This window comes from Pseudoalteromonas sp. 2CM36K, from assembly GCF_023161865.1.
Taxonomy (GTDB): domain Bacteria; phylum Pseudomonadota; class Gammaproteobacteria; order Enterobacterales; family Alteromonadaceae; genus Pseudoalteromonas; species Pseudoalteromonas tetraodonis.
Genome location: NZ_JALNTK010000026.1, coordinates 1 through 54661, shown reverse-complemented (window position 1 = coordinate 54661; position 54661 = coordinate 1). Strand labels below are relative to the sequence as shown.

At 40.8% G+C, this 54661-nt stretch carries 49 protein-coding genes and 3 pseudogenes; 32 read left to right on the top strand and 20 right to left on the bottom strand.

Features of this window, described 5'->3' with window-relative positions; translation table 11 throughout:
- Nucleotides 1-76 precede the first annotated feature (76 nt).
- Nucleotides 77-793, top strand: a pseudogene (locus tag MTN97_RS15430) (GGDEF domain-containing protein); the annotation flags it as partial.
- Nucleotides 794-868: 75 nt separating this feature from the next.
- Nucleotides 869-3475: a DUF2339 domain-containing protein gene (locus tag MTN97_RS15425; protein WP_248474808.1), complete on the top strand. Its 2607-nt coding sequence runs from the start codon at nt 869-871 to the stop codon at nt 3473-3475.
- A gap of 49 nt (nt 3476-3524) precedes the next feature.
- On the opposite strand, the gene MTN97_RS15420 is transcribed toward MTN97_RS15425, so the two are convergent.
- Complete coding sequence (locus MTN97_RS15420; protein ID WP_248474807.1) at nt 3525-6965, bottom strand: PAS-domain containing protein; 3441 nt, start codon at nt 6963-6965, stop codon at nt 3525-3527.
- A 461-nt stretch (nt 6966-7426) separates the two neighbouring features.
- Between MTN97_RS15420 and MTN97_RS15415 the strand changes: the two genes are divergently transcribed.
- The 11 genes from MTN97_RS15415 (at nt 7427) to MTN97_RS15365 (ending at nt 20698) form a co-directional block, all read left to right on the top strand.
- Complete coding sequence (locus MTN97_RS15415) at nt 7427-7690, top strand: DUF4212 domain-containing protein (protein ID WP_008464847.1); 264 nt, start codon at nt 7427-7429, stop codon at nt 7688-7690.
- Nucleotides 7691-7700: 10 nt separating this feature from the next.
- Nucleotides 7701-9425 carry a sodium:solute symporter family protein gene (locus tag MTN97_RS15410; protein ID WP_036981444.1) on the top strand — a complete coding sequence of 575 codons (1725 nt, stop codon included), beginning with the start codon at nt 7701-7703 and terminating at the stop codon, nt 9423-9425.
- Between the two features lie 140 nt (nt 9426-9565).
- A complete protein-coding gene (locus MTN97_RS15405) occupies nt 9566-11404 on the top strand; it encodes a DUF294 nucleotidyltransferase-like domain-containing protein (RefSeq protein WP_248474806.1) in 1839 nt (612 codons plus the stop codon).
- Between the two features lie 5 nt (nt 11405-11409).
- Entirely contained in the window at nt 11410-12033 is a 624-nt protein-coding gene (locus MTN97_RS15400; protein WP_069440146.1) for a 3'-5' exonuclease, read from the top strand.
- Between the two features lie 130 nt (nt 12034-12163).
- Nucleotides 12164-12910, top strand: coding sequence for an SIMPL domain-containing protein (locus MTN97_RS15395; RefSeq protein ID WP_248474805.1), 747 nt, complete (start codon nt 12164-12166; stop codon nt 12908-12910).
- 183 nt (nt 12911-13093) lie between these two features.
- On the top strand, nt 13094-14107 hold the full coding sequence (gene epd / locus MTN97_RS15390) for an erythrose-4-phosphate dehydrogenase (RefSeq protein ID WP_036981451.1): 1014 nt from the start codon (nt 13094-13096) through the stop codon (nt 14105-14107).
- A 343-nt stretch (nt 14108-14450) separates the two neighbouring features.
- Entirely contained in the window at nt 14451-15626 is a 1176-nt protein-coding gene (locus MTN97_RS15385; RefSeq protein WP_248474804.1) for a phosphoglycerate kinase, read from the top strand.
- 211 nt (nt 15627-15837) lie between these two features.
- Nucleotides 15838-16902, top strand: a complete 1065-nt coding sequence (gene fba / locus MTN97_RS15380; protein ID WP_008111197.1) for a class II fructose-bisphosphate aldolase — start codon at nt 15838-15840, stop codon at nt 16900-16902.
- A 618-nt stretch (nt 16903-17520) separates the two neighbouring features.
- Nucleotides 17521-18210 (top strand): phosphate regulon transcriptional regulator PhoB, encoded by a 690-nt coding sequence (gene phoB, locus MTN97_RS15375; protein ID WP_013465747.1) that lies wholly within the window; start codon nt 17521-17523, stop codon nt 18208-18210.
- Nucleotides 18211-18303: 93 nt separating this feature from the next.
- Nucleotides 18304-19650, top strand: coding sequence for a phosphate regulon sensor histidine kinase PhoR (phoR, locus tag MTN97_RS15370; RefSeq protein WP_248474803.1), 1347 nt, complete (start codon nt 18304-18306; stop codon nt 19648-19650).
- Nucleotides 19651-19729: 79 nt separating this feature from the next.
- Complete coding sequence (locus MTN97_RS15365) at nt 19730-20698, top strand: PstS family phosphate ABC transporter substrate-binding protein (RefSeq protein WP_013465745.1); 969 nt, start codon at nt 19730-19732, stop codon at nt 20696-20698.
- A gap of 68 nt (nt 20699-20766) precedes the next feature.
- On the opposite strand, the gene MTN97_RS15360 is transcribed toward MTN97_RS15365, so the two are convergent.
- The 8 genes from MTN97_RS15360 to sfsA all read right to left on the bottom strand — a co-directional run bounded on the left by MTN97_RS15360 (nt 20767) and on the right by sfsA (nt 27158).
- The gene (locus MTN97_RS15360) at nt 20767-21006 is read right to left on the bottom strand and encodes a hypothetical protein (RefSeq protein WP_036981457.1); all 240 of its coding nucleotides are present in this window, start codon (nt 21004-21006) and stop codon (nt 20767-20769) included.
- A gap of 30 nt (nt 21007-21036) precedes the next feature.
- Entirely contained in the window at nt 21037-21885 is an 849-nt protein-coding gene (gene panC, locus MTN97_RS15355; protein WP_138626321.1) for a pantoate--beta-alanine ligase, read from the bottom strand.
- Complete coding sequence (gene panB / locus MTN97_RS15350; RefSeq protein ID WP_036981459.1) at nt 21885-22679, bottom strand: 3-methyl-2-oxobutanoate hydroxymethyltransferase; 795 nt, start codon at nt 22677-22679, stop codon at nt 21885-21887. The genes panC and panB overlap by 1 nt, the downstream gene beginning before the upstream one ends.
- Nucleotides 22680-22709: 30 nt before the next feature.
- The gene (gene folK, locus MTN97_RS15345) at nt 22710-23195 is read right to left on the bottom strand and encodes a 2-amino-4-hydroxy-6-hydroxymethyldihydropteridine diphosphokinase (protein ID WP_076920726.1); all 486 of its coding nucleotides are present in this window, start codon (nt 23193-23195) and stop codon (nt 22710-22712) included.
- 3 nt (nt 23196-23198) lie between these two features.
- Nucleotides 23199-24497, bottom strand: a complete 1299-nt coding sequence (pcnB, locus tag MTN97_RS15340) for a polynucleotide adenylyltransferase PcnB (protein ID WP_175610030.1) — start codon at nt 24495-24497, stop codon at nt 23199-23201.
- A 305-nt stretch (nt 24498-24802) separates the two neighbouring features.
- Nucleotides 24803-25699: a tRNA glutamyl-Q(34) synthetase GluQRS gene (gene gluQRS / locus MTN97_RS15335; protein WP_248474802.1), complete on the bottom strand. Its 897-nt coding sequence runs from the start codon at nt 25697-25699 to the stop codon at nt 24803-24805.
- Nucleotides 25700-25712: 13 nt separating this feature from the next.
- Nucleotides 25713-26156 carry an RNA polymerase-binding protein DksA gene (dksA, locus tag MTN97_RS15330; RefSeq protein ID WP_248474801.1) on the bottom strand — a complete coding sequence of 148 codons (444 nt, stop codon included), beginning with the start codon at nt 26154-26156 and terminating at the stop codon, nt 25713-25715.
- A 282-nt stretch (nt 26157-26438) separates the two neighbouring features.
- Nucleotides 26439-27158 carry a DNA/RNA nuclease SfsA gene (gene sfsA / locus MTN97_RS15325; protein ID WP_036981466.1) on the bottom strand — a complete coding sequence of 240 codons (720 nt, stop codon included), beginning with the start codon at nt 27156-27158 and terminating at the stop codon, nt 26439-26441.
- 144 nt (nt 27159-27302) lie between these two features.
- Between sfsA and pepB the strand changes: the two genes are divergently transcribed.
- Together pepB and MTN97_RS15315 are read left to right on the top strand one after the other, a co-directional pair.
- Nucleotides 27303-28601 carry an aminopeptidase PepB gene (gene pepB / locus MTN97_RS15320; protein ID WP_069440153.1) on the top strand — a complete coding sequence of 433 codons (1299 nt, stop codon included), beginning with the start codon at nt 27303-27305 and terminating at the stop codon, nt 28599-28601.
- Between the two features lie 175 nt (nt 28602-28776).
- Nucleotides 28777-29343: a phosphoribosyltransferase gene (locus MTN97_RS15315; RefSeq protein ID WP_008111161.1), complete on the top strand. Its 567-nt coding sequence runs from the start codon at nt 28777-28779 to the stop codon at nt 29341-29343.
- A 49-nt stretch (nt 29344-29392) separates the two neighbouring features.
- On the opposite strand, the gene MTN97_RS15310 is transcribed toward MTN97_RS15315, so the two are convergent.
- The gene (locus MTN97_RS15310; RefSeq protein ID WP_013465733.1) at nt 29393-30049 is read right to left on the bottom strand and encodes a Crp/Fnr family transcriptional regulator; all 657 of its coding nucleotides are present in this window, start codon (nt 30047-30049) and stop codon (nt 29393-29395) included.
- Nucleotides 30050-30327: 278 nt separating this feature from the next.
- Here MTN97_RS15310 and MTN97_RS15305 point away from each other — a divergent pair.
- Nucleotides 30328-30572, top strand: a pseudogene (locus tag MTN97_RS15305) (YgjV family protein).
- A gap of 17 nt (nt 30573-30589) precedes the next feature.
- On the opposite strand, the gene MTN97_RS15300 reads toward MTN97_RS15305, so the two are convergent.
- The 5 genes from MTN97_RS15300 to MTN97_RS15280 form a co-directional block, all read right to left on the bottom strand.
- A complete protein-coding gene (locus tag MTN97_RS15300) occupies nt 30590-32278 on the bottom strand; it encodes an amidohydrolase (RefSeq protein WP_248474800.1) in 1689 nt (562 codons plus the stop codon).
- A gap of 204 nt (nt 32279-32482) precedes the next feature.
- Nucleotides 32483-32719 (bottom strand): EF-hand domain-containing protein, encoded by a 237-nt coding sequence (locus MTN97_RS15295; RefSeq protein ID WP_248474799.1) that lies wholly within the window; start codon nt 32717-32719, stop codon nt 32483-32485.
- A gap of 8 nt (nt 32720-32727) precedes the next feature.
- Nucleotides 32728-32964: an EF-hand domain-containing protein gene (locus MTN97_RS15290; protein WP_010387655.1), complete on the bottom strand. Its 237-nt coding sequence runs from the start codon at nt 32962-32964 to the stop codon at nt 32728-32730.
- A gap of 156 nt (nt 32965-33120) precedes the next feature.
- Entirely contained in the window at nt 33121-33348 is a 228-nt protein-coding gene (locus MTN97_RS15285; RefSeq protein WP_024602367.1) for a hypothetical protein, read from the bottom strand.
- 12 nt (nt 33349-33360) lie between these two features.
- Nucleotides 33361-33594 carry a cag pathogenicity island protein Cag25 gene (locus MTN97_RS15280; protein WP_036981479.1) on the bottom strand — a complete coding sequence of 78 codons (234 nt, stop codon included), beginning with the start codon at nt 33592-33594 and terminating at the stop codon, nt 33361-33363.
- Nucleotides 33595-33890: 296 nt separating this feature from the next.
- Here MTN97_RS15280 and MTN97_RS15275 point away from each other — a divergent pair, with 296 nt between their 5' ends.
- Genes MTN97_RS15275 through MTN97_RS15250 form a run of 6 tightly spaced genes read left to right on the top strand, consistent with a single transcriptional unit; the run spans nt 33891 to nt 38202 of the window.
- Nucleotides 33891-35345 (top strand): HAMP domain-containing sensor histidine kinase, encoded by a 1455-nt coding sequence (locus MTN97_RS15275; RefSeq protein ID WP_036981480.1) that lies wholly within the window; start codon nt 33891-33893, stop codon nt 35343-35345.
- A gap of 1 nt (nt 35346) precedes the next feature.
- Nucleotides 35347-35880 (top strand): hypothetical protein, encoded by a 534-nt coding sequence (locus tag MTN97_RS15270; RefSeq protein WP_214552688.1) that lies wholly within the window; start codon nt 35347-35349, stop codon nt 35878-35880.
- A 2-nt stretch (nt 35881-35882) separates the two neighbouring features.
- A complete protein-coding gene (locus MTN97_RS15265; RefSeq protein ID WP_248474798.1) occupies nt 35883-37232 on the top strand; it encodes a sigma 54-interacting transcriptional regulator in 1350 nt (449 codons plus the stop codon).
- A 24-nt stretch (nt 37233-37256) separates the two neighbouring features.
- Nucleotides 37257-37757 carry a DUF1543 domain-containing protein gene (locus MTN97_RS15260; protein WP_248474797.1) on the top strand — a complete coding sequence of 167 codons (501 nt, stop codon included), beginning with the start codon at nt 37257-37259 and terminating at the stop codon, nt 37755-37757.
- A 26-nt stretch (nt 37758-37783) separates the two neighbouring features.
- Nucleotides 37784-37969 carry a hypothetical protein gene (locus MTN97_RS15255; protein ID WP_248474796.1) on the top strand — a complete coding sequence of 62 codons (186 nt, stop codon included), beginning with the start codon at nt 37784-37786 and terminating at the stop codon, nt 37967-37969.
- Nucleotides 37970-37989: 20 nt separating this feature from the next.
- Nucleotides 37990-38202, top strand: coding sequence for a murein transglycosylase domain-containing protein (locus MTN97_RS15250; protein ID WP_248474795.1), 213 nt, complete (start codon nt 37990-37992; stop codon nt 38200-38202).
- Between the two features lie 115 nt (nt 38203-38317).
- On the opposite strand, the gene MTN97_RS15245 is transcribed toward MTN97_RS15250, so the two are convergent.
- Nucleotides 38318-38536, bottom strand: coding sequence for a hypothetical protein (locus MTN97_RS15245; protein WP_138626333.1), 219 nt, complete (start codon nt 38534-38536; stop codon nt 38318-38320).
- A gap of 143 nt (nt 38537-38679) precedes the next feature.
- On the opposite strand from MTN97_RS15245, the gene MTN97_RS15240 reads away from it, so the two are divergent.
- Nucleotides 38680-39921: a multifunctional CCA addition/repair protein gene (locus MTN97_RS15240; RefSeq protein ID WP_248474794.1), complete on the top strand. Its 1242-nt coding sequence runs from the start codon at nt 38680-38682 to the stop codon at nt 39919-39921.
- 18 nt (nt 39922-39939) lie between these two features.
- On the opposite strand, the gene MTN97_RS15235 is transcribed toward MTN97_RS15240, so the two are convergent.
- From MTN97_RS15235 to pdsR, 3 genes are all read right to left on the bottom strand, one after another.
- Nucleotides 39940-40095 (bottom strand): hypothetical protein, encoded by a 156-nt coding sequence (locus tag MTN97_RS15235; protein WP_171036851.1) that lies wholly within the window; start codon nt 40093-40095, stop codon nt 39940-39942.
- A gap of 132 nt (nt 40096-40227) precedes the next feature.
- Nucleotides 40228-42363: a proteobacterial dedicated sortase system histidine kinase gene (gene pdsS / locus MTN97_RS15230; RefSeq protein WP_248474793.1), complete on the bottom strand. Its 2136-nt coding sequence runs from the start codon at nt 42361-42363 to the stop codon at nt 40228-40230.
- Entirely contained in the window at nt 42357-43052 is a 696-nt protein-coding gene (pdsR, locus tag MTN97_RS15225; RefSeq protein WP_036981496.1) for a proteobacterial dedicated sortase system response regulator, read from the bottom strand. Before pdsR ends, pdsS begins: the two co-directional genes overlap by 7 nt.
- Before the next feature lie 228 nt (nt 43053-43280).
- On the opposite strand from pdsR, the gene pdsO reads away from it, so the two are divergent.
- Genes pdsO through MTN97_RS15210 form a run of 3 tightly spaced genes read left to right on the top strand, consistent with a single transcriptional unit; the run spans nt 43281 to nt 46634 of the window.
- Nucleotides 43281-44006: a sortase-associated OmpA-like protein PdsO gene (gene pdsO, locus MTN97_RS15220; RefSeq protein WP_036981499.1), complete on the top strand. Its 726-nt coding sequence runs from the start codon at nt 43281-43283 to the stop codon at nt 44004-44006.
- 25 nt (nt 44007-44031) lie between these two features.
- Complete coding sequence (locus MTN97_RS15215) at nt 44032-46032, top strand: marine proteobacterial sortase target protein (RefSeq protein ID WP_248474792.1); 2001 nt, start codon at nt 44032-44034, stop codon at nt 46030-46032.
- A complete protein-coding gene (locus MTN97_RS15210) occupies nt 46029-46634 on the top strand; it encodes a class GN sortase (protein ID WP_248474791.1) in 606 nt (201 codons plus the stop codon). The genes MTN97_RS15215 and MTN97_RS15210 overlap by 4 nt, the downstream gene beginning before the upstream one ends.
- On the opposite strand, the gene MTN97_RS15205 is transcribed toward MTN97_RS15210, so the two are convergent.
- On the bottom strand, nt 46529-47488 hold the full coding sequence (locus MTN97_RS15205) for a DMT family transporter (RefSeq protein ID WP_033102849.1): 960 nt from the start codon (nt 47486-47488) through the stop codon (nt 46529-46531). The two genes, MTN97_RS15210 and MTN97_RS15205, sit on opposite strands and share 106 nt — an antisense overlap.
- A gap of 131 nt (nt 47489-47619) precedes the next feature.
- Here MTN97_RS15205 and proB point away from each other — a divergent pair, with 131 nt between their 5' ends.
- The 6 genes and pseudogenes from proB (at nt 47620) to MTN97_RS18155 (ending at nt 54135) form a co-directional block, all read left to right on the top strand.
- Nucleotides 47620-48723 (top strand): glutamate 5-kinase, encoded by a 1104-nt coding sequence (gene proB / locus MTN97_RS15200; RefSeq protein ID WP_248474790.1) that lies wholly within the window; start codon nt 47620-47622, stop codon nt 48721-48723.
- Nucleotides 48724-48829: 106 nt separating this feature from the next.
- Complete coding sequence (locus MTN97_RS15195) at nt 48830-49189, top strand: glutaredoxin family protein (protein ID WP_008111110.1); 360 nt, start codon at nt 48830-48832, stop codon at nt 49187-49189.
- Nucleotides 49190-49239: 50 nt separating this feature from the next.
- Nucleotides 49240-50724 (top strand): glutamate--tRNA ligase, encoded by a 1485-nt coding sequence (gene gltX, locus MTN97_RS15190; RefSeq protein WP_008111109.1) that lies wholly within the window; start codon nt 49240-49242, stop codon nt 50722-50724.
- Between the two features lie 193 nt (nt 50725-50917).
- Nucleotides 50918-51622: a DUF3581 domain-containing protein gene (locus MTN97_RS15185; protein WP_248474789.1), complete on the top strand. Its 705-nt coding sequence runs from the start codon at nt 50918-50920 to the stop codon at nt 51620-51622.
- A 92-nt stretch (nt 51623-51714) separates the two neighbouring features.
- Complete coding sequence (locus MTN97_RS15180; protein WP_248474788.1) at nt 51715-52962, top strand: DEAD/DEAH box helicase; 1248 nt, start codon at nt 51715-51717, stop codon at nt 52960-52962.
- A gap of 610 nt (nt 52963-53572) precedes the next feature.
- Nucleotides 53573-54135: pseudogene (locus MTN97_RS18155) on the top strand (sugar O-acetyltransferase).
- Nucleotides 54136-54661: the final 526 nt, after the last annotated feature.

Sequence of the window (54661 nt, the reverse complement as noted above, 5' to 3'; positions counted from 1 at the left end):
GCTGCGTAAGTCTCGATACTACCGAGCAACGGCTAACGAAATAAGAAGCATCGCCTGATAAGGCGGTGAGTAGTCACTGGTGATTTTTGCTATTTTTTTTGTAGTGCAATGTTCACGGTTAGCTAAAAAAGCGTATTTATATGTCAGTATCGGTTTAATGCTATGGATTGTAGGCTCTACTGCCGATGTGCTCGATGAAGTGATACGTCAGCCTTTTTGGATAAGTAATTACGTAGAAGACTTATGTCGCACATTAGGTATGCTAATTACCGCTTATGGTTTATTTAAAACCATGCACTTTATGCAGCGAATGCACACCCGCTTGGCGCAAGAATTTATTATGGATGATTTAACCAAAGTGTATAACCGTCGCTGCTTTTATCAGCATGTGAAGGGGGTTGTTAATAATCCTTACACTGTTTTAATTATAGATCTCGACCATTTTAAACGTATTAATGATGATTATGGCCACGATGTGGGCGATAAGGTGCTTAAACAGTTTGCTGATAAAGTGAATCGTCTTTTTAAAGATGAAAATATTTTTGCTCGCATAGGGGGGGAGGAATTCGCCGCTTACCTGCCTAGTTATGAGCTTGATGAAGTACTTAACTTCTCGCAGACTATCCTAGAGACTGCTCGCACTATTACAGTACAAAATCAGCGTTCTTTAACGGTCAGTATCGGTATTGCACATCGTACAAGCGACCAGACCTTTGATAATGTAATGAAACGTGCTGATCAAGCATTATACCGCGCTAAAAAAGCAGGCCGTGATCGCCTTGAGTTTGCTTAAACATCGTAATTTTATGAAATAGACTGCGCTTGTGCTATTTTTGGGAACTCTTGTTGCGAGATAAAAAGGAATTGTATGGATGAGTTAATCGGATTAGCAATTATTATATCTATTGTTATTGTTGTAGGTGCCATATGTGGGTTAGTAGCCTTAGTGCAATTGAACTCCCTTAAACAAGAGGTTGCCGCATTAAAACTAAAACTATTTCAGTTTGAGTTAAACGCAAATGCAGCAATAAATGAAAAATCTCCCGCTGATCCTCAAATAGATAATGTAAAACCTCTACACAGCTCAGATATTCCAGCCGCTGTTTATAAGCCAACCAGCATTAAAGCTACATCAGCTCGTAAAACTATAACTAAAAAGCCATCGAGTATTGCACTGCTTTTTAAACAATTACGTGCAGGCTTTGAGCAAAATTGGATGACCTGGATTGGTGCTATTGCTTTGGCTTTAGGTGGCGTATTTTTAGCAAAATACAGTTTAGAGGCTGGGCTACTTTCACCTGCAATGAGGCTCAGTGCCGGTGGATTATTTGGCATTGGCTTAATCGCCGCAGCGTATTATTTACATTATAAACGTATCGTTTTTGAAGGCTTTAATAATTACATTCCTGCAGCCCTGGCTAGTGGCGGCTTTATGACTTGCTTTGCCTTAATGTTTTTGGCCTATAACAGCTTTAGCATGCTAAGTGCTGAGTGGGCATTTATTGGCTTAGCAGTGATTGCTTTGTGCGCCAGTGCAATGGCGATTAAGTTAGGTCCTTTACTTGCTGTAATTGGCATTATAGGCGCATACAGTGTCCCTGTTTGGGTGAATACGGGCAGCGGGCAGTTATTTTCTTTGCTTATTTATGTTGCCCTTGTGAGTGTTGCTGCGACAGTAGTGGCACATAAAGTAAAGCGCGTTTGGCTGTGGTATTTATTATGGGCAGGGCATATTGGTTGGTACTTGGTTGGACTCACTTTATTTAACTACGACACAGTGTGGTTAATAGGTGCTTTTGCGTTATTAAGTATTTTAGGGTTAATCGCTATTGCACGCTTAGGATTAACCTTCAACACCCTTGAAGCACGCCCGCACAGCTTTAAACGATTAGTGAATTTATTTCCAGATCACGGGTTATTACTGGCCTTTATGGCGCCTTTAATGATTGCCATGTTGTTGAGTGTGTTTAATTTACAGTGGCAAGTAGTGGCATTGTTAAGCATCGCTTTACTTCTATTTTTAGTGCTAAAAAATAGTCGTTGGGATGCATGGCAAGGAGTCTCTTTAATGATTGCGCTGTTATTAGTGATCAGTGCTAAACAAACTTATACCTTTGATGATGCGTTATTTATTTTTAAAAACGAATACGGGCTAGGCTTATTACTTGCTCTGGGGTTAAGTGGCTATGGACTCTATTTTGGTAATAAATACCCAAAACGATTAGCTTTTCATTTGCTTGCTTCATTAAGCGTGTTTGCATTAGTTGGCACTTTGTATGCGATGATCCCAAATACGGCTTTAGCAACCGCTTATCCACTTTGGGCGGTATTGTTATGTTTAATGAGTGCGGTGTTAATTAAATTTACGCAAAATAATACAACCTTATGGCAGCGTTTTAGTTATTGGGTGGGAGCAAACGCCAATATCACTTTAGCAATTACTATGTTACTCAGCGATAGCGGCCTTACTATTGCACTGGCTATTCAAGTATTACTGCTGAGCTTATTAATAAAAAAATACAGTGTGGCTATGCCACACTGGCCAATAAAAGCCCTTGTGGCGGCATTACTTTTACGCCTTACCTTATCGCCGTGGACGCCTAGTTATGATGATCTAACTATCTTTGGTTTGCATTGGAGCTTAGTTGTTTACCCGCTGTGTATTGGGTTATTTTTTGCAGCGGCTAAATGTTTTAATACTTCAAAACTAAAAATATGGTTAGAGGGGGCAGCACTGCATTGTTTAGCGTTATTTGTGACAACCGAAACCAGTTATCAACTGGTAGGGCACTACCCACAGCTTGTTTCTTTAAGTTTTTATGAGCAAGTTTTGCTCAGCTGTAACTTGCTTGCTTTAGGCTGCGTTTATTTATATCGCGCGCAAAGTGCAGGGCAGCTGGGTAAGTTATACCGCACTGCAGGTTTGATTTTATCAGCGTTAGCTGGCTTATTATTAATCAATACAACGTTGGATGATAATCCGTTATTAATGCGTCTTTATGTTGGTGAAACGCCAATATTTAACTGGCTGCTTTTAATCTGGTTCGTCCCGAGCCTGCTGGCGTTATGGTTATCGAGTTTAGTTAAATCGTTAAATGCTAAATTGAGTCAAATTACACTCGGTGTGTCTGGTTTATTAGCCCTGTTAGCTATCAACACCTTGATCCGCCAATATTGGCAAGGCGGCTTTATTTACCTTGATAAGGCAACCAGTGACGCCGAGCTATATAGCTATTCGGTTATTTGGTTATTACTTGGCGCATTGGTGGTGATCGCCGGACATTTAAAACAGCTGCGATTATTACAAAATGTTGGTTTGGGGGTTCTTGGTGCAGTAATTGTTAAAGTATTTTTAATTGATATGGCTAATTTAACTGGGCTTTTAAAGGCATTATCGTTTATTGGTTTAGGGCTTTCGTTAGTCGGGCTTAGTTGGTTGTTCCAAAAACTAAGAAAGCGTAATTATAGCAATTAAGCATAGCTTTAAGCCCAGTACTTTACTGGGCTTAAGCGTTTATTGGTGGTTAAGTACTATGATTAAGCAGGGCCTTAAGTTTACCTGGTTTTACTGGTTTACTTAGGTAATGAATATTTTCAGCTTTGGTTGTTTGTTTTAGCTCTGTGTCACGCACCGCGGTAATTAAAATTGCCGGAATGTCGCTTTGCCAAGTCTCTCGCAGTGTTTTAATTAAAGTAATGCCATCCCAATCATTACCTAATTGATAATCCATTAAAATAACATCGGGCGCTGCATGCGCTTTAGCATACGCTAACACAGCATCAACTTTGTCGAATAAGGTGTAATTTGCCCGCCATTTTTTCAATAAGCTGGCCATCGCGGATAAGTTTTCAGGATCGTCGTCAACGGCAATAATATTAATCGCAGCGCGGTTGTCTACGATATTTTGATTTGTTTGTTTTTGTTGCACTAATTGCGCATCACCATAAGGCACTTCTATACTAAATCGACTGCCTTTATTAGGTAAAGAAACCACATCAATCGGCAGGCTCAGTAAATCAGCCATACGTTTAACTACCCCTAGACCAAGGCCTACGCCTTTATTGTCGCCCGCTTCAATTCGGTAAAAGTCGTTAAATATTTTTGCCTGTTCAATATCGCTAATGCCTGGGCCTGTATCCCATACTTCTATGCGTAAACTGTGTTTACGATTTCTGCAGGCAATTAGCACTTGGCCATTTTCGGTGTATTTAATCGCATTAGACAGCAAGTTTTGTAGTATTCGGCGCAAGTAGGTAATGTCACTATGCACTATTTGCTTATTTGAGCGCACTGTAAATGACAGTCCTTTATCGCTTGATAAAATGGCATATTCACTTTTGAGAGGGTCTAAAATATCGTCAATACAAAAGTGACGTGGGCTTGGGGTCATTGCGCCTTGTTCTAATTTTGCAATTTCGAGTAAGGCCGACATTAAATGCACAGTTGAATCTAAACTGTCGCCAAGCTTATTAAAATTATTTTTATTCGTGGTGTCTAGTTGTGTTTCATCAATCGCGGCAAGGTATAAACGTGCAGCATTTAATGGCTGTAAAATATCGTGACTGGCCAATGCTAAAAAGCGAGTTTTACTATCATTAGCCTGTTCTGCCTCGCGCTTGGCTAAAGTAAGTGCTTGCTCTGTTTGTACGCGGCTATCTATTTGTGCTTGTAGATTACTATTAATCGTTTGTACTTCTTGGGTGCGCGCTTCAATACGGTTTTCTAAGTCCATATTAATTTCTTCTAGCGCATTTTGAGTACTAATGTGAGTAGTAATATCAGAAAAACTGGTTACAAATCCGCCATCAGGAAGTGGGTTACCAATCATTTCATACACTTGGCCGTTTCGACGGTGGCGAATAAAGTGATGTGAACTACCATTTTTTAAATGCTGAACTCGCTTATCAACATGACGGTCAATTTCACCTGGGCCACATTCACCGCGCTCTGCGTTATACCGGATTATTTCCTCAATAGGTTGGCCAACTTGTAAAAAGCCCTCGGGGTAGTTAAACATTTCACTGTAGCGCTTATTCCAAGCCACGAGGTTTAGGTCTTTATCAACAACGGATAGGCCATGGCTTAAGTTCTCTAACGAGGTAAACAATAAGTTTTGATTAAACTGCAGTGCTTGTGTGGTTTCATCAAAAAAGTTTACCACCTCTTCAAACGCCATGCGTTTGCCCGACGATACGGTATGAATAAGCGCTTGCGCCGACGAGGCACCTAATACCCCAGTAAGTGCACGTTCGCAGTAAGCAATAAAGTCAGCGCGAGGGTGAGCATTGTTGTCGTTTAAGTCGTGATGAAGCGCATAGTGTGATAATACTTGCTGGCTACGTTGAATGCCTAAAAAGGTCTGTAGCAGTATTTTGAAGTCGTATACCGTGGCTTTTACATTTTTATTTAATCGGCGCGATAAAATAGCCTGATCTTTTGGATTAACAAAAGCAGCCGCTTGAATTTTATCGATTAAGCGCTCTTCAGCCCCTAGCGAAAAACTAATGTAACAGCCAATATTGGCGAACAACGCGATAAGTGTACCGCGTGTAATTAGGGTTTGTTGTAACTCACTGTCTAGTGGGTTGGGGGCATCTAAAATAGGCAACATTAAAAACAATACCCAACAAATAACCCCAGCGAGTAGCCCGGCATAGACACCATAGGCATGGCCTTTTCGCCAATATAAGCCACCTACAATGGCAGGCAATAGTTGCGATACCAATGAAAAAGCAACCAATCCCATACTAGCCAGTGCACTGCCATTACCAAACCATTGCTGATAGAAGTAAGCTAAAATAAGCACCCCAGCAATGGTAAATCGACGCACCAGTAAAATACGAGACTTATAGCTGCTGGTAATTAAGTTACGTTTAAATTTACGACGTAACATTAACGGCAGTACCACATCATTTGAGATCATGGTACTTAACGTTAATGTGGCTACAACAATCATGGCTGTAGCTGCTGAAAGCCCTCCAATAAACACAAACGTAGTTAAAAAAGCATTATCGTGCAACATAGGCAGTGCCAGTACAAAGCTGTCTGGTGATAAGCTGCGGCCTATTTCGGGGTGAATCGCAGCGGTGGCAATAGGTAAAATCATTGCTGCTGTTAATAGCAAATACAGCGGAAAGGCCCAACGCGCAGTGAATAAATGGCGCTTATCTTGGTTATCGACCACGGTTACATGAAATTGGCGTGGCAAACAAATAATAGCCGCTGCTGCCATAAGTGACTGGCCGATAAAATTAAAACTAAAGAAGTCAAAGTGTGTCCAATACATCCAAATAGACTCGGCGACTTGGCTAGAGCTCTCTGTAGGTAAATTAAATAAGCTGTATATCGCAAGCCCAGCAACGGCGGCTAAGGCAAACAGTTTAACTAAAGATTCAAACGCTACAGCGAGCATTAAACCTGAACGATATTCGGTTACATCAACTTTGCGCGTACCAAAAAATATAGCAAATAACGCCATCATTAACGTGGCCGATAGCGCCAAAATATCTCCTGATATCTGATTGCTGTTTTGTAGGAGTAAAAAGCTAGAGCTGAGTGCTTTTAATTGCAATGCAATGTACGGAATGGTGGCCAATAAGGCGATTATTGTCACCATAATGGCGGTGGTTTGACGCTTACCATAGCGGGCTGAAATAAAGTCGGCAATAGTGGTGATATTTTGTTTTTTACTCACCAGTACCAGTTTACGTAAAAAGCCTTGACCGAAAAAAAACAATAAAGCGGGGCCTAACAATATAGGTAAAAAACTCCAGCTACTGGTCGCTGCTGTGCCTACTGAGCCGTAGTAAGTCCATGAAGTGCAATAAATACCTAGTGCAAATGAATACACAAACGGGTGATGACTAATACGCTTGGCAAGTGGCGTGGTTTTATCCCCCCAATTAGCCAGCCAAAACAGCACGCCTATGTAGCCAAAGGCAACAATGAGTAGTACAGCCGTCATGTTTATTTAACCTTGTAGAATATTTTTATAATTTGCCATAACTATACCCAAACTATTTCAAGATGCGAGCGTCAGTTGGCATTTGAGGCCGTTTGGTTATTTACAATACCTGGCTGTGGATTAAGTTAGGGGTATATATTTTATTTATATTATCTATAAATAAAATAACCATTTGATTTTTAAGGTTTTATTTTAAATTGGTTGTTTGGTTAGACTAATGTCTTATTCCCACGCTTTACTCAAAAATTGGCGTAAACATCTCGCAAAAAAATTAATTAACTTACTGAAATTAAAGTAGTTCACTTGTTGTTTACTAATTAAACGCCTACAGTTTACAAAAACGTTAACACATTGTTACGACCATTGTCGCAATTCAATATTTGAGTAGCGTTGCTAAATTGATTAACGAATATAAAAAACCACCCATCGTAATCTTGCGATGTTTAAAGGGGAAAATAAAAATGGCTTTTAAAAATGAAGAACAAGCAAAAGCTTATTGGGCAGAAAACATTTCATTACTGTTTAAGTTATTAGCGGTATGGTTTGTGGTCTCTTTTGGCTTTGGCATATTACTTGTAGATGTACTAAATGAAGTACGTTTTTTTGGGTTTAAACTTGGCTTCTGGTTCGCCCAGCAAGGCGCGATTTATACCTTTGTAGCTTTGATTTTTGTGTACGTTTTCAAAATGAATACGTTAGATAAAAAATATGGCGTAGACGAATAGGAGCTCAGCAATGGATGTTCAAATACTCACTTTTATAATCGTCGGTTTAAGCTTTGCGCTTTATATCGGCATTGCAATCTGGGCTCGTGCAGGGTCAACAAATGAATTCTATGTTGCCGGTGGTGGTGTACCTCCACTAGCCAATGGTATGGCAACTGCTGCGGATTGGATGAGTGCTGCGTCATTTATTTCAATGGCAGGTATTATTTCGTTTGCTGGCTATGACGGTAGTGTTTACTTAATGGGGTGGACGGGTGGTTATGTACTACTGGCCATGTGTTTAGCGCCTTACTTACGTAAATTCGGCAAGTTTACTGTACCAGACTTTATCGGGGATCGTTACTACTCACGTACTGCGCGTTTAGTGGCTATTTTATGTGCCATCTTTATTTGTTTTACTTACATTGCGGGTCAAATGCGTGGTGTGGGTGTGGTGTTCTCTCGTTTCTTAGAAGTTGAAATTGAAACCGGCGTTTACATCGGCATGATTATTGTTTTCTTTTATGCTGTACTTGGTGGCATGAAAGGCATTACTTACACGCAAGTTGCGCAGTACTGTGTACTGGTATTTGCTTATTTGGTACCGGCTATTTTCATCTCGATGATGGCAACCGGTCACTTTTTCCCACAAACAGGGTTTGGTGCCACGCTAAGTGATGGTTCAGGCATGTATGTATTGGATAAATTAGATGGTTTAAGTGCTGAGTTGGGCTTTGGTCAATACACTGAAGGCTCGAAGAGCATGATTGATGTATTTGCAATCACAGGTGCTCTTATGGTCGGTACTGCTGGTTTACCACATGTAATTGTTCGCTTTTTCACTGTACCTCGCGTAAAGGACACACGTATTTCAGCGGCGTGGACACTGGTATTTATTGCTATTGTTTACACAACAGCACCCGCAGTAGCTTCGTTTGCCCGTGTAAACATGATTGACACCATTAATGGTAAAGACGGTAGCGGCACAGCGTATGCAGATGCACCAGCTTGGATTAAAAACTGGGAACGTACAGGTCTAATTACCTTTAATGATAAAAATGGTGACGGCAAAATGTTTTACACATCAGGTAAAATCACTGACCCTAATAGCGCGAACGAAGTAAACGTTGACCGCGATATTATGGTACTAGCGAACCCTGAAATTGCCGACTTACCAGCATGGGTTATTGCACTCGTTGCTGCTGGTGGTATTGCCGCGGCACTATCGACTACAGCGGGCTTACTATTGGTTATTTCAACCTCAGTATCGCACGATTTGCTAAAACGGACACTCAAACCGGATATAACCGACAAGCAAGAATTACTTGCAGCGAGGTTAGCAGCGATGATTGCTATTGTAATATCCGCCTACTTTGGGATTAACCCGCCAGGATTTGTGGCCTCGGTTGTTGCCTTTGCCTTCGGCTTAGCGGCAGCGAGCTTCTTCCCTGCAATTATTATGGGTATTTTCTCTAAATCAATGAATAAACATGGTGCAATTGCAGGCATGGTAACGGGTATCACCTTTACTGCTGCATACATCATCTACTTCAAGTTTGTGAGCCCTGAGCTTAATAGCCCAGAAAATTGGTTCTTAGGTATTTCACCTGAAGGGATTGGTTTAGTAGGTATGATCATTAATTTTGCAGTAGCGGCAGTTGTAATGAAAATGACTCAACCAACACCAATTGAAATCCAAGAAATGGTTGAAGGCATTCGTAATCCTAAAGGGTCTAGTGAAGCGCATGCTCACTAATCCATATAGCTAATGATATAACGCATCAAAGCCCGACTTAAGTCGGGCTTTTTATTTGTTTAAATAATGACTACATTAAATAATCGCTATATTAAATAACCATATTTCAGGTTAAGTCGCTTTTTTATTGAGGATGATTTATGAGTAATGAGCAACAGGAAGTCGCGCAGTTTATTAACAAGCAAGCGCCATTTTCAATGTTACAAGACAGCGCCTGCAGTTATTTTGTAAACCATCTGGATAGTATTTATTTGACCCGAGAAAACCAAACGCAATGGCTTAACAGTGAACAGCCTAAGTTATTTTTAATCCGCTCTGGGTTATACGATTTAGTCGATGCCAAAGGCGATACGGTAACGCGTTTAACTCAAGGTGATTACTTTGGTTACCCCTCTTTATTAACGGGAGATGCAATACAAAATAGCTTAGAAGTACAAAAAGAGGGCATAGTGTATATGCTCGACCAAACGCATTTTGATTATTTACGCCGAGAATATAAAGCCTTTGAGCAATATTTTGTCCGTGCACATGCAAATCGATTACTGTCATCGCATTATAAGAGCAACAACGACAGCTGGTCTGAGCGTAAAATATCAGAGATCATGACTCGCAAAGCGATAACGCTGCCCCCCGATGCCAGCATCCGTCATAGTGCTAAAAAAATGCAAGAGCATGGGGTTTCTTCAATCATGATCACCGAAAACTCGCACCTTGTTGGGGTGGTTACTGACCGTGATTTACGTAATCGAGTGCTTGCTGATGAGGTGGACCCCGCGCAAGCTATCAATAGTATTATGACCAATAAGCCTAAGTTTATATTTGAAAATAATCGTGTGTTTTCAGCGCTACACTTAATGCTCAAGCATAATATTCATCATTTACCTGTGCTTGATGAAAATCATAAACCGCTAGGTATGATCACTAGTACAGACTTACTACGCCAACAAAAAAGCGACCCTGTCCAGCTCATTGGCCGTATTTATAAAGCGCATAATGTCGCTGATTTAAAGCGTTACGCTAAAGAAATTCCTGAGTTATTAAAGGGGTTTTCTAATAATATTGATGATATTTCACTGATTGGAAAACTACTCAGCGGTTTAACTGATGCGCTAACCTCGCGGCTAATATTTTTATTTCAACAACAACATGGTGTTGCACCAACGAGCTTTAGCTTTATTTGTTTTGGCTCTCAAGCGCGCGAAGAGCAAACACTGCATTCTGATCAAGATAATGGCTTGTTATTACCCGATGGTCTAAACGATGAGCAGCACGCGTACTTTAAACAAATGGGTGAATTTGTATGTGAAAACTTAGTTGAATGCGGTATTCGTCGTTGCCCTGGTAACATTATGGCCAGCAGTGATGCGTGTCGAATGAGTGTCAGTGATTGGCGGGCGAAGTTTTTAAAGTGGATCACCAGCCCCAGACCCCAGGCAATGCTCAACTGTAAAATATTTTTTGATCTGCGTTTTATTGAAGGATCAACCACGCTTTATAGCCAGTTTTGTGAAGAGTTAACTCATATTTCTCGCAACGATCTTTTTTATGCGGCAATGGCCAGCGATGTGAATACCAACAGCGCGCCGATTGGTTTATTCAATAACTTTAAAACCGAAAAAACAGAGCAACACCACAAGTACATCGATCTTAAAAAGCGCGGGGTGGTGATCATTAACGATCTGGCAAGGTTGTATGCATTAAAAGTAGGCATCCGTCGTGCTAACACCCAAGAGCGATTAGACGCCTTATTAAAGTATTCATTGTTAAGCAAAGAAGATATTTATAATTTAAAAGATTGTTGGCGATTTTTAACTCAGCTTCGGCTGCGCACACAAATAAACGAAGAGGGGTTACCCAGCAATTGTATAAACCCAGATAAGCTCAATTCGTTAGAGCGTCATCAGCTTAAAGAAGCTTTTTACCTAGTAAAACAAGCGCAGCAAGGCGCGGCGTTTAAATTTTCGCGTGGGAGTTTGTAACAACAATGGTTAAGCAGCTTATTACTCGTTATTTAAAGCGCCGTCATTTGCTCGTGCAAAGTGCTTTAAAGCAACGTTATTTAGTAATTGATTTGGAATTAACAGGGCTTGCTCCTAAACAACATGAAATTGTCTCGGTTGCTTGGGTACTGATTGATAACGAATGTATCAAAAACAGTCAGTCGCAGCATTTGGTTAATAAAGAGGTGAAAAGTTTAGAGCAGAGCCCCGTTTTTCATGGCATTAGTACTGACTCGGTGGCACAAGGGCAAAGTCTACAAAGCATTTTAACGTCTTTAAGCGCTCACTTTAGTGACTGTATTTTAGTATTTCATAATGCCATGCTCGATTGGGGTTTTTTAAAGTTAGCACTAAAAAATGCAGGGATCACCCAGCGCCCCAAGTTGATTATCGACACCTTACAAATAGAAAAAAAGCGTCTGCTAAAACATAGCTCAGATATAAAATTAGACGATTTAACTCTTAATGAATGCCGTAAACGCTACGACTTACCAAGCTATCATTGTCATCACGCCCTTACCGATGCACAAGCCACTGCTGAGTTGTTATTAGCCCAATGCCATCAGATAAGCGCCGGTAAGGAGCTCAAAGTAGGCGAGTTAACGTAAGTTGGGCAGAGCGAAGCGAAACCCAACCTATAAAGAATACATAAATACTAGATTACTGAGGCAGTTTACTTTTGTTTTTATTTGTATAACTATGGGAACGTGTGATTTATTATGAATTCAAGGAACGAATATGAAACTTATCATCGCTATTTTTATTACCTTATTCCCTCTTATTACTTTTGCTCATTCAAGCGTGCCAGCTAATCGTCACATTGCAGTGCAGGGGTCAGCTGAGGTATTTGTTGAGCCTGATATGGCTCAAATTATATTTGAAGTAAAAAGCACTGAAGCTACATTCCTTGAGGCTAAACGTGAGCTTGATGACCGGATTAGCTTGCTACTTGAACAATCAGACAAATACGGTTTTGACCAAAACGATGTTTATATATCGGGTTTAAAAAGCAAGGTATACACTATGATTGGTACAGAATCTGGGACTGTTTCAGGCGATAAGTATTTAGCCCTGAAAACAGTTAAAGTCACATTAAAAGATATTAAAAAAGTCGATGAATTTATTAATTTTGCTCAAAGCTTAAAAATAGACAATATCGAAAAAATTAATGGTTTATCCTCTAAAGTTAATCAGTTAGAGGCAGAAGCAACACAATTAGCAATCGATAACGCAAAAGCGAAGGGAAATAAGCTCGCTCAAGCTTTTGGCGCTGAACTTGGCAACGTTTACAGTATCAGTGCAAATTCCGGCAGCTCAGATTACGATTATGACGCGGGCGGTGTTAAGCACATTATTTTATCTAGCAATAGAAATAGCGTGGTTGCTAGTAATAACGAGAATCCATTTATGCAGCAGCAATATTTAGGCGCAACAATAAGCGTTAAAGCATCAATAAAGGTGGTGTTTGATTTAAAACTAAAATAGCAAACAGTGCAAATACCCACTAGCAGGACTAAAAGTAAAAGTGCAGTGTGTGTTGATTATGACGTTAATTTAAAGTTTCTAATGCTTGGCTCTTATAATCACAAGCAAGGTCGATTACAATACCGCCATCTAAAAGGCGACGCTGCCTTTCTCTGTACGTAACTAGAGTGGATTTTATATTTCATGGCAATCAAACTTGCAATTAATGGTTTTGGTCGTATTGGTCGAAATATTGTCCGTGCACTATACGAATCAGGCTTAAGCGACGAGATCAAAATTGTTGCAATTAACGAATTAGCCGACCCTGAAGCTATTGCCCATTTATTAAAATACGACACCTCTCATGGTCGTTTTGCTTTTCCAGTTAAACTAGGTGAAGACACCATTAGCGTAGCTGATGACACTATTGCGTTATTTTGTGAACAAAATCCAGTTGAATTACCGTGGCAAACGTTAGATGTTGACGTGGTGCTTGAATGTACGGGGGTTTACCACTCACGTGAGCACGCACAGTTACATATTGCCGCAGGCGCTAAAAAAGTGTTGTTTTCACATCCTGCGGATAATGATGTTGATGCCACTATTGTTTACGGTATTAATGACGATGAGCTTAAAAGCGAGCATACTATTGTCTCTAATGGCTCGTGTACCACCAACTGCGTTGTTCCTGTTATTAAAGTACTCGATGATGCCTTTGGCATTGAATCAGGTGCTATTACGACTATTCATGCATCAATGAACGATCAGCAAGTAATTGATGCGTATCATCATGATTTACGCCGTACGCGTGCCGCCAGCCAGTCTATTATTCCTGTAGATACAAAATTAGCTCGTGGTATAGATCGTATTTTACCCAAATTTAAAGGTCGCTTTGAGGCCATTGCGGTCCGTGTACCGACCATTAATGTGACGGCGATGGATTTAAGTGTCACGGTTAATGCAGATGTAGATTTAAGTGCGGTTAATAATGCCCTTAAAGCACAAGCTAAAGACCGCCTTGAAGGTATTTTAAGTTACACCGAAGAGCCATTGGTATCGGTTGATTTTAATCATGACCCACATTCTTGTATCATAGATGGCACACAGACACGTGTTAGTCATAAACGACTGATAAAGTTATTAGTTTGGTGTGATAACGAGTGGGGATTTGCGAATCGCATGCTCGATACCGCGCGTGCTATGATGGCATTTAAGTAATATTTTAAACGTATTTGTAAGGGTCTGTTGACCTTTGCGGATTAATATTTGTTCAAACTAAGGGCAATTTAATCGCGGCGCGAGGTTTGTAACCTAGTGGGCTAAGTAAAAACCGAGCAACAAAGAGTTGATTGCCCCTAGGTAGAACCCTTTGGGCAGCGCCTGTTTGGCATTGATGCTGCGTTATCGCCTATTTATGGGGAATAACCACACCACATAGGCTCTGCCTTGCCTAAATACCACATAGGCTCTGCCTTGCCTAAATACCAAACAGGCAGCTGCAAATTCAACCTTGAAAGGTCAACAGACCCTAGGTTTAGTATCGTTAACTAAGGAGATGTTCATGTCGGTCATTAAAATGGCAGATTTAGATTTAAACGGCAAACGCGTATTAATTCGTGAAGATTTAAATGTACCCGTTAAAGCAGGTAAAGTGACGTCAGATGCACGTATTCGCGCTGCGTTACCTACTATCAAACTAGCGTTAGAGAAAGGCGCGAAAGTGATGGTTATGTCACACCTTGGCCGTCCTACGGAAGGGCAATACGAAGAAGAGTTTTCATTGGCTCCGGTTGTCGATTACTTAAATGATGCACTTGAGCAAACAGTTCGCCTAGAAAAAGATTATCTAAACGGCGTTGATGTTGCAGATAACGAAGTCGTTGTTTTTGAAAACGTGCGTTTTAATAAAGGCGAGAAAAAAGACGACGAAACCTTATCAAAGCAACTCGCTGCATTATGTGACGTGTACGTAATGGATGCCTTTGGTACTGCGCATCGGGCACAAGCATCAACGCATGGTGTAGGTTTATTTGCTGATGTAGCGTGTGCCGGTCCATTATTATCGGCTGAACTTGAAGCGCTAGGCAAAGCGCTTGATAACCCAGCACGCCCATTAGTGGCGATTGTGGGTGGCTCTAAAGTGTCAACTAAGTTAACCGTACTTGATTCATTGTCTAAAACTGTTGACCAGCTTGTTACGGGTGGCGGTATTGCTAATACCTTTATTGCAGCTGCAGGTTACCCTGTAGGTAAGTCCCTTTTTGAGGCTGACTTAATGGACGAAGCTAATCGCTTATGTGCAGCAGCAAAAGCTAACAAGGGTGAAATTCCGGTACCGACAGATGTTGTTGTGGGTAATGAATTCTCAGAATCAGCTGTAGCAACACTTAAAGATGTAAGCGAAGTTACCAGCGACGATATGATTTTTGATATTGGTCCTGATACAGCAAACAAACTTGCAAAAATTATTGCTAATGCGGGCACCGTTGTATGGAATGGCCCAGTGGGTGTTTTTGAATTTGATCAGTTCGGTAATGGTACACGTGCCATTGCCCAAGCGATTGCTGATTCAAAAGCGTTTTCAATTGCAGGTGGTGGTGACACTTTAGCAGCAATTGACAAGTACGGCATTAGTGACAAAGTTTCGTATATTTCTACCGGTGGTGGTGCTTTCTTAGAGTTTTTAGAAGGTAAAAAACTGCCTGCAGTAGTGATGCTAGAATCACGTGCTAAGTAATACGTAAAGTATTAGCTAGCCGTTAGGCAGATGTGGAGTGTCCGCATCTGCTACACTTAACTGATAAATACCTCTCACTTTTATTTATTAGTTATTTAATTCGAATTTTAGGCATTGAGCTTTAAGGTTCGAGGTGTAGTTATTGCACCAAACTAACAAATCCGTTCAAACTAGATAGTTTAATGACTATCGATAAATTGGAGAATACCCAATGGCTTTAATCAGTATGCGACAACTTCTGGATCATGCCGCTGAGCATGGTTACGGTGTACCCGCGTTTAATGTAAATAACCAAGAGCAAATGCGCGCAATTATGGAAGCGGCTGATAAAACAAACAGCCCTGTTATTGTGCAAGGTTCTGCGGGCGCACGTGCGTATGCCGGTGCACCTTTTATTCGTCATATGATTTTAGCGGCAGTTGAAGAATGGCCACATATCCCCGTGGTTATGCATCAGGATCACGGTACATCACCGGGTGTATGTCAGCGTTCAATTCAGTTAGGTTTTTCATCAGTAATGATGGATGGCTCGTTAATGAGCGATGGCAAAACTCCGTCAAGCTACGATTACAACGTTGATGTAACACGTAAAACAGTTGAAATGGCACATGCATGTGGCGTATCTGTAGAGGGTGAGCTAGGTGTATTAGGTTCACTTGAAACCGGTGAAGCGGGTGAAGAAGACGGCGTTGGCGCTGAGGGTAAACTTACCACAGAGCAAATGCTAACGAATCCAGAAGAAGCGGCAGATTTTGTAAATAAAACCCATGTTGATGCGCTGGCTATTGCCTGTGGTACATCACACGGTGCCTACAAATTTACGCGTCCACCAACCGACGATATTTTAGCGATTGATCGTATTAAAGAAATTCATGCGCGTATTCCAAACACGCACTTAGTAATGCATGGCTCGTCTTCTGTACCACAAGAGTGGTTAGAAGTGATTAACCAATACGGTGGCGAAATTCCTGAAACATACGGTGTGCCAGTTGAGCAAATTGTTGAAGGTATTAAATACGGTGTGCGTAAGGTAAACATTGATACTGACTTACGTTTAGCGTCTACCGGTGCGATTCGTCGTCATTTGGCAATGAACCCATCGAACTTCGACCCACGTAAGTTCTTAGCCGCTGCAACACAAGCAATGACTGACATTTGTATTGCCCGTTACGAAGCGTTTGGTACTGCGGGTCAAGCAAGTAAAATTAAGCCAATTTCATTGGATGAAATGCACCTTAAATACTTAAGCGGTGAGTTAAATCCAAAAATAAAATAATGAGCCAATAACGGCGATACTCTCGCACTCATTATAAAAAGCCAGTTGCTTACGCTCTGGCTTTTTTGATCTGTGGGGGATCAGTATTTTACCTAGTTATTAATTTGGGATCACTCGATTACTAACTTGTCATATCTGGGATCATTACTTTACTAAGTGAAGGGCTTAAAGTGACGCATTTTGTACTTTTAAGTGTCGAATATCATAATAAATGGATAAAAATCACACAGTAAATCATTGGTTTAGCTTTGTTAGTGGGTAAAATAGTGATCCGAAAAGGGATCTGCTTAATAAAACTCTGATCCTTGTATTTAAGATCATAATAAACCTGATCTAAATAGGTGCCGACTTTTATTATTAAGCCTAAAAATAGCTGCTAGTTAGTAATTTGATGATCCCAAGTTAATATCATAAATAGGCCTTTAATAACGACTCACTTTACTGCAAACCACTTTTTTATTTACTGCTCAAGATGATAAAAATATGACATATTCAATTTTTTGTTACTATTTTGTGTTTTTTTTAGTTTCATTTTAATTTAGACGTTACACTTTAATAAAAATGTCATACTTAGTCATAATAATGAAACCTACTCAATAGCCTAAGAGATAAATTGGAATGTCACGTAAAGTATTAGTCGTTGATGACGAAGCACCTATCAGGGAAATGTTGGTTTTTGTTTTAGAACAAAATGGCTTTCAAGCCATTGAGGCAGAAGATTATGATTCTGCAATAGCCGCAATGGTTGAACCTTATCCAGATATGGTGTTACTCGATTGGATGCTACCTGGTGGTAGTGGAATTCAAATTGCTAAAAAATTCAAACAAAATGAACACACACGCCAAATCCCTATCATTATGCTGACTGCTCGCGGCGAAGAAGAAGACAAAATACGCGGTTTAGAAGTGGGCGCTGATGATTACGTTACTAAGCCGTTTTCACCTAAAGAGTTAATGGCGCGTATTAAAGCAGTTATTCGCCGAGTAGCACCTACCTCTTTAGAAGAAGCAATTGAAGTGCATGGCCTGCGCTTGGACCCTATTTCGCATCGTGTTACCTCAGGGGGCAGTGAGCTTGATATGGGGCCAACCGAATTTAGACTGTTACACTTTTTTATGACCCATCCAGAGCGTGTTTACAGCCGTGAGCAACTGCTTGATCATGTATGGGGCACGAATGTGTATGTTGAAGACAGAACCGTAGATGTTCATATTCGTCGCTTGCGTAAAGCGATTGCTACGCTTGGACATGACCGCTTAGTACAAACGGTACGCGGAGCTGGTTATCGCTTTTCGAGTAAACTATAGTGTGCTTACAATTAAGCTTACTTAGTTAAGTAGCAATCTATTAACCTAGTTCAGTCAACTTGTCTGCTAGCGTTTATAAGGTAAAGAGCGTGTATGTATCGAGTTATTAACAAGCAGGCGCTAGCAAAGCGGCTGTTTGTCTATTTTATACCTTTACTTTTAATTGGGGTGCTTATTGATGCCCCATTTTTGATGTTGTTTTTGGGCGCTTTTTCGCTACTTATGTGGCATTACCATCAACTTTATCGGTTAAGTGATTGGCTGCATAACCAGCACAGTTTTAACCCACCAGAAGGTGAAGGGTCGTGGGAGCAAGTATTTGAAGGCATCTATCAGCTGCAACATCGTAATCGTAAAAAGCGTAACGAACTGGCAGAGCTGATACGCCGTTTTCGTGACGGTGCTGAGGCGGTGCCTGATGCCGTTGTTGTATTGCAAAACGATTTATCAATTGTGTGGTGTAATCAACTTGCACTCAAAGTGTTAGGGTTACAATGGCCGGTTGATCATGGTCAGCGTTTAGATAACCTCATTCGCGATCCTAAATTTGCTAAATATATGCACCGTAAAGAGTTTAGTGATGCACTGGAGCTTGAAAGTGGCCACAGTGTAGAACAAGTACTTGAGTTTAGGGTGATGCCTTATGCTAACACTCAGTTATTGGTGGTAGTACGTGATGTAACCCGTTTAAAGCAGCTTGAGCAGATGCGTAAAGACTTTGTTGCTAATGTCTCTCATGAGCTCAGAACCCCTTTAACGGTTGTTACCGGCTACCTTGAAATGCTCGACAGTGATTCGCTCCCTCCGCCTGCAATGTGGAATAAGGCACAAACTACCATGCTAGAACAATGTAAACGCATGGATAGTTTAGTGAACCAGTTACTTTCGTTATCACGTATTGAAGGCGCAAAACGTCACAGTAATGATAAGGCAGTAAATGTACCGCAATTGCTAAAACTGATTGAAACTGAAGCACAGTCTATAAATCAAGATAAAGGCCATCAACTTATTTTTAATATTGATGCGTCACTTGATATTACCGGTGCTGAGGATGAGCTCAGAAGTGCTTTTTCAAACTTAGTATTTAATGCCATTCATTATACTAAGCCAGGTGGTAAAATTGAGGTGTGTTGGCAGCGCAACAATGCACAGGCATGTTTTAGTGTTATCGATAATGGTGATGGTATTGCACCAGAGCATATAAATCGCTTAACTGAGCGTTTTTATCGGGTCGATAAAGCCAGAAGCCGCACCACAGGTGGCTCAGGATTAGGCTTAGCAATTACTAAACATGTACTTACTCGCCATGGTAGCCAATTAAAAATTAGCAGTGAACTGGGTAAAGGTTCCTGTTTTTCTTTTGCGTTTTCAAGCGATAGGTTGATCTCTATTCCGCCATTAGTGACGAGTAATACTGCTAGTCATAAAAGTGTCATTTAAGAGTCACACCATTGTCATGTACTCACTTTAGAGTGAACCGCAGTTAGGAAATGGGACGAACAAACTGGAGAACCCCAAAATGAAATTTAAAAACTTAGTTGCCGCAATGGGTGTGGCTGTTACAACATTTGTATCTGCGCAAGCAGTAGCATTAGAAGACGGTATGCCTGAGTATCAAAAAATTAGCGGTGTATCAGGTAACTTTTCATCGGTAGGGTCTGATACGTTAGCCAACATGATGACCTTTTGGGCTGAAGAATATAAGCGTATTTACCCAAATGTAAATATTCAAATTCAAGCGGCAGGTTCGTCTACTGCGCCACCAGCACTAACAGAAGGTACGGCAAATTTAGGTCCAATGAGCCGTGCTATGAAGTCGAAAGAAATTGAAGCATTTGAAAAGCGCTATGGTTATAAGCCAACACAAGTACGTGTAGCAATTGATGCATTAGCGGTATTTGTTCATAAAGATAACCCAATTGAAGGGCTACGTATTGACCAAATCGATGCTATTTTCTCATCAACACGTAAATGTGGCGCACCAGAGCAAGTAAACCGCTGGAGTGATGTTGGTCTAGAAGGTGATTGGGCTGCAAAAGACGTGCAATTATATGGACGTAACTCAGTATCAGGGACTTACGGTTACTTTAAAAAGAAAGCCTTATGTAAAGGCGATTTTCGTAATAACGTGAACGAGCAACCGGGTTCAGCTTCTGTTGTACAGTCAATTTCAGCATCACTAAATGCCATTGGTTATTCTGGCATTGGTTATAAAACATCGGGTGTGCGCACTGTTCCGTTATCTAAAAAAGGTACTAACTTTGTAGATGCCACGCTTGAAAACGTAGCTCAAGGTAAATACCCACTTTCACGTTTCTTATATGTTTATGTAAATAAACACCCAAATAAGCCACTTGGCCCAGTTGAAGCTGAGTTTTTAAAGATGGTACTTTCGCAAGAAGGTCAAAAAATTGTAGAAAAAGATGGTTATGTGCCACTTTCTGCAAAGCTAGTTGAAGTTGAGTTGAAAAAGTTAGGCTTAAAATAAACCGCTAATAATTAAAAAACCGCTCAAATGAGCGGTTTTTTTTGGTTTACAATTTATGCCGATTGATATTAGTCAGCTTTACTTAAGTTTTCAGCTTGTACTTTGCATTGATTATACGCTTCGATGCACTTAGATGAGCAAACCTGTGACTTAAGGCTGTCGGTGGTTGTTTGTTGTTCACAGCTGGTTTCGCATTGATAACTTTGCTGAGCACATTGATTAAGTGCAGGATTACCCGCTTGGCTCTGGCAGCCAGCAAGAACTGCAAACGAAAAAGCCACGAGGCTAGTTTTAATAAAAGTTTTCATACTTATCCTTAAAGTGAGGCTACACCAGTATTAAACTTCAACCTGTATATTGTCGATTAATCTAACACTTCCTAAAAAGGCGGCAGCTAAAATAACAAATCGTGTATCTTCGAGTGTAGCAGCTTTTAATGTATCTCGTTGAGCTATCGAAAAATAATCTGGTTTTAGCCCTGCGCTTTCTAAAGTCGCTTTAGCATCAGCTTCAAGAGTAGCAAACGCTTTATTTCCGCTTTTTAGTTGCTGCGCACAGTGATTTAAAGTATTGAATAAAATCGTAGCGGTTTGCTTTTCATCACTTGATAAATACCCATTGCGTGAGCTCATGGCAAGGCCGCTAACTTCACGTATCGTTGGCACACCAATAATTTCTACTGGTATCGACAAATCACGGGCCATTGTTTTAACAACTTGCAGCTGTTGAAAGTCTTTTTCACCAAAGCAGGCGTAATCAGGTTGGACTAAGTTAAATAGTTTAGTGACAACTGTTGCTACACCTTTAAAATGACCAGGACGTGAGCCGCCGCAATAGCCCATCGAAATACCTGGTACATCAACAAAACTTTGCACCCCTAAGCCATTTGGGTAAATAGCCTCTACACTGGGGATAAACAAAATATCCGTTTCAAGATCGGCTAAACCTTGTTTATCGGCATCTAAGGTACGCGGATAATTGTCTAAATCTTCGTTAGCACCAAATTGCATCGGGTTAACAAAAATACTAACAACGACTTTGTCGGCCAGTGTTTTTGCTTTTTCTACCAACGAAAAGTGGCCGCGGTGCAAGTTACCCATAGTAGGTACTAGTGCAACACTTAAACCCGCTTGGCGCCAAGCTCTTATTTGACTGCGTAATGATTTAATTTCAGTGATTGACTGCATTATTTAAACTCGTGTTCAGCGCTTGGAAAAACGCCGCTTTTAACATCGTTACAATACTTTTTAACAGCGGCAGGCATGTTGCCTGTTTCGAGTAAAAAGTTTTTTGAAAATTTAGGAATGTAGCCTGCAGAAATGCCGACTAAATCGTGCATAACCAAAATTTGACCATCGGTTACATTGCCCGCACCAATCCCTATAGTCGGAATGCTTAATGAGTCAGTAATACGTTTTGCTAAGGCACTTGGAATACACTCAAGCACGAGTAGTTGAGCACCCGCGGCCTCTAATGCTTTTGCATCGGCAATAATTTTTTGTGCTTGTACTTCTTCACGGCCTTGAATTTTAAAACCACCAAATACGTGCACAGATTGTGGCGTAAGCCCTAAATGCCCACACACCGGAATACCTTGTTGAGTGAGTGATTTAATGCTGTCATGTAACCATTCACCGCCTTCAAGCTTGATCATGTTAGCACCTGCGCGCATCAACTCTGCGGCATTTTTACAGGCATCATTTGGATTTGCATAGGTCATAAACGGTAAGTCGGCAATAACAAATAGGTCACGGCTTCCAGCACGAACACAGCGAGTATGGTACGCAATTTCTTGGTTTGTTACAGCGAGTGTGTCATCGCCACCTTGTAATACCATTCCCAAAGAATCACCGACTAAAACAACTTCAACGCCATTCTCATGAAATAACTTAGCAAAACTGGCATCATAAGCTGTTAACGCAGTGATTTTATTACTTTCAGCCTTCATTTTATTCAAAGTTGAAACGGTTATTTTAGACATAATATTCTCGCAGACAGTGGCCTTAGTTAATTACAGCGGTAATTGTTGTAAGTCGTTAAGCGGTAGGTTATTTGCTATCTGTTTGATAGATACGCCGCTTGGTAAAATAAGTTCGGGTGCAATTTCTTGCAGCGGGTAAACAACAAATTCTCTCTCGTTTAACCCGTAATGAGGCACCGTTAAACGTTTAGTATTTATAACCTGCTCACCAAATAATAAAATATCAATATCCAGTGTGCGTGCGCCCCAGCGCTCAGCTTTTCTGACTCGACCATGTTCTAGCTCTATCGCTTGGGTTAAATCGAGTAGTTGCTCTGGCTCAAGTGAAGTGTTGATACAGGCGACTGCATTCACATAATCAGGTTGATCTTGTGGTCCCATAGGCTTGCTCGCATAATAATGCGAGCAGGCTATAAGTTCGCTGTTTGGCAAGCTTTTAAGTGCAATAACAGCGTTATCAAGTTGTTTTTTAGGGCTGTTAAGGTTTGCACCTAAACCCAAATAGACACGTTGCATTATTTACTCAGCTGGCTTTTTAGTAGTACGACGACGAGGTCGCTTGCGTGGCTTTGGGCCACCTTGATGACCAAGCTCTCGCACCATTTCTTTTTGGCCATTAATATCTTGACCTAAGTACTGTGTCCACCACTGTGCCAGCTCTGTATGCTCAGTTTCACCAGCATCAACACGCAATAGTAAAAAATCATAAGCGGCTTTAAAGCGCGGCTGCTGTGTTAAACGATAGGCACGTTGGCCTGCACGTTTATCTAAGCGTTGTTGAATATGCCAAATATCACGAGCACCTAACGTAAAGCGTTTTGGTACGGCAATATGTTGGGCATTCTCACTCAGTACTTTATTAATTGCTTGAGCAAATGCATCGTATTCTGATAGTTGCTCTTGGCGTCTAATTTTTTCAGTACGCTCAATCAGCGGGAACCACAGTAATGCTGCAAATACGAATGCAGGAGTGACTTTTTTATCTGAATTAATACGGATGTCAGTGTTTGCAAACATTTGCTTGATGAAGGTTTCTTCAAGCCCGTCTGGGTTTTTATCTAAAATCCGGTCAAGTTCTGGGAACAACGATTTAAATAAACCGTACTGACGCAGCATTACAAAGTTTTGCTGTGCTTTGCCGTTTAAAAATAGCTTGAGTATTTCTTCAAATAAACGCGCTGGCGGAATATTATCAAGCAAGCTCGCTAATTCGGTAATCGGCTTTTCGCTTGCTGGCGCTATTTGCATATCTAACTTGGTGGCAAAGCGCACTGCGCGAAGCATACGCACGGGGTCTTCACGGTAGCGTGTTTCAGGATCGCCAATTAACTCTATTTGTTTTGCCTTTATGGCCGCTAAACCATTGGCGTAATCATAAATACAAAAATCATTGATTGAGTAATATAAGGCATTGATTGAAAAATCACGACGCTCGGCATCTTCTTCAATGCTGCCAAATACGTTGTCGCGAAGTAGTTGCCCATGTTCGCTTGATTGGCTAATTTGATTTTTATCTTCTTGTGCTTCGTGATGGCCGCGCATGGTGGCCACTTCAATAATCTCACGACCAAAAACAATGTGCGCTAAACGAAAGCGGCGGCCAATTAAACGGCAGTTACGAAACAGTTTTTTAACTTGCTCAGGGGTTGCATTGGTTACAACATCAAAATCTTTAGGTTGTTGGCCTAACAATACATCGCGAATGCAACCACCAACTAAGTAGGCATCATAGCCACCATCTTTTAGGCGATAGAGTACTTTGATTGCATTTGGGCTAAATTGTTTGCGAGAAATACCATGCTCACCTCTAGGGATCACTAACGGCTCACTGCTGATTGCGACATTTTCGTTATTGGCACTTGGGCCGATAATTTGTCGACAAAATTGAAAAAGCTTGGAAATAATAGTCTGTCTCCTAGAGAAGCGGTTGATTTACTCGCCATTGCAATCAAAATCACAGCAAGTATTCGCTTAAAGCGTTATTTTTACTGCTTAATGTAATTAGCATATATTTAGGCGGCTATCATATACCAGCAAGGTAAAAAAATTAAGTTGCAGCACTGAAATTAAGCCATTTTTAACGATTTTATTTGAATTAATTCCACGTAATACGTAAAGGGAGGTTAAATCTGTATTTCACGCTTAGCAGGAACAAGGCTTAAGTTAAAATGTGCCACGGCCCAAGCGAGTAATTGTTCGCAGGTTAAATCCATTAGTTGCTCATGTATTGGCAAGCCTAAAAATTTAAATACAGCTATTAAAGTGGGTTTTGGATTTTGTTTGCAAATTGCAGGGGCATAATTTTGCTTAGACAGTTTAAACCCTGGTTTTGCTACCGCTAAAGGTAAATGAGCAAATTCTGGAATAGGGTTATTAAGTTGCTTAAACAGACTTATTTGACGGGCGGTAGGTTCAAGTAGATCAGCGCCTCGTACAATTCGATTGATCCCTTGCTCAATGTCATCAATAACCACCACCAGTTGATAGGCAAATAAACCGTCGCTACGTTTTATAATGTAATCTTCATGGGCCAGAGCAGGGTCAACGTCAATACGTCCCTGAATAAGGTCGTTATAAGTCACGGTTGCATGGCATTGAGTTAAGCGAAGGGCATGACCCTGTTCTCTGAGTTGGCTATGTTTACATTGCCCTTGATAAATACCGCCGAGGGCTTTTATTTGCTTACGAGAGCATTGGCAGGCATAAATAAGGTGTTGTTTTGACAGTGAGTTTACTGCATCTTGATAAATAGTAAGACGCTGTGTTTGATACACAACGTTTTCATCCCAATTAAGGCAGTAGGCGTCTAAGGTATTTAGGATATCGGTGGCGGCGCCTTTTACAACGCGAGTAGTGTCTATATCTTCAATGCGAACTAACCACTTTCCTTGGTTAACTTTTGCATCTAGGTAGCTACCTACAGCCGCCACAAGTGAGCCAAAATGTAACGGCCCCGAAGGAGACGGTGCAAATCGGCCGCGATAGTCAGATACTTGCGCGGTAACGGCTGTAGAAGACATGGCTATAACTTAATTAGCCGCGTCCAGCTTGTTTTTCTTTAATTTCGGCAAGTGTTTTACAGTCTACGCATAAATCAGCAGTAGGACGTGCTTCTAAACGACGAATACCAATTTCAATACCACAAGACTCACAAAAACCAAACTCGTCTTCTTTAATTAAGTTGATTGTTTTTTCAATTTTCTTAATTAATTTGCGTTCGCGGTCACGAGTACGAAGCTCTAATGAGAACTCTTCTTCTTGTGCTGCGCGGTCAACGGGATCAGGAAAGTTAGCTGCTTCGTCTTGCATGTGTGACTTAGTACGATCAACTTCGTTTCGTAAATCATTACGCCAAGTTTCTAAAATTGTTTTAAAATGAGCACGTTGTGCTTCATTCATGTACTCTTCACCCGATTTTTCTTGGTATGGTTCTAAACCGGCTTGAGCCAATAAACCATGTCTTTTTTGGTCTGGCATAACTCTCTCCTAAATCCTTAATTTAATGCCTCAGCATTAGCCGGCGGTATAAATAGCAGAAACTCATACCCTAGGCAAATTTATTTTTAAATAATCGAATTAGCTTCAACCCTGTTTACCCATATAAAAGTAGCAAAAGCAGTGTTTATATTTTTTATTACAGTATCGGTTTATAAACTGGCGTTGTTATGTGGGCAAAAATAATAAAAACAACTTATCTTTTACTTTTCGGATAAGTATTTTTTGGGCGTGGCGAAATACCAACGCTTAAATGCGCTCTTTTTACTCAACAAATGCTACTTTCTCAATTAAAGTAACTTCACTGGCAGAAATGTGTGCTTTATAAGCTAATACTTCTACGCCTTGCTCAATGGCCTCGCTAAGCAATTGTGCATAGGTTGGGTCAATATGCACCGCAGCACTGACTTGTGTGATGCCTTGGTGCAGCACTGCAAATAGTAATACCGCTCGATGCCCTTGTTTTACCATGTCGATTAATTCACGAATATGCTTTTGCCCACGAACAGTTTGGGCGTCAGGGAAGTAGCCTTGACCGCTTTGTGGACGATCTTCGCTCAGCAGCGTGACTGATTTAACTTCAACATAACAATTGGCTTTGCTGCTGTGGGTAAGTAAAAAGTCGATGCGGCTGTTTTCACTGCCATACTTCACTTCACTTTGTATGTGTTGATAGCCTGTAAGCTCATCAATAACCCCATTATTAAGTGCTTCTTCGACCACTTTATTGGCAACGGCTGTATTTACACAAATAAGTTGTGATAAGTTATTTTGCGTCAGCTCTAATGACTGCGGGTACTTTCGCTTAGTATTACTGCTGGTGGAATAAAAGGCAGTAAAACCGGCATCGGCACAGCCCGTCATCTTACCCGTATTAGCACAGTGAGCGGTAAAAGTAGTGCCATCACTGAGCTCTAAATCAGCTAAAAAGCGTTTGTAACGTTTTAATAACGTAGCAGATTGTAATGGCGGGGTGTACTTCATTAATGACTTCCTTTTATAACCAGAATTCAGGTTAAGTAAAATAAGACTTTACGGACTATTTGAGGTTATTTACCGCAAGCAGTTGGGAACTTAAGCGCGCTATAGTAAACTCAATCACACATTTAAGTGCAAGGATATTCTAACATGAGTGAAAAATTTGTTGTTCAATTAAGCGAGCAATCGGCACCAGGGCATTGGGGCGAAAGTGCGTCACTATCTTTTAACGAACACGGCGCAACGGTTCATTTATCTGAGCAAGAAACATTAAAAAATGTGCAAAAAGCAGGTCGTACTATTGCCAGCCAAGGCATTAAAAGTGTTGTGCTTGAAGGTGATGTATGGTGTACAGAGAGCCAATGGGCTTTTTACCAAGGCTTTGTATCACCAAAAGTACTAAACGGTGTTGAGTTTGTTGATAACGCACAATCTGATCTTAAAGAACTCGCTGATTTAAAAGCATCGGCAACGTGGGCGCGCGAAATGATCAATGGCACCGCCGATGACATTTACCCAGAAAGCTTGGCTGAAAAAGCCGCTGAATTTATTCAATCACTTGCACCAGAGCATGTTAGCTATCAAATAATAAAAGGCGATGCGCTATTGGAACAGCAGTGGATTGGTATTCATGCCGTAGGTCGTGGTAGTGAGCGTCCGCCAGTATTACTTGAGCTTGATTACAACCCAACTGGCGATGAGAACGCACCGGTAAGCGCAGCACTTGTTGGTAAAGGTATTACGTTTGACTCAGGTGGTTACTCAATTAAACCAAGCGAAGGTATGTTGGGTATGAAGTGCGACATGGGTGGTGCAGCAACGGTAACCGCAGGTTTGGCACTGGCAATTAGCCGTGGCGTAGAAAAGCGTATTAAACTGTTTTTATGTTGTGCTGAGAACTTAATTTCCGGTCATGCATACAAACTAGGTGACATTCTTACCTACAAAAATGGCACAACCGTTGAAATTGTAAATACCGATGCTGAAGGGCGTTTAGTATTAGCTGATGGCCTAATGGCCGCAGGCGAGACAGGCGCTCCACTTATTATTGATGCGGCAACCCTTACAGGTGCCGCCCTTGTTGCTGTTGGTCAAGAGTACAACGCATTGTTTGCCCTTGATAAAGAGCTAGTGCGTGAAGTGGAAGACTTTGCGTCACAAGAAATGGAAGCCGCTTGGCCATTACCACTTGAAAAGTGGCATCAACAAAACTGCCCATCGCCGTATGCGGATACAGCAAATAGCCGCGCCCAAAAAGGCGGTGGTTTCGGTGGTGCATCTAACGCCGCTGGTTTCTTATCTCGCTTTGTGCCAAACGATGGCAAAGGCTGGGTACACATCGATTTAGCTGCTGCATTTAATATGGGTGGTAGCACAAGTCAATGGGCTTCAGGTGCAACTACACAAGGTATGCGCACCGTAGCACGCACCCTACTTGAAAAGGCATAATCTACTGAGATTACGCATTAGTTAAAAAATAGGTACCTTAGGGTGCCTATTTTTTTATCCGTCAAACAAGCAATTTTGTTTTATTTACGGTAAAATCTTTCGCCATTACGTGTTTGGGCATCTATTTTTATTTAAACCTCGCTCAAATATTATACATACCACTGGGATCCTTATTATGTCAGAAAAGTGCTATATCACGGCTCAACAATTACTTGAAGATTCATTCCGCGTAGCGGCACAAGTGTATAAAGATGGCTTTCGTCCAGATTTTATTATTGGTATATGGCGCGGTGGTGCTCCAATTGGGATAGCGGTTCAGGAATATTATGATTACAAAGGCATAGAAACGGATCACATTGCGGTTCGTACCTCGTCTTATTACGGTATTGGTAAGCAATCAAAAGAAATCAAAGTACATGGTTTACACTACATAGTTGAAAACGCAAATGCTGGTGACTCTTTACTGATTGTTGACGATGTTTTTGACTCAGGTCGTAGTATTGTAGCGTTAAAAGAGAAGCTTTCTGAGCTAATGCGTTTAAACTTACCACGTGATATTCGTATTGCTTGTCCATACTACAAGCCAAAAAATTCAAAAGTTGATACAGTGCCTGATTACTACATTCATGAATCTGAAGAATGGTTAGTATTCCCGCATGAATTATCAGGTTTAACGCCGGATGAAATTATTGAAGGTAAATCTGATTTAGCTAAAATCCACGATATTTTACTTGAAAAGTAAACGTGATTTTGCTCAATAAAAAAGGCCTTAATGGCCTTTTTTATTGTCTTTAAAGCTGTGCAAAGCTATCTACATAGTCACTTAATTTAGGAATATCGACAGCTTGTAGTCCTTGTGTGCTTCTTTGCACTAAGTTTTTCTCTACTAACTCACTCACTACACGCCTGTATGCACGCTCAGTGGTTGCAAAGCGCTCAGCTTCTGCATTTACCGTAGGGTAAGCACGTAATAAAGTGGGATTGTTATTCTCTGCACGTAATAAGCAGTCTTTGGCAATATTGTAGCTCAACGGCAGTAACAGCTTATCTAAATTAATTTTTTGATTTTCTTGAAACTTAGCCGCAATCGTTTGCGCCGTATATAAGCTTAGCTCGGGTTTATCGAGCAATAATGCGCGCCAATGTTTTAATTCAATCAAGTTGTACGTGACATCACTAAAGCAGGTTACCGTGTAAATGCAGGGGTTATTATTAAGTGCTTCAATTTCGCCAATTAGGGTATTGTTACAGTCGAGTTGGCCAAGAAGCAGGCGCCTGCCATTACCTACATCGTAACTAAACGATACAGTTCCACTTCGCACTAACACCAACTTAGTTAACGGTTGGTCTTGCTGTATTAATATTTCTTTTTTTGATTGCTGAAAACTACTGCCGGCAAACGTCAGCAGTTGATCAACAAGGTAACTGGAAAAATGGTATTGAAACATCAATCATGCTCTTCGGACAATTGTCCTATTTATTACACCTTAATGACGATAGCATTAAGATTAAGAATTTATGCTAACTTGCCCACGCCGTTAATATAATTAACAGCGTTAAATGACCTTCATTCTTCCGTGTAATGATTAAAAATTGTGGTATTAACCAGTATATTTTAAGGTTTTATTGGTAAGTTAGCTTTTTTATTTTAACTACTGCGTAGCGTAGCTTAATAATGTACTAAAATTTAACGCGTAATACTAACCTAAAGCCTAGGAGAGAACAATTGAGTTGGGAATATTTAGGTTATTTAGCATCCGTCTTATTAGTCATATCATTAACCATGACTGATGTAACCAAACTACGTTGGTTTAATTTATTGGGCTGTATTGCGTTTACTTTTACGGTGCGGCTATAGGCTCAATGCCGGTGGCTTTTACCAACGGCTTGTTGGCTTTGGTTAATATTTATCACATTATTAAGCTATATCGTCAGTCAAAAGTTGATACAAAAAAGGTTAACGCAAGTTAACCCTTTTTTGTTTTTAATTACTCAGCTTTTGCAGCGTCTTTTTCGTAGCGTAACGTACCCGCAATCCACGTTTGCAGCACCTGAGTTTTGTATAGCTGCTCAATGGGGACTTTAAAGTAGTCTTGATCAACCAGTATAAAGTCAGCCCATTTACCTTGCTCTAAACTCCCTACTTTAAACTCTTGATGCGCTGCATACGCGCCGCCAAGGGTAAACGCATGTAATGCATCTTCTCTGCTTAACACTTCACTGGCGCACCAACCATTTTCAGGCAATTGATTATGATCCATACGTGTAATGGCAGAATATAAGCCATCAAACGGATTCGCCAGCTCGACAGGGTAATCAGAACCCGCTGCAATAGTCGACCCCTGCTCTAAGAATGTTTGCCAAGCGTATGCGCCTTTGAGTTGTTTATCGGTTAAACGCTGCTCTGCCATATGCATGTCAGATGTAGCATGCACAGGTTGCATTGATGGAATTATTTTCAGGGTTTTAAAGCGCGGTATATCCTCCGGCGAGACTATTTGTGCATGCTCCATGCGATTACGCAGTAGTATACCACCGGTTTGCTTAAATACATTTTGATAGGCATCGAGCACAATTTTATTTGCTCTATCGCCAATGGCGTGGGTATTTGCACTAAACCCGCTTTTAAAAGTGAGTGTAAATAATTGTTCTAGCTTTTGTTGGGTTTCAAGCATTAGGCCAAAGTGGTTTGCTCTGTCTGCGTATTCTTCAATAAGCGCGGCACCGCGTGACCCTAAGGCACCGTCAGCGTAAATTTTTACACTGCGAATAGATAAAAAATCTTTAGCATCTTGATACCGACCCGCTTTAAGCATCATGTTTAAATCTGGGCTTGCTGCACTTAACATCGCTACAATTCTAAGCGGTAATGTACCTAACTCAGCGCGCTGTTTATAAACTTGCCACGTGGTTTTATCAATACCTGCATCGTGTGTTGAGGTAATGCCTAAGCTTAACAAATGTTTACCTGCGGCATCTAATGCATTGCTAACCGATTGCGCAGACGTTGCAGGCATATGCTGGGTAACCAAGGTCTCTGCTTTATCTATAAAAATACCGGTTGGTTTGCCAAACTCGTCTTTTATAATTTCTCCACCTGCTGGGGCTGGTGTGTCAGCATTAATATTGGCAAGTTCTAGTGCTTTTGAATTAACCCAAATGGCGTGACCATCTACTCGCGATAAAATAACAGGGCGGTCGCTGACGACTTTGTCTAAATCAGCAGCGGTAGGGAAACGCGTGTCGGACCATAGCTCTTGGTTCCAGCCCCGACCAATGAGCCAACCTTCTTTACCTTTGGCAAATTCGTTGAGCTTAGCGGTTATTTCATCGACTGATTTTGCACCGCGCACATCAAGCTGTGACAAGTTTTCACCCAGTCCGATGACATGTCCATGGGCATCAATGAGCCCTGGGAGTAGTGTTTTGCCTTTCGCGTCAATTAGGGTTGCGCCCGGAAAGCTATTTTTCAAGCTGTCTGGACCTGTTTTAACTATTTTGCCATCTTTTATAACTAAGGTCGTAAACGTATTTACTTCGCCATGGCGCATTTTTCCTTTGTATAAAGGGGTGTAGCCATTGGCATTATATATTACTTTCGTTTGTGCAATTGCCACACTAGATAAGGCGCAGAGGCTTGCTAGTAATACCGGTTTAATTAATTTATTGAGTTGCATAAGAGGTATGTTGTTATTATTTGTACTATCACAGTAGCAAACTCAAATTTAGAATACCAATAGCATAATTTATTAAGCGTCGTATAAGTCAGCTTTTAGCTAAAGCAAGCAACAAGTTAAGGGTGAAATAGGATGTGTTAACAATAGGAGTTAAACTTTTTCAAGCTTGATATTGTTAACCAAGCTTTAATTGAGTGGGGCTATTTATTTACTGGCGTACAAGCTGTATTCGCTTAATGATAATTGTGCGTCTTTATCACGGTCATAACTGCCAAAACGTGACCATAAAGCAGGATCACTGGCAGCTTCAGGGTAAGTTAAAAAGCCATCTTGGTTGCGGTCAAGTTTTTCAAACTTTTCGGCAATATAACTGCTTGTTGCAACACTCATACAGCTAAAAACAGTCAGTGTTAGTAAAATAATATTATGAAAAGGCTTCATATAAATGCTCAGTACAGGTTAGTGGTTAAGTAGTTTTTAAACTCAGTTAAAGAAATTCTGTTATCTTGATTTTCATCCCAATTTGAAAATGAGTTTAATAGCTGAGGCTGAGCAGCAAGCTCGCTATGGGTTAAATATCCATCATTATTTTTGTCCAAGTGGTCAAAGCGTTGCTTTACATCAAGTGCGAATGCACTTTGGCTGATAAAAAGTAAAGCACCAATAAAGGGAAGCAGTATTCTCATAGTTGGCGTTCCAAGGTGTATTTTAATTGCTGACAGTATTGAAAGAAAGCACTTGCCATAATTTAACTCCCAACATTAAATCCGTTTACACACTCCCTCAGGGATTATGGCAAGTGCTTTTAACTCTATACTAATAGATTAAACTTGAATCTAAACTTAAGGTTTAAAGTTTTGGAATTCTTTTTTAGAAATCATCTCGTTGTTATCTTTGTCTAAATCGGCAAACTGCTTAAGTAATTGTTTATCTTGCTTTGCCTCAACAAGCGATATTTGGTCATCCATATTTTTATCTAAATGCATAAAACGTACATTTAATGGCGATGCCAGTGCGGTGGCACTAATAGCTAAAAATAGGAGCGAAAAAGCACCAATTAGTTGTTTCATGAATGTACTCCTTTATTTTATAAACAGCTTAAATTCGTTTAGAGATATGAGTCCGTTTTCATCGGTGTCTATCTGTGCAAAGTTCTCATGTAATAAAGCATCTTCACCTGCTTCAGCTTCACTTAATGTGCCATTACTGTCTTTGTCTAAACGATTAAATTCAGCATCTACATCAAGAGCGAATAAATGAGTACTGGTTAGGCACAGACCAATAAGTGCAGCGTTCTGTAAATTATTTCTGAACATTCCTTGGCTCTTTTAAAATTAATATTAATGTTTCCATTACAAAAATGATGCCAATATTAATTTTTATTAATAATCAGCGGGTTATGTTTTTTTGTGGTGGTTGGTGCGTAATTTTTACAAGTAACTGTGTGTTTTATGCAACAATTTTGCAGTTATAAGCGTTTAAAATTTTTTAAATCAATTGCTTAACTTGTCGCTATTTTGAGACAGTAGGGGTTTTTATCCTTGATGGTTCAGCGAGTGTATAAGTTGAGCACTTAATAATAGAACGTTAAAAAATAGCAAAGGACTTTTGTATGCCCGCAGTCATGGCTGAAAAATATAAAGCATTGATAAATTGGCGCCCCAATTTAATTGGCCAATTTGTAATGAGCATGCTGTTGTCGCTGCTGCCCTTATCTATAGTAGTTATTGTGTTTTTAAATGTATTAAATAAGCAATTAGCGGTCACTCAGCAAATTGTGAGTAATAATTACCAAGTAACTAAGTCGTTTAATGTGCTTAAGCAAGAGCTTAATAGTTTAGAAAGGGCAACAAGACAAAACTGGGTATTAAAGAGCGACTCACTCGATAAGCTAATCGTAGATAAATGGCAATCATCATTGCAAAACATCAATGAGCTAAAACAGCTTTCAAATAACCAAGCAAATACACACCAATGGCAACGGCTAACGGATACTTTGCAAACGGCGCATACTCAACTTGTGGTTGAAGCGCGTCAACAAGCTGAATTATTTGTGCCAATCAGCGAAATACTAGCGGAGCTAACATTGTGGTTACGTGAGGAAAATGAAGCCAAAATCACTCAAAACCAAATTAAGCTCACAAATTTACAAGCTTCCTTTATAAACTGGTTGGTTGCACTTACGCCTTTAACGCTACTTGTTGGTGGCGGGTTTTTGTGGCGCATAAGCGGGCGCTTAAAAAGCTTAACCTCAGTGATTGATAAATTAGGCCAAGGAGATTGGCAGCAAAAAATATCGGTGCAGGGATCAGCTGAACTCATAGAGTTAGGTAACAAGTTGCAGTGGGTGCAAGCTCAGCTGCATATGTTAGAACAACAAAAAGATACATTTTTACGCCACGTTACTCACGAATTAAAAACCCCTTTGGCTTCTATGGTTGAGGGCACTGAATTACTAGCCGATGAAATCGTTGGCCCCATCAATAACGAGCAAAAAGCGGTACTTGGGCTGATCAGTCAATCGATGGTGAGGCTACGTACTATGATAGACAGTTTATTGAGTTATAACGCCATCCGCACCAGTAAAGACAACGTCAGTGAAGTGGAATTTAATCAGCTAATAAAAAAGGTAAATAACCACTTTGAGCACCGCTTAAATGCGCGAGAACAATCGCTTATATGGCACAATAGTTTACCTAATATTTCTCTTAGTTTGCCACGGGAGTTAATTGAAATGATTTTAATTCAGCTAATTTCCAATGGCTTAAAGTTTTCTCAGCCAAACCAAGTCGTTACTATTAGCTTGAGTCTAGAAAATAACGGCCTAAATATGCAGGTAGCAGATGAGGGCTGTGGCATTAAAGAGCATGAAAGAGAACATGTTTTTGGGGCGTTTTATCAAGGTAAACATACCAAAGAGATTAGCTTACAAGGCAGTGGTTTAGGCCTTACTATAGTCAAAGAGTCAGTTGAACAGTTACATGGACAACTAAAAATTGAGCATAATGAGCCGCAAGGCTGTCGATTTAACATTGTCATCCCCTATAAAAATAAAGGAGTTAAATAATATGTCTGCGCGTTTAATGGCTATTGTATGGCTAACCAGCAGTCTTGTTTTTTTATCTGGGTGTGAAATAACAAACACTCAAACACAGGGTGAATCAGCATTAAATGTACCCTCTCAGCCAGATAAAAAAACGAATCAGCCAAACCCCAAACCTCGGCCAAAAGCAGAGCCAATATATCCCTCTGCAGCGCAAGTTATTGCTTGGCATGCCAATCAGTGCGGTGGTTTTAAATTAGCGCCTGACAATGAAACTTACTTAGGGGAGCAAGCACTGAAAGCGTTTTTTAATACCGCATGCGTCAACCTTAGTCGCGACCCTGATACTGTTATGAGTCAATTACTTAAGCTGGATCAGGCGTACTATTGGCCCGATGATATAAAGCACTATTTATGGCTGCAAAAACAGCACGTATTAATGCAAATAGATGCAAAAAAACAACAGCAAGCATTGAACGCCAAAATGCAAAAAACCTTGTCGTCATTAGCCGCAATTGAACAGCAACTTTTACTACGTGAAGAAACCAAGGAGCAGTAACTATGTCAGTCACATTTCCATCAAGTGCTAAAGTTTTACTCGTTGATGATGATGCCAGCTTGCTGCAATTACTGGCTATTCGAATTCAATCAAAGGGTTATGAAGTAACGACCAGTGATAGTGGTATGAACGCATTACAACTACTTAAAAACCAAGTGTTTGATGCGGTGATTACCGATTTAAGAATGGATGAAATGGACGGCATGGCGCTGCACCGACAATTGCAAAACCGCTACCCTGCGTTGCCTGTTATTATGATGACGGCTCATGGATCTATCCCTGATGCGGTAGAGGCCACCAAGCAAGGTATTTTTGCCTTTATCACAAAACCCGTTGATAAAGATGAGCTGTTTGACAGCCTAGCCAAAGCCATTGAGATACATGGGGTTAATAATGATGATATTACTCCGCAAAGTAATATTGTCACCCGCAGTGGCGCTATGCTGCATTTGCTGGAGCAAGTTAAACTATTAGGGCCTACACAAGTTAACGTGCTTATTTCTGGTGCCAGCGGTACCGGTAAAGAGTTGCTTGCGCAGGCGATTCATCAGCATAGCCATGTTAGTAATGGTCCATTTGTGGCAATAAACTGTGGGGCCGTGCCTGGTGAGCTATTAGAATCAGAGCTATTTGGTCATAAAAAAGGGGCATTTACAGGAGCTGTAAAAGATCACCAAGGCCTATTTCAGCAAGCGCAAGGCGGTACCTTATTTTTAGACGAAATTGGTGATATGCCCCTAAATTTACAAGTTAAGTTATTACGCGTGTTGCAAGAAAAAACCATTCGCCCAGTGGGCTTTCAAGAAGAAATTCCTATTAATGTGCGAATTGTTTCTGCAACCCACAAAAACCTGCCTGAAGCGATTAGTAATCAACAGTTTAGAGAAGATTTATACTACCGGTTAAACGTCGTAAACTTAAAGTTGCCCCCGCTGTGTGAACGCCGTGAAGATATTAGCTTATTAGCCAACTTTTTTAGTGCCAACATCGCAAAGCGTATGGAGCAAAAAGAAAAGCGCTTTGCAAGCGATGCCATGCATGCCCTAGTAAGGTATGATTGGCCAGGAAATATACGTCAATTACAAAATGTAGTGGAGCAGGTGGTTGCGTTGACTCCTAGTGAGGTTATATCTGAACATTTAGTGCTTAGTGCCCTAAACAGTAATGAAAGCAACGTTGAGCCATTATCACTTAACGAAGCTAAAAAAGAATTTGAACGAGACTATGTAATTAATACCCTGAAAATGGCAGGGGGCAATGTGGCAGAAGGCGCCAAACTTGCCAAGCGTAATCGTTCTGATTTTTATAAGTTGATTAAAAAGCATGAGATTGACGTAGATAGTTTAATTTAATTTGGTTTTTAAAAGGAAGTGAGCATGCAGTTATTCATGGTGTATTTAGGTGGGCCTATTCAAGGTTGCCACATAGAAATGCACGACGTACGTTTTGTGGTAGGCCAAAATATTGAGCAAACTTATAGCAAGCTTAAAAGTCAGTGGGTGGGTGATAAAAACAGTGTACACATGGATAGCTACATGGCGGTTAATCACATTGATGGTTATAAAATCGAGGTAGTTGATAGTTATGTAGAGCAAAATAAGCAACTTTATTTTGTTAACTTAGGTGCTTACAGAAGCGACTCACTAGCAGAGCAACACGACTTTGCTTTGTATGTTGCCAGTAGTAGTGAAGAAGCAAAACAACGCGCTAAAAATGACTTATTAGCAGGGCTGAGTCATCTTCATAAAGATGATTTATATGATGTTGATGACTGCTTTGCGATTGATTTACTCGATAGTCAGCTTAATATTAAGCTAACCCCAAGCGGCCAAGCACAACCAATTAAACCGGACTGGTTCGGTTATCATGTATTATAGTTGCTAAGCATTTTTTTGGATATTGTGTGAAAAAGTATGCGTTTATACTTTTGCTAGTTGGCTTAAGTGGCTGTAAATCACTGTCGGGTTTACCGCCCGTTGTTGATTTAAATAAACTGGTAAAGCAAGTAAAAAACGACCCGACCAATGTGGTTGCAATTCACAAGCAAGCTCAAAAAACACAGCGCTCTATTAAAGCGCAAGTGGGGTAAGCAAAATAGGCAACAGCCTAGTGCAAAAATACGTTAAATACAGCAATGATTATCAAGCCCGTGCCATTATTGATTTTGAGCAAGGCACTGTAAAAGTAGAAACCATCGCGTTAAAAAATACAATAAGCTTGTTACAGCAGGCCATTGTTATGACCCTACTGACCTCCAGCGACCCCGATAAAACCGCTAGCGTATATTTAATAAAAATAGAAGTGTGGCGTTTTCACAAATAAATCAGCTTACTTCAAGCCAGTTTTATAACATTCTCACCACTAAGCACTCACGTGCGGAATCAAGACGCTATTTATATAAAGTCACTAAAGCAGAAAAAAACTATCAGTAACTTATTTACTCATCATTTTCTTGTTGTTCACTTTTAGCTGCCATTTTAAAGGCCACTATCACTAAGCCAAACATAGCAAATGGAATCGCGGCTAATAGGTATTCGACCAGATGACTGTCTTGAAAATTAGCTTGCAGCAAGAAATGCCCCGCAACACACATAATAATAACCACCAAAAGGATGGGCAGTAACCTAAGTTCTTTTTTTGCTGAGTGTTTTTTCATTAGTTAAGGTGAGTTGAGGTATAAAAAAATAATGCGCTATTGTAATGAGCTTACTAAAGCTTGGCAAACAACACTGATTTTTATATTGCGATTAGGTATGATTAACATCAAAGAAAACTTTAAAAGTAGTGGTTGGGAATAAAGTGCAACAAAGCTTAAAGCAAGTTTACCTAGTGGGCGGAGCAGTACGAGATAAACTGCTTAACATACAATCAAAAGATAACGATTACGTTGTTATTGGTGAAACGCCAGAGGTTATGGAAGCGCTTGGCTTTTTACCCATTGGCAGCGATTTTCCCGTTTACTTACACCCACATACTAAAGAAGAATATGCACTAGGGCGCACTGAGCGTAAAAGTGGTAAAGGTTATACCGGCTTTGTAGTGGATGCGAGCCCCAATGTTACGCTTGAAGAAGACTTAGCACGCCGAGATTTAACCATAAATTCTATGGCGCTAGATGAAAACGGCACTGTTATTGACCCGTTTAATGGTCAAGCTGATTTAAAAAATAAAATACTGCGCCACACCACACACGCATTTGTAGAAGACCCGGTTCGGGTATTACGTATTGCCCGTTTTTTAGCCCGTTATGGTAGTGAATGGTCTATTCATCCAAGTACTACTGCATTAATGCATGAGCTTAAAAATAAAGGCGAGCTGGAACATCTAGTACCAGAGCGAGTCTGGCTTGAAACAGAAAAAGCGCTTGGCGAAAAACACCCTGAGCTTTATTTCCAAGCATTAGATGGGTTAGGTATTTTTCCTGAAATAGAACAGATGAAAAACACTCCGCAGCCGGCAAATCATCATCCCGAGGGCGATGTGTTTGTCCATACCATGCTAGTGCTTAGACGAGCAGCCGATTTAGGCTTTAACCTAGAAACCCGGTTTGCTGCTTTAACTCATGATTTTGGTAAAGCGCTCAGTTACAAAAAACAGGGGAATTTACGCGGCCATGAACGTGAAGGGGTTGCTGTGGTTGAGGCCTTTTGTGAACGGCTAAAAGTACCTAGTCGCTTTCGTGATATCGGTGTGCTCACCAGCGATAACCATACCCTTTGTCACACGCTTGAACAATTAAGGCCGCAAACCATTCATAAATTAATTGTCACTAACTTAAATGCGCTAGTGCATCCAGAGCGTTTTATTGCCTTTACTCAAGCATGTCAGTGTGATGCACAAGGACGAGGCGAAACGCTGGTGGATAAGCCTTATCCACAAGCCGCTAAATTACGTGCTATTCACAACGAACTACAAAAAATGGATAAAAAACAAATAGTGCAAGATGCGCTTAAAAGCGGTAAAAAAGGCCCCGAAATAGGTGAAACGGTCAAACGGGCAGAAATAGACTGTATTAAAGCGTTTTTACAGCTTAATGGCTAACTTGTAAGGTTTGTGTCGTTAAGCACTACGTGCTAAAGCCTCAGCTTGCATGGCTTGTTTATTACTTACCTTGGGCTTTTTAGTTGCGCCCTGTTGAGCATGGTTATTGGCTGCATTTGGGCGATATAAATCGAGAATAAACTCTATTTCTTCGGGTTCTAGTAACTCTTTCATTTTGACTCCTCCTAGGTGAGTAGACTAAGACTGAGCGAATGAATTAAAAGTGAATCGTTACACTTGAGTGTGAGTTAAATTGTAACTGCAAAGCTTTAAAATAAAGCGGTTTATAATTAAACCGCTTTTTGTTTAATTACTTAAAGGCAAGTTCACGGTAAACACTACACCACTGTTTTGCTCATTATTGTGCGCCGTTACTGTGCCTTTGTGGTAATCACACACCAGCCTGACAATATAAAGTCCTAAACCTAAATGCGGTTGTTGCTGCATTTGTTGGCTACGCACCGATACCATAGAATCAAAAATATGTTCAGTAAGCCCCTCAGGCAATAAAGTACCTGTATTACTTACCGTTAATGTTGCTTTGTTTTCGCTTTGCTTAAGACTAACTTCAATCGCGGTGTTGGCTTCACTAAATTCCAAGGCATTATTTATTAGCTTATCGAGCAGTTGGGCTATAAATTCAGGGGCACCTTGCATTGGCAGTGTGCTTTGGCAAATGTTGAGTGTAAATAACTGGTTAGGGTAAGTTAGCTGGTAGCCTTGCATGCAGCCATTGATCACCTTTTGCAAATCAAACGGCTCTGGCTCATTACTTTGAATGCTTTGCTCAAGGCGGGTGGCTTCACTCATAGTGGTAATTATCTTCCCTAAACGCTCAACCCCTTCACTGGCACGCTCAAGGTATTTTTGACTCAGTTCACTTTGCTGCAAGCTTTGTAAGTTTTCAAGAGATGAACGTACAACCGCAACCGGCGTGCGCAGCTCATGAGATAATCGCGACGACATATTTTCTAAATAATCGGTATAGCCACCAAGGCGGCTCACTATATTTGAAAAGCTACGCGACAGATCGCCAATTTCGTCATTGGCATCGCTGTAATTTATATGACCTGTTACTCGTCCTTGCGCATCAATAGCTTGCTCTGCGGTATCGCGTAGTCGCCTAATGCGGCTCGATATACGTGAGGCAAAAAAGAATAAAGTCACAGTACCAATCAGCATAACCGCTAAAATCACATTAAACAGTTTTTCCAGTGATTTATTACGCAGTGTACGCACGCCATTGGTGGTTTCTTCAGCTATAACTGCGCCAATAACCTTATCCTCAATCCAAATAGGATACGCAGCCGATAATATCACTGCTTTATTGTCGGGGGTGAGTCGCCACGACGATGCCGGTTGACCTTTGAGTGCTTTGGCTAAATGAGTGCCTTGCATTGAGGCGACATCGTGTAGGGTGTCTATAAACTCATCTTCGGGACGGGTTAAAATTTTATAGTACAAAGGATGCAAATAGGTTTGTTCAAAGCGTTGCCATGCGGTTTTTGGCGCTTGATTTTTTAGTCCATCAGCCCATACGCCATCGGCATTTTGAATACTGCCCGATTGCGCTAAAACACGGTGATGATTATCGACCACCCAAATGCGACTGCCGCTGTGACCCATGCCTTTTAATATACGGTTTATTTCAGGGGAGGGCACCAGTACTGAGCCCAAATCATTTGGGTTATTTAAGTTGGATGTAGACATAATATTAAGTGTTTGGCTTGGCTGTTTACTATCAACATCGGCAATGGCAAACCCCAGTTTATTGCCAAGCATACTCAAAGGAAAGCGCAGCTCAAGGTTGTAGCCAGTTTCAGTTTGTTTAAAAAAGCCCTGAATTTTAGTAAAAGGCATTTTACTGTTGGCGTCAAATGCGTTGACCCAGCCATCTTGGCGCGGAGCAATAATATAAGTATTAAATAGTCCATCAGGATTTTTTAGACCAATTTTTACATAGTCATTATTGGTAATGCTGAGGCTGTTTTTAGCACGGTAAATTACAGTGTCATCTGTGACTTTAAATACAGCATATAAGTAATTATCAAACTTACCTACCATATGGCTAAAAGATAAGTTGCTCAGTTGATGGTTATCATTGGCTGTTTGTAAGTAGCGTTTATCATAAAGCCAAAACAGCGATTGATAAGCGTCCCAGTCGTTGAGTTTGCCATCGAGCTGAATCGGGCTTTTTAAATTATAAGCATAGAGATCGCGACCTTTTACCACCTGATCTAAAAAGTTGGTTTGTTCGTCAAATAAAGCGGGGCGTTCGTGCAGGGCCGTGGCCAGTGCGCGAGTGGTGCCTACGAGCGTTTTTTCTTGGCCTTGGCGTAAAAACTTTTCCATTTCCCATACATATTCGTAGCCAAGCCATGGCAACAAAAACAAAAAGCACGAAAGTAGGATAAATTTACTGCGTAGGCCAAACCTCAGCATGTGGGTTGCTCCCACCTGTAGCCCATGCCATACACGGTATCTATACAGTCAAACTGGCTATCGAGTGCTATAAACTTTTTACGAATACGTTTTACATGCGAGGTAATGGTGCTGTCGTCTACATAAATTTTAGCATCACTCATTAAATCGTTACGGCTTTTAACGTGTCCTGGTCGCTGAGCGAGTGAATGCAGCATCCAAAATTCAGTTACGGTTAAATCAACTAACTGGTGTTGCCAAAGCACCTGCATACGTTGCATATCGAGCGTTAGTTGGCCGCGAGTTATTAATGCGTTAGCATCGGCGGGTTGCTCTAATGCTTCCATACGGCGAAATAGTGCGCCAATACGCGCAGCTAAATGGGCTAAGCTAATGTCTTTGGTTAAGTAGTCGTCGGCGCCCATGCGCAGGCCGCATACGGTGTCTATTTCGCTGTCGCGAGCGGTTAAAAAAATAATCGGTAAGGTTTTAGACAGTGAACGCAGTGTTTGGCACAGTAAAAAGCCACCATCTATTTCATGGCCTAAACCAATATCAACAATGGCTAAATCGGGAAGCGCTTCTTTAAAGGCCGCTTCTGCTTGAGGGCGGTTTTCATAACCACTCACCTGATAGCCTTGAGCGCTCAGCATTTCTATGTAGTTTTCGCGGATTGCGGTTTCATCTTCAATGATGGCTATTTTCTTCATTTTTATTAATTACTCATATTGACTTAGGCGCACTATAGCGAAGTTTTTGCGCTAAGTACGGTTAAAAACACAATTGCCATTTTTTTGCCACAATTGCTCAGCAGTTTGCCATTTTTGATCCCCTTTGTTGCCACTTCATGGTGTTTTAATACAACTATTGAAATTACAGATACAACGCAAGTGCCAACCAATAGCTTGCCAACCATTATTAATAGTAAGGAATAAATCATGAAGAAAACATTAATCGCACTCACACTCGTTAGTACTTTTTGCACTCCTGCTTTTGCCGCGGATACTCCATCGAAAGAAGCAAAAAAGGAAACCATAGTCGGCCTGAGCACCGGTGCCATTATTGGTGGCGTTGTTGGTGGGCCTATTGGCGCGTTTGTAGGTGCATTTGCTGGTGGCTTAATTGGCGATGCCAAGGTGGCTGAGCAAACTATTGCCGAGCAGCAACAAGCTTTAACAGTTATGGCAGAAAAAACCAACGACTACCAACATGTTCTTAATCATAACAGTCACTTAGAAGCGCAACTTGAGCTATTGGCTCAGCAGAATGAGCAATTAACGCAATCACAACTTAATAATTTATTGGCGATGACAGTGCAATTTAAAACAGGCTCTAGCGATATTGCTCCTCATTTTGCTAAGCAGCTTGATCAATTAGTTGCGTTATTAAAAAGCCAGCCACAACTCGCACTTGATTTAAGTGGCTTTGCCGATCAGCGTGGTGAAGAGCAAGCAAACTTATTACTTTCAAAAGCCAGAGTAAACGCCGTAAAAAGTTACTTAATTAAACAAGGTGTAAGCCATACACGTTTAAGCGCACAAGCATTTGGCGAGCAGCAAAGCATAGCAAGCAGTAACACCCTTGAAGATAACTTTTTTGACAGACGCGTTACTCTCACTACCCGTGCGCTAAATCAGTCAAGTAATCAAACAGCAAGCAATTAACAGCGTGCGTTCGAGGGAGTGATTTATGTTGAGTAAACCCACCAAAGTGCTTACCAAGGTAAGCCTTTTTATTTTTATTATTATCGTGCTTTTGGCCAGCTTTAAAAGCCATGCACAGTCGCCAAAACTATCCTTGTTTGATAGCCAAGGAGTGGCGGTTAATCCTGGGGTTATTTTAAAAAGTGATGCAAAAATGACCCTAACAGGACTAATTAATCATGTTGTAGTAACGCAGCACTACATAAATGAAAATCCTTTTGCAGTAAATGCACGTTATATATTTCCTTTACCCGATGAAAGCGCCGTGCAAGCAATGACCATGCGTATTGGCGAGCGAGTTATCAAAGGTAAAATAACAAAAAAACGCCAAGCTGAAAAACAGTACCAAGCTGCCAAAAAAGCAGGCAAACAAGCTTCATTGCTGCGACAGCAGCGTGCAAATATGTTTATTACAAATGTGGCAAATGTAGGGCCAGGAGAAGAAATAGTTATAACGCTTGAGTATCAAGAGATTATTGATTACCAACACGGAACCTTTGCTATTCATTTTCCAACCACAATTACGCCACGCTATCATGCAATAACAGGGGAAGTTAACGATGATCAAGATACACATGCGATAAAAAGCGCTAATGCACCTTTGTTCACTCCACAGGGTTGGTTAAGCCCTGTGTACACAAAACAAACCAATGAGGCGACAAATGCCAGCGATTTAAGCTTAACAATTAACATGGATATAGGCTTAGAATTGGTTGATATAAATGCTAAGTACCATCAAATTAATGTTGAAAACCCTTCATTTGGGCAATACAGCATTGCGCTAAAACCACAGCAAGCCATAAATAGAGACTTTGTACTTGAGTTTAAACCACTTCAAATAGCGCAAGCGCAAGCTGCACTTTTTACTCAACAAGCACAAAATGGTGAGCAGTATGCGTTAGCAATGCTAATGCCGCCAAGCGATAGTTTTACTCAATCTCAGCGTTTACCGCGTGAAATGGTGTTTGTAGTTGATACTTCGGGATCTATGCATGGGCAGTCTATTGAACAAGCTAAAAAAGCGCTGTTTTACGCATTATCATTATTAGATAGTGATGATAGCTTCAATATTGTCAGTTTTAATAATGAGGTTGCAGCCATGAGTGAGACCCCATTAATTGCCAGTGACTTCAATTTACGTCGCGCAGAGCGTTTTATTTATAACTTACAAGCCGATGGCGGAACTGAAATAAAAGGTGCACTTGATGCGGTACTTGATGGTACGCAGTTTGAAAGGTTTGTACGCCAAGTTGTATTTTTAACCGATGGTAGCGTAAGTAACGAAGATCAATTATTTAAACATATTGCGCATACCTTAGGTGATAGCCGTTTATTTACTGTGGGCATTGGTAGTGCGCCTAACCGTTATTTTATGCGTCGTGCCGCTGATATAGGCAAGGGAACTTACACCTTTATAAGCAGTGCTCATGATGTGCAGCCGAAAATGCAGCAGTTGTTTGATAAACTTGCTCATCCGGCGATGACTAATTTAGCGTTAACAAATAAAAATGGAGACAGCTTAGATTTTTGGCCCTCACCTTTGCCTGATCTATATTTTGCTGAGCCTATTATGGTGGCTATTAAATTAGACAGTACCGATGCAATTACTTTTACGGGGCAAACGGCGCATGGGGAGTTTAAGGTTAAGCTTAATCCGCAAGCAAGCTCAAAAGCCACTGGAATTGATAAACTCTGGGCACGTCAAAAAATAAAGTCGTTATTGTTATACAACCAACAAAGTGTAGTAAAACAGCAAGTGCAGCAGCTTGCGCTTGAGCATCAATTACTTAGCCCATTTACTGCGTTTATTGCCATAGAAGAGACCACTATTAAAGAAGTTGCTAAACAAAGTACACAAGTGGCTAATACTATGCCGCAAGGAATGACCATGCGCTTGCCGCAAACTGATGGGCAAAGCAAAGTGCATATTGTGTTTGGGGCTTTAATGCTACTAGGTGGCCTGTTGTTAGTAAGGCGCTGTAAATGAAAAAGTGGCTAAGCATAGGTTTACTAGCCTTGGGGCTGAGCTTGTTTGGCCATGGTGTATACATGCAGGCAAAGGCATGGCTTGCACAAGTGTTAATAGAGCAAGCTTGGCAAACGACCCTTAAATCGCCTAATAAAAAAATTAAGCCGTGGTTTTATGCTGATAGTTACCCGGTGGCACAAATAATATGGCCAAAGCATAATAAGCGACTAACCGTGCTTGATGGAGCAAGTGGTAGAAATTTAGCGTTTGCGCCGAGCCACTTTTTACCAGCAGGGGAGTTAGGTGGGGCTGATTTTGGTAATTCGAAAGGAGCACTTATTGCTGGCCACAATGATACCCACTTTGCGTTTTTAAAAAACGCTAAAGTGGGGGAGCAATTTTCTTTACAACTTAAAAATGGCCAAGTGCAGCATTATTCAGTAACACATGTTGAGGTAATTAATCAGTACAACACCGATTTTTTGCATCAATCAGGGCTGTATTTATTAACCTGTTACCCTTTTGATTCGCTGGCCTCGGGTACCGATTTAAGGTGGTTAGTGTCGGCAGAAATATCCTCACCCGAAGTTGAGTTAGGAATATCGACCACCAGCTCTTGATGGCGTTGGCTAATCATTACGCCTATAAACACCACAAATATGCTGATCCACTGGCCAAGAGTTAGTACTTCGTTGAGGATAATGGCTGACAAAATTAAAGTGAAAATAGGAATTAAATTAGAGTAAGCCGCGGCGGTTAATACCGACACTTTACTAATCGCATAGTTGTACATGCCGTACCCACCCAAAGTAACACAAGAGCCTAAGTACAATATGCTCATTAGTGCGGTTAAATCGTGTTGGTTTTCACTGGGTAGGTCAATAAATAATAAAAACGGAGCAAAAAACAAACTACCACTCACACCTTGCAGAGCAATCAATGTGAGTGGGGAATAACGGTTAGCTAAATGTTTTATACACACGGTATAAAATGCCGCGCACACCATGGCCATTAATTCTAAAAAATTCCCCAGTAATGGGTTTGGGGCTTGGCTTGAACTCGGTGAGAGCAAGGTCAGTAAAATACTGCCGCCAATACACAGCGTAAAACCCACCACAATAGCTTTACTAATATGCTCTTTGAGCATGAAAAACGCTAAAAATGCCACAATAATGGGTAAACAAGAAACAATCACTCCCGCTTGAGATGCTGAGGTATATTCCATTGCGTGGCCTTCAAATAAAAAGTACAAGCACGGCTCAGCCAGCGACATGCCTAATAAGTACTTCCAATCGCCTTTTAAATATTCAAAGCGAATTACGTAACGCCATAAACATAACGAAATCAGTAAAGTGGTGAGCATACGTAAAAATATCACCAAGGCAGGGTCATAAATCGCAATCGCGTATTTAAGTGCAATAAAGGAGCTACCCCACAAAAAGGTGGCAATAATTAAACATAAACTGGCAGGCATAAGGTGTAATTTAATCGGTTGAATATAGTGCGATCCTAGCACGCAGAGGGGGTGCTTGAATATTTTTTACTTGTTCAAAAATACCGAACTGGTATAAATAAATTCATTATTTATTGCGCTAAGTAAAAAACATGCAAAGGGATCAGGTCGTAGTTGTAAAGCTAGGTACAAGCGTACTCACTGGCGGTACCGATAAGTTAGACAAAGCACATATGGTGGAACTGGTTCGCCAATGCTGTGAGCTAAAAAAGCAAGGTCACCAGGTTATTTTGGTATCAAGCGGTGCGGTTGCTGCAGGTCGCGAACAGCTATTAAAACCCTGTGGGCGCACATTAATAGACAAACAAATGTTGGCCGCTATTGGGCAAGGGCAACTCATTCATATTTGGCAAAGTTTATTTGCGTTATATGGCGTTAACGTGGGGCAAATGCTACTAACGCGCGCGGATGTTGACGACAGAGAGCGTTATTTAAATGCCCGCGATACCCTCAATGCCTTATTAAATTATGATGTAGTGCCGATCATTAATGAAAACGACGCAGTTGCTACTAGCGAAATAAAAGTAGGTGACAACGATAACTTGTCGGCATTAGTGGCTATTTTAGCCAATGCTGACAAATTACTGCTACTGACCGACCAACAAGGGTTATTTACCAGCGATCCCCGCACTGACATTAACGCCACCTTGATTGACGAAGTTACTCATATTAATGATGAGTTACGCCAACTTGCGGGTGGCAGCGGTACAAACCTAGGCACAGGGGGTATGGCAACCAAACTACAGGCAGCAGATATTGCCAGAAGAGCTGGGGTTGAGGTGATTATTGCCAAAGGCGCTGATGAAAACGTGATTTTAAAATGCATGAGCGAACAACTGCCAGGCACCCGTTTTTTAAAACTTACCGCCCCTAAAGATGGCCGAAAAAAATGGTTATTGGCAGGGCCTAAAAGTAGTGGCCAAATTTTAATTGATGCCGGTGCGGTGCATGCATTGCAATCTAAGGGGGCTAGTTTACTTGCTAAAGGCATTACGCGTGCAATAGGTGAATTTGAACGTGGAGATTTAATTAACTTAATTGATGTAAACCAGCAAATTATTGCACGCGGGTTAACTCGCTTTAGCCATCTTGAAATTGATAAAATAAAAGGCGCACACTCTAATCAAATCAGCCAATTACTTGATTACGATAGCGGTGTGGAAGTACTACACAGAGATGATATGGTGGTGTTGTAATTAAGCACTTTTTTAACGATATAGCGCAACGTATAATCCGCTTATAGTGTTGCGCTTTTTTGTGTTAAAATCTTGCACCTTAAATTTGTTGTAAAGAGTATTGAAGATGAAATTAGTTCGCTGGGTTTTAGGTTGTATCATCTTATTTTTTAATTTTGTTTTTACGCCGCGTAGCAAAAAACGTGATCCGCAAGAGCAAACTAAGCTTGATCAGCAAACCGCACAATTTAAGCTCTATCAATTCAAAGCATGCCCTTTTTGTGTAAAAGTGCGCCGTTCAATTAAGCGTGAAGGCTTAAAAATTGAAACACGCGATGCAAAAAATGATGAGCAATACCGCCAAGAGCTATTAGAGCAAGGCGGAAAAGTTAAAGTACCTTGTTTACGTATTGAGCAAGATGGCCAAGTTAAATGGCTTTATGAATCAAACGATATTATTGCTTACTTAAACAAAGTAGCCGCTTAAAATATTTATTGGTATTTCATACCATCTCACTTATTAAAAGAGACATTACCATGACAATTCGTACCCGTGTTGCTCCGTCGCCAACTGGTGACCCGCATCTTGGCACCGCTTACATTGCCTTATTTAACTACTGTTTTGCTAAACAGCAAGGCGGTGAATTTGTACTTCGTATTGAAGATACTGACCAAGTTCGCAGCACACCAGAATCTGAACAAGCCATCATGGATAGCTTACGCTGGTTAGGCCTTGAGTGGGATCATGGTCCTGATGTAGGTGGTGAGTTTGGTCCATACCGTCAATCTGAGCGCAGTGATTTATATAAAAAATACGCTCATCAGTTAGTTGAAGACGGCAAAGCATTCTACTGTTTCGCAACCAGCGAAGAACTGGACCAAATGCGTGAAGAACAAATGGCCGAAGGTCTGCGTCCTAAATACGATGGCCGTGGCTTAAACCATACCGAAGACGAAATTAAAGCAAACCTAGCTGCTGGTAAACCGTACGTTATTCGTATGAAAATCCCAAGCGAAGGTACGTTTAAGTTTAACGATTACCTACGCGACGAAATTGAGATCCCGTGGGAAAACGTAGACATGCAAGTGCTATTAAAAGCGGATGGCTTTCCAACTTACTTTTTAGCTAATGTGGTGGATGATCACCACATGCAAATTAGCCATATTTTCCGTGGTGAAGAGTGGATAAACTCAGCGCCTAAGCTATTAAAACTGTATGAAGATTTTGGTTGGGAAGCACCCGTATTAGGTCACTTACCATTACTGCGTAACCCAGATAAATCAAAACTGTCTAAGCGTAAAAACCCAACGTCTATTAATTACTACAAAGAAATGGGTTACCTACCAGAAGCGGTACTAAACTACTTAGGCCGTATGGGTTGGTCAATGCCTGATGAGCGTGAAAAGTTCACCCTTAATGAAATGATTGAACATTTTGACATGAAGCGTGTATCGCTGGGGGGCCCAGTATTCGACGTAGACAAGTTAAGCTGGTTAAACGGTATGTGGATCCGCGAAAACTTAACTGATGCAGAGCTAATGCAGCGTTTTGTTGACTGGAAATTTAATGGCGACATGCTTGCTAAAGTATTACCGGAAGCTAAAACGCGTATAAATACGCTCTCTGACATGGTTGATTTAGCAGGGCACTTTGTAGGCGGTATCCCGACTTACGATCCAGCGCTACTAACAGCCGGTAAAGCTGACGAAGATGTTATTCGCCAAGCATTACAATTTTTTGTATGGCAGCTAGAAGGCTTACGTAGCTTTGAAAAACCAGCTATTTTTGCAATTGCAAAAGAAGTAGCCACCTTCCACGAGCTTAAAATTAAAGACTTCTTAGAGCCTATATTTGTGGCTATTACCGGCAAAACATCATCTACCTCGGTATTAGATGCAATGGAGATTTTAGGGTCTGACCTATCGCGTGCACGTTTACGTGTCGCGCTTGCTCATTTAGGTATTTCTAAAAAGCAGGCTAAAAAGATAGAGCGCGCATACCGCGACTATCCAAGTGCTTAATTAATCCTAATGCAGGTTAGCTATTTAAAAGCCGCTTAATTTAAGCGGCTTTTTACGTTTAAAAAGCCTCGAAATTATATGCTTGGCCATTACAAACAACCATTTGTAACCTTTATTAAACAGATTCGACCTCTCAAGATTTTTTTTCTGGTAGTATGGCTAGGTTATAAGCAGTTTAAGCAGTGAACACACTATGTTAAGTCCTTACTATCAGCAGCATGCTGATTATGTTTCAATTTCTCGTGAGCAAGGTTGTCGCTTTGCTAAATGTGTAGCCGACGACTACAACCCGCTTCATGATAAAGACGCTAAAAAGTTTTGCGCACCAGGAGACTTACTTTTTTCTCTAGTGTTAGACCGCTATGGCATTAGTGAGCGAATGGAGTTTACCTTTGCCGGTATGGTTGATGAAAATACCAAGCTAAATTTTCCAGAACAACCTGGAGAAGAGTTTGATGTAAACCATGGCGAAAAAGTAATTTTAAAAGTTAAACGCGACGGTAAAACCAGTAAATGCTTAACACTTACAAACAGTTTAATAAAAAATTATGTTGAGTTCTCAGGTGCTGCGTTCCCGCATGTAATTATTCCTTTAATGGGCAAGCAAGCGGTAATGATAAATCCTGCGCGGCCTATGATTATTTATGAATCAATGATAATTAACCTTAATAACATTGATATTAAATCACCGACCCTTGAGTTTGCTGAGCCAAGTTTTGAATACGCTGGTAAACGCGGCAAAATAACCTTGCGCTTTAATTTACTCGAAAACGGCGAAAAGGTGGGTTTTGGTGAAAAACACATGGTGGTATCGGGTATTCGTGAGTACTGTCAAAGCACCGTAGATGATTTAATTGCATTTTATAATGAGCGTAAAGCCACATTAAAACCGGTTTAAATACTTCATTTTACAAAGGGCGCTATTGAGCGCCTTTTTTATTACTAAAGCTCAGGTATAATAGCGTTCTTTGTTATTTTAAAGCCAAGCTTATGTCTGCCACATCGTTCTCATCACTAGCCCTAGACCCGTTACTATTAACGGCAATAGAGCAAAATAATTACACTACGCCTACCGCCATTCAGCACAAAACGATACCGCCAATTTTAGCGGGCAAAGACGTGATGGGCAGCGCTCAAACTGGCACCGGTAAAACAGCCGCTTTTGTTTTGCCGCTATTACATAAGCTTTTAAATTCCGCTAAAAAAGACGAACTAGGCATTGCCCGTGTGGTTATTTTAACGCCCACTAGGGAGCTTGCTCAGCAAGTATTTGCAAGCTTTGAAAAATATGCACAAGGTACAGATATAAAAGGTGCACTTGCCTATGGTGGCGCAAGCATTGGCCCGCAAATTAAAGCACTTAAAACAGCGCAGGTAATAGTGGCAACGCCAGGGCGCTTACTTGATCACATAGTGAAGGGCAGTGTGGTGCTTTCAAGCGTGGACTCTTTAGTATTTGATGAAGCAGACCGTATGCTTGATATGGGTTTTATTGACGAAATTAAACGAATACTGCGTCACATCCCAGGCGATCGTCAAACCTTACTGTTTTCCGCCACCTTTGATGACAGTGTATTTGAGCTGAGTAAAAAATTGCTCAAAGACCCTGAACTTATTGAAGTTGATAAGCGCAACTCTGCTGCTGTAGAGGTTGAACAAGTTATTTACGCAGTAGATGAAGACAGAAAGCGCGAACTGGTATCGCACATGATTGGCATGAAAAACTGGCGCCAAGTGCTTATATTCACCCGCACTAAACAAATGGCCGATAAGCTTGCCAAAGAAATGTGTAAAGATGGTTTAAAAACCGAATCTATTCATGGTGATAAATCACAGGGTGCTCGCGATCGCGCATTACAAAACTTTAAAGAGGGCAGTACGCGTGTATTATTAGCCACCGATGTAGCGGCGCGCGGTTTAGACATACCGGCACTTAAATACGTAATTAACTTTGAATTGCCATACATAGCTGAAGATTATGTGCATCGTATTGGCCGTACAGGACGAGCTGGTGAGCAAGGTTTAGCAATGTCATTAGTGAGCTTAGATGAGCAATGGCTACTTGAAGAAATTGAAGTACTGCTTGATACCCGCTTAACACCACAATGGCTTGAAGGCTATGAACCTGATTTAAATAAGCCGCCTAAAGATAACCGCAAAAACACTAACAAAGCGCGTAAAGAGCGCGATAAAAAACGTATTACAGGGCAAAGAGCGCCGAATAGAAGACGCAAGTAAAAGCGTTCAGTTTTTTAGCTGTCAGTTGTCAGTAAAAAAGAGCCCAACACGGCGTTAAATTTAGCGCCGTGGTTTGCTGCATATTCTTAACTCACTACCTCTCCCTGTTAGTTCTTTTTAGCACACAGCTTAAGTGTTAAGTCATTGTATTGTTTACATGGAATTAATAAAGTGTAATTATTTTGCCGAGAATGAAATCAGGTGATTAAAACGTAAAATATAAAAAAGGAAGTGACATTGAATTATCTCAATTGGTTGAAAAACATAAAGGTGTAGTAGCTCATATCTGATCGTACAGCTGAGGAGAATTAGTTTAGATTTCACCTGACAAGCAGCTATGAGCGAGAAGCTGTCATTGAAATTGGCTAAATATCGTCGTTAATTGATTGGTTAAACTGCTCTTTGCGCATATATTCATGAAAATGAGCGCTGAGCGCATATTGGTTTATTTAAATTTATCTGAGATTTTAGAAAACTTAGTGATAGTAATACCTTAGATAATTTGTTAAAGCTATATAATGTAGAAAAATGAGCGTAGCGTCGGCAGAAATATGCGCGATGAGCGCACTATTAAATGTTATGAGTAAATTGGTCTTGGAGTCCAAGTTTAATGTCAGAAAAAGAAAAAATGTTAGCAGGTAAGCTTTATGATCCAAGTGATGAAGAGTTATTAAAGCTAAGATTGAACGCTAGACTGTTAACTGAAGAGTTGAAACAACCTCTGTCGAGTTTCAACAAAAGCGTGTTGAAATAATTAGGCATTTATTTGGCACAACAGGTGACAATATTCACATTGAATCTTATTTCAATTGTGACTATGGCTCTAATATTCATGTTGGTGATAATTTCTATGCTAATTTCGGCTGCGTGATTTTGGATGTTGCGGAAGTAAAATTTGGTAAGAACTGTTTACTTGCACCTCAAGTTGGAATTTATACTGCGACACATCCCTTAGACCCAATCGAGAGGAACAGTGGTTTAGAGCTAGCAAAGCCAATAACCATTGGTGATAATTGTTGGATAGGTGGTCATGCGGTTATCAACCCTGGCGTGACCCTTGGGAACAATGTGGTGGTAGCCTCTGGTGCAGTGGTAACGAAGAGTTTTGGGGACAATATCGTAATTGGTGGTAACCCAGCGAAAGTGTTAAAAGAAATCAGCGTTAAGCCATAATTTACTCATAACAAAGCATTTAAGAGTGATTCCCAACGCTTGGTATTTTTCATTCCATCGTTGGGTTTTTGTGTTTACGGTGGTATGGTGAGGTTTCGTGGTAGCGTTGCTCACACCTTAATGCGGCGTTACGAACGTCCGGACATGGCACAAATCAGTCACTGGTAACGTTAACGCGGTAAGTTGGACTGTTTCTGGTAAATTCATTATTTTTGGCGGATGGCGTGGCTCCGCCACTTATCCGACCTACGTCAAAATGTAGGTTGGTTAAGCCGAAGGCGCCACTCAAAAGGCTTTCAAATTCACTTTTTATACGCTGTTGGCACAAATGCGAAATTCAGCTTTGATAAAGTCCTACAGTTCAATTCTGACAGCTCAAGTTAGTACTTATTAAAATAAATGAAGCTAACTACTTGAACTGGCTTATTCGATGTCGCTTATTATTGTTGCCCGAACCCCGAACCCCGAACCCCGAACCCCGAACCCCGAACCCCGAACCCCGAACCCCGAACCCCGAACCCCGAAC

Coding starts and splice junctions, on each gene's coding strand:
- phoR (WP_248474803.1), top strand. CDS start 18,304: ATGTATCGAGTTATTAACAAGCAGGCGCTAGCAAAGCGGCTGTTTGTC.
- sfsA (WP_036981466.1), bottom strand. CDS start 27,158: ATGAAGTACACCCCGCCATTACAATCTGCTACGTTATTAAAACGTTAC.
- MTN97_RS15415 (WP_008464847.1), top strand. CDS start 7,427: ATGGCTTTTAAAAATGAAGAACAAGCAAAAGCTTATTGGGCAGAAAAC.
- MTN97_RS15215 (WP_248474792.1), top strand. CDS start 44,032: ATGTTGAGTAAACCCACCAAAGTGCTTACCAAGGTAAGCCTTTTTATT.
- MTN97_RS15315 (WP_008111161.1), top strand. CDS start 28,777: ATGTCAGAAAAGTGCTATATCACGGCTCAACAATTACTTGAAGATTCA.
- MTN97_RS15310 (WP_013465733.1), bottom strand. CDS start 30,049: ATGTTTCAATACCATTTTTCCAGTTACCTTGTTGATCAACTGCTGACG.
- MTN97_RS15410 (WP_036981444.1), top strand. CDS start 7,701: ATGGATGTTCAAATACTCACTTTTATAATCGTCGGTTTAAGCTTTGCG.
- MTN97_RS15210 (WP_248474791.1), top strand. CDS start 46,029: ATGAAAAAGTGGCTAAGCATAGGTTTACTAGCCTTGGGGCTGAGCTTG.
- proB (WP_248474790.1), top strand. CDS start 47,620: ATGCAAAGGGATCAGGTCGTAGTTGTAAAGCTAGGTACAAGCGTACTC.
- MTN97_RS15270 (WP_214552688.1), top strand. CDS start 35,347: ATGTCTGCGCGTTTAATGGCTATTGTATGGCTAACCAGCAGTCTTGTT.
- MTN97_RS15400 (WP_069440146.1), top strand. CDS start 11,410: ATGGTTAAGCAGCTTATTACTCGTTATTTAAAGCGCCGTCATTTGCTC.
- MTN97_RS15290 (WP_010387655.1), bottom strand. CDS start 32,964: ATGAGAATACTGCTTCCCTTTATTGGTGCTTTACTTTTTATCAGCCAA.
- MTN97_RS15280 (WP_036981479.1), bottom strand. CDS start 33,594: ATGTTCAGAAATAATTTACAGAACGCTGCACTTATTGGTCTGTGCCTA.
- MTN97_RS15195 (WP_008111110.1), top strand. CDS start 48,830: ATGAAATTAGTTCGCTGGGTTTTAGGTTGTATCATCTTATTTTTTAAT.
- MTN97_RS15205 (WP_033102849.1), bottom strand. CDS start 47,488: ATGCCTGCCAGTTTATGTTTAATTATTGCCACCTTTTTGTGGGGTAGC.
- MTN97_RS15185 (WP_248474789.1), top strand. CDS start 50,918: ATGTTAAGTCCTTACTATCAGCAGCATGCTGATTATGTTTCAATTTCT.
- MTN97_RS15295 (WP_248474799.1), bottom strand. CDS start 32,719: ATGAAGCCTTTTCATAATATTATTTTACTAACACTGACTGTTTTTAGC.
- fba (WP_008111197.1), top strand. CDS start 15,838: ATGGCTTTAATCAGTATGCGACAACTTCTGGATCATGCCGCTGAGCAT.
- pdsO (WP_036981499.1), top strand. CDS start 43,281: ATGAAGAAAACATTAATCGCACTCACACTCGTTAGTACTTTTTGCACT.
- MTN97_RS15360 (WP_036981457.1), bottom strand. CDS start 21,006: ATGAAAACTTTTATTAAAACTAGCCTCGTGGCTTTTTCGTTTGCAGTT.
- MTN97_RS15285 (WP_024602367.1), bottom strand. CDS start 33,348: ATGAAACAACTAATTGGTGCTTTTTCGCTCCTATTTTTAGCTATTAGT.
- MTN97_RS15260 (WP_248474797.1), top strand. CDS start 37,257: ATGCAGTTATTCATGGTGTATTTAGGTGGGCCTATTCAAGGTTGCCAC.
- MTN97_RS15275 (WP_036981480.1), top strand. CDS start 33,891: ATGCCCGCAGTCATGGCTGAAAAATATAAAGCATTGATAAATTGGCGC.
- MTN97_RS15300 (WP_248474800.1), bottom strand. CDS start 32,278: ATGCAACTCAATAAATTAATTAAACCGGTATTACTAGCAAGCCTCTGC.
- gltX (WP_008111109.1), top strand. CDS start 49,240: ATGACAATTCGTACCCGTGTTGCTCCGTCGCCAACTGGTGACCCGCAT.
- MTN97_RS15245 (WP_138626333.1), bottom strand. CDS start 38,536: ATGAAAAAACACTCAGCAAAAAAAGAACTTAGGTTACTGCCCATCCTT.
- MTN97_RS15405 (WP_248474806.1), top strand. CDS start 9,566: ATGAGTAATGAGCAACAGGAAGTCGCGCAGTTTATTAACAAGCAAGCG.
- folK (WP_076920726.1), bottom strand. CDS start 23,195: ATGCAACGTGTCTATTTGGGTTTAGGTGCAAACCTTAACAGCCCTAAA.
- dksA (WP_248474801.1), bottom strand. CDS start 26,156: ATGCCAGACCAAAAAAGACATGGTTTATTGGCTCAAGCCGGTTTAGAA.
- gluQRS (WP_248474802.1), bottom strand. CDS start 25,699: ATGTCTTCTACAGCCGTTACCGCGCAAGTATCTGACTATCGCGGCCGA.
- MTN97_RS15365 (WP_013465745.1), top strand. CDS start 19,730: ATGAAATTTAAAAACTTAGTTGCCGCAATGGGTGTGGCTGTTACAACA.
- MTN97_RS15420 (WP_248474807.1), bottom strand. CDS start 6,965: ATGACGGCTGTACTACTCATTGTTGCCTTTGGCTACATAGGCGTGCTG.
- MTN97_RS15180 (WP_248474788.1), top strand. CDS start 51,715: ATGTCTGCCACATCGTTCTCATCACTAGCCCTAGACCCGTTACTATTA.
- MTN97_RS15385 (WP_248474804.1), top strand. CDS start 14,451: ATGTCGGTCATTAAAATGGCAGATTTAGATTTAAACGGCAAACGCGTA.
- pdsS (WP_248474793.1), bottom strand. CDS start 42,363: ATGCTGAGGTTTGGCCTACGCAGTAAATTTATCCTACTTTCGTGCTTT.
- MTN97_RS15395 (WP_248474805.1), top strand. CDS start 12,164: ATGAAACTTATCATCGCTATTTTTATTACCTTATTCCCTCTTATTACT.
- pdsR (WP_036981496.1), bottom strand. CDS start 43,052: ATGAAGAAAATAGCCATCATTGAAGATGAAACCGCAATCCGCGAAAAC.
- epd (WP_036981451.1), top strand. CDS start 13,094: ATGGCAATCAAACTTGCAATTAATGGTTTTGGTCGTATTGGTCGAAAT.
- pepB (WP_069440153.1), top strand. CDS start 27,303: ATGAGTGAAAAATTTGTTGTTCAATTAAGCGAGCAATCGGCACCAGGG.
- MTN97_RS15265 (WP_248474798.1), top strand. CDS start 35,883: ATGTCAGTCACATTTCCATCAAGTGCTAAAGTTTTACTCGTTGATGAT.
- MTN97_RS15235 (WP_171036851.1), bottom strand. CDS start 40,095: ATGAAAGAGTTACTAGAACCCGAAGAAATAGAGTTTATTCTCGATTTA.
- panB (WP_036981459.1), bottom strand. CDS start 22,679: ATGTCTAAAATAACCGTTTCAACTTTGAATAAAATGAAGGCTGAAAGT.
- phoB (WP_013465747.1), top strand. CDS start 17,521: ATGTCACGTAAAGTATTAGTCGTTGATGACGAAGCACCTATCAGGGAA.
- panC (WP_138626321.1), bottom strand. CDS start 21,885: ATGCAGTCAATCACTGAAATTAAATCATTACGCAGTCAAATAAGAGCT.
- MTN97_RS15425 (WP_248474808.1), top strand. CDS start 869: ATGGATGAGTTAATCGGATTAGCAATTATTATATCTATTGTTATTGTT.